The organism is Jatrophihabitans sp. YIM 134969 (assembly GCF_054456675.1).
In genome coordinates, this window is the sequence record NZ_JBTJEQ010000024.1 from 1 (window position 1) to 57379 (window position 57379).

Annotated in this window: 55 protein-coding genes; 30 read left to right on the forward strand and 25 right to left on the reverse strand. The window is 72.6% G+C overall.

The genetic code is table 11. From position 1 onward, the window contains the following. Positions 1–193 precede the first annotated feature (193 nt). The 7 genes from ACXR2U_RS13685 to ACXR2U_RS13715 form a co-directional block, all read right to left on the reverse strand. The gene (locus ACXR2U_RS13685) at positions 194–907 is read right to left on the reverse strand and encodes a class F sortase (RefSeq protein ID WP_458825606.1); all 714 of its coding nucleotides are present in this window, start codon (positions 905–907) and stop codon (positions 194–196) included. After that, complete coding sequence (locus tag ACXR2U_RS13690; protein WP_458825607.1) at positions 894–1778, reverse strand: DUF4397 domain-containing protein; 885 nt, start codon at positions 1776–1778, stop codon at positions 894–896. Before ACXR2U_RS13690 ends, ACXR2U_RS13685 begins: the two co-directional genes overlap by 14 nt. 123 nt (positions 1779–1901) lie before the next feature. Further along, complete coding sequence (locus ACXR2U_RS13695; RefSeq protein WP_458825608.1) at positions 1902–2921, reverse strand: LacI family DNA-binding transcriptional regulator; 1020 nt, start codon at positions 2919–2921, stop codon at positions 1902–1904. 56 nt (positions 2922–2977) lie between these two features. Then, positions 2978–3823 (reverse strand): carbohydrate ABC transporter permease, encoded by an 846-nt coding sequence (locus tag ACXR2U_RS13700; RefSeq protein WP_458825676.1) that lies wholly within the window; start codon positions 3821–3823, stop codon positions 2978–2980. 65 nt (positions 3824–3888) lie between these two features. Beyond that, positions 3889–4890, reverse strand: coding sequence for a carbohydrate ABC transporter permease (locus tag ACXR2U_RS13705; RefSeq protein ID WP_458825609.1), 1002 nt, complete (start codon positions 4888–4890; stop codon positions 3889–3891). Between the two features lie 15 nt (positions 4891–4905). Next, complete coding sequence (locus ACXR2U_RS13710; protein WP_458825610.1) at positions 4906–6198, reverse strand: ABC transporter substrate-binding protein; 1293 nt, start codon at positions 6196–6198, stop codon at positions 4906–4908. Continuing rightward, complete coding sequence (locus tag ACXR2U_RS13715) at positions 6195–8177, reverse strand: cellulase family glycosylhydrolase (RefSeq protein WP_458825611.1); 1983 nt, start codon at positions 8175–8177, stop codon at positions 6195–6197. Before ACXR2U_RS13715 ends, ACXR2U_RS13710 begins: the two co-directional genes overlap by 4 nt. A 294-nt stretch (positions 8178–8471) precedes the next feature. On the opposite strand from ACXR2U_RS13715, the gene ACXR2U_RS13720 reads away from it, so the two are divergent. Further along, positions 8472–9878 (forward strand): GH1 family beta-glucosidase, encoded by a 1407-nt coding sequence (locus tag ACXR2U_RS13720; RefSeq protein ID WP_458825612.1) that lies wholly within the window; start codon positions 8472–8474, stop codon positions 9876–9878. 66 nt (positions 9879–9944) lie between these two features. On the opposite strand, the gene ACXR2U_RS13725 is transcribed toward ACXR2U_RS13720, so the two are convergent. The 5 genes from ACXR2U_RS13725 to ACXR2U_RS13745 form a co-directional block, all read right to left on the reverse strand. Continuing rightward, a complete protein-coding gene (locus ACXR2U_RS13725) occupies positions 9945–11471 on the reverse strand; it encodes a catalase (protein ID WP_458825613.1) in 1527 nt (508 codons plus the stop codon). An 87-nt stretch (positions 11472–11558) separates the two neighbouring features. After that, positions 11559–12257, reverse strand: a complete 699-nt coding sequence (locus tag ACXR2U_RS13730) for a glycosyltransferase family 2 protein (RefSeq protein ID WP_458825614.1) — start codon at positions 12255–12257, stop codon at positions 11559–11561. Next, entirely contained in the window at positions 12254–13642 is a 1389-nt protein-coding gene (locus ACXR2U_RS13735) for a PIG-L family deacetylase (RefSeq protein WP_458825615.1), read from the reverse strand. Before ACXR2U_RS13735 ends, ACXR2U_RS13730 begins: the two co-directional genes overlap by 4 nt. Beyond that, on the reverse strand, positions 13639–14697 hold the full coding sequence (locus tag ACXR2U_RS13740; protein WP_458825616.1) for an acyl-CoA dehydrogenase: 1059 nt from the start codon (positions 14695–14697) through the stop codon (positions 13639–13641). Before ACXR2U_RS13740 ends, ACXR2U_RS13735 begins: the two co-directional genes overlap by 4 nt. Before the next feature lie 104 nt (positions 14698–14801). Next, complete coding sequence (locus ACXR2U_RS13745) at positions 14802–15527, reverse strand: ANTAR domain-containing protein (protein WP_458825617.1); 726 nt, start codon at positions 15525–15527, stop codon at positions 14802–14804. A gap of 189 nt (positions 15528–15716) precedes the next feature. Between ACXR2U_RS13745 and ACXR2U_RS13750 the strand changes: the two genes are divergently transcribed. Then, positions 15717–15923, forward strand: coding sequence for a hypothetical protein (locus ACXR2U_RS13750; protein WP_458825618.1), 207 nt, complete (start codon positions 15717–15719; stop codon positions 15921–15923). Positions 15924–15946: 23 nt separating this feature from the next. On the opposite strand, the gene ACXR2U_RS13755 is transcribed toward ACXR2U_RS13750, so the two are convergent. Continuing rightward, positions 15947–16552: a Dps family protein gene (locus tag ACXR2U_RS13755; RefSeq protein WP_458825619.1), complete on the reverse strand. Its 606-nt coding sequence runs from the start codon at positions 16550–16552 to the stop codon at positions 15947–15949. Between the two features lie 220 nt (positions 16553–16772). Between ACXR2U_RS13755 and ACXR2U_RS13760 the strand changes: the two genes are divergently transcribed. After that, positions 16773–17057 (forward strand): DUF6458 family protein, encoded by a 285-nt coding sequence (locus tag ACXR2U_RS13760; RefSeq protein WP_458825620.1) that lies wholly within the window; start codon positions 16773–16775, stop codon positions 17055–17057. On the opposite strand, the gene ACXR2U_RS13765 is transcribed toward ACXR2U_RS13760, so the two are convergent. The 3 genes from ACXR2U_RS13765 to ACXR2U_RS13775 form a co-directional block, all read right to left on the reverse strand. Next, a complete protein-coding gene (locus ACXR2U_RS13765) occupies positions 17027–17731 on the reverse strand; it encodes an SGNH/GDSL hydrolase family protein (protein WP_458825621.1) in 705 nt (234 codons plus the stop codon). The genes ACXR2U_RS13760 and ACXR2U_RS13765 overlap by 31 nt on opposite strands. A gap of 90 nt (positions 17732–17821) precedes the next feature. Then, complete coding sequence (locus tag ACXR2U_RS13770) at positions 17822–18532, reverse strand: SDR family oxidoreductase (protein WP_458825622.1); 711 nt, start codon at positions 18530–18532, stop codon at positions 17822–17824. Positions 18533–18629: 97 nt separating this feature from the next. Next, positions 18630–19208 carry a TetR/AcrR family transcriptional regulator gene (locus ACXR2U_RS13775; RefSeq protein WP_458825623.1) on the reverse strand — a complete coding sequence of 193 codons (579 nt, stop codon included), beginning with the start codon at positions 19206–19208 and terminating at the stop codon, positions 18630–18632. 207 nt (positions 19209–19415) lie between these two features. On the opposite strand from ACXR2U_RS13775, the gene ACXR2U_RS13780 reads away from it, so the two are divergent. The 7 genes from ACXR2U_RS13780 to ACXR2U_RS13810 all read left to right on the forward strand — a co-directional run bounded on the left by ACXR2U_RS13780 (position 19416) and on the right by ACXR2U_RS13810 (position 25291). Beyond that, positions 19416–20288 (forward strand): ZIP family metal transporter, encoded by an 873-nt coding sequence (locus ACXR2U_RS13780; protein ID WP_458825624.1) that lies wholly within the window; start codon positions 19416–19418, stop codon positions 20286–20288. Positions 20289–20361: 73 nt separating this feature from the next. Then, a complete protein-coding gene (locus ACXR2U_RS13785; RefSeq protein WP_458825625.1) occupies positions 20362–21252 on the forward strand; it encodes an undecaprenyl-diphosphate phosphatase in 891 nt (296 codons plus the stop codon). Positions 21253–21270: 18 nt separating this feature from the next. After that, positions 21271–21945 carry a response regulator transcription factor gene (locus ACXR2U_RS13790; protein WP_458825626.1) on the forward strand — a complete coding sequence of 225 codons (675 nt, stop codon included), beginning with the start codon at positions 21271–21273 and terminating at the stop codon, positions 21943–21945. 2 nt (positions 21946–21947) lie between these two features. Continuing rightward, on the forward strand, positions 21948–23393 hold the full coding sequence (locus ACXR2U_RS13795; protein WP_458825627.1) for a sensor histidine kinase: 1446 nt from the start codon (positions 21948–21950) through the stop codon (positions 23391–23393). A 57-nt stretch (positions 23394–23450) separates the two neighbouring features. Further along, positions 23451–24104 (forward strand): DedA family protein, encoded by a 654-nt coding sequence (locus ACXR2U_RS13800; protein WP_458825628.1) that lies wholly within the window; start codon positions 23451–23453, stop codon positions 24102–24104. Continuing rightward, positions 24094–24879, forward strand: coding sequence for a COG4705 family protein (locus tag ACXR2U_RS13805; RefSeq protein WP_458825629.1), 786 nt, complete (start codon positions 24094–24096; stop codon positions 24877–24879). The genes ACXR2U_RS13800 and ACXR2U_RS13805 overlap by 11 nt, the downstream gene beginning before the upstream one ends. 67 nt (positions 24880–24946) lie before the next feature. Further along, positions 24947–25291, forward strand: a complete 345-nt coding sequence (locus tag ACXR2U_RS13810; protein ID WP_458825630.1) for an STAS domain-containing protein — start codon at positions 24947–24949, stop codon at positions 25289–25291. A gap of 33 nt (positions 25292–25324) precedes the next feature. Here the strand turns inward: ACXR2U_RS13810 and ACXR2U_RS13815 are convergent, their stop codons facing one another. Continuing rightward, entirely contained in the window at positions 25325–25777 is a 453-nt protein-coding gene (locus tag ACXR2U_RS13815; protein ID WP_458825631.1) for a VOC family protein, read from the reverse strand. A gap of 103 nt (positions 25778–25880) precedes the next feature. Between ACXR2U_RS13815 and ACXR2U_RS13820 the strand changes: the two genes are divergently transcribed. Then, on the forward strand, positions 25881–26864 hold the full coding sequence (locus ACXR2U_RS13820; RefSeq protein ID WP_458825632.1) for a helix-turn-helix transcriptional regulator: 984 nt from the start codon (positions 25881–25883) through the stop codon (positions 26862–26864). Positions 26865–26872: 8 nt separating this feature from the next. Here ACXR2U_RS13820 and ACXR2U_RS13825 read toward each other — a convergent pair whose 3' ends face one another. Then, a complete protein-coding gene (locus ACXR2U_RS13825) occupies positions 26873–27589 on the reverse strand; it encodes an SDR family oxidoreductase (protein WP_458825633.1) in 717 nt (238 codons plus the stop codon). Between the two features lie 83 nt (positions 27590–27672). Here ACXR2U_RS13825 and ACXR2U_RS13830 point away from each other — a divergent pair, with 83 nt between their 5' ends. Then, complete coding sequence (locus ACXR2U_RS13830) at positions 27673–28251, forward strand: TetR/AcrR family transcriptional regulator (protein ID WP_458825634.1); 579 nt, start codon at positions 27673–27675, stop codon at positions 28249–28251. On the opposite strand, the gene ACXR2U_RS13835 is transcribed toward ACXR2U_RS13830, so the two are convergent. Next, the gene (locus tag ACXR2U_RS13835) at positions 28235–28849 is read right to left on the reverse strand and encodes a TetR/AcrR family transcriptional regulator (protein ID WP_458825635.1); all 615 of its coding nucleotides are present in this window, start codon (positions 28847–28849) and stop codon (positions 28235–28237) included. The two genes, ACXR2U_RS13830 and ACXR2U_RS13835, sit on opposite strands and share 17 nt — an antisense overlap. Before the next feature lie 113 nt (positions 28850–28962). Between ACXR2U_RS13835 and ACXR2U_RS13840 the strand changes: the two genes are divergently transcribed. Together ACXR2U_RS13840 and ACXR2U_RS13845 are read left to right on the forward strand one after the other, a co-directional pair. Next, positions 28963–30039 (forward strand): Gfo/Idh/MocA family protein, encoded by a 1077-nt coding sequence (locus ACXR2U_RS13840; protein ID WP_458825636.1) that lies wholly within the window; start codon positions 28963–28965, stop codon positions 30037–30039. 38 nt (positions 30040–30077) lie between these two features. Continuing rightward, positions 30078–31382: an NtaA/DmoA family FMN-dependent monooxygenase gene (locus tag ACXR2U_RS13845; RefSeq protein WP_458825637.1), complete on the forward strand. Its 1305-nt coding sequence runs from the start codon at positions 30078–30080 to the stop codon at positions 31380–31382. 24 nt (positions 31383–31406) lie between these two features. On the opposite strand, the gene ACXR2U_RS13850 is transcribed toward ACXR2U_RS13845, so the two are convergent. Then, positions 31407–32258, reverse strand: a complete 852-nt coding sequence (locus tag ACXR2U_RS13850; RefSeq protein ID WP_458825638.1) for a LysR substrate-binding domain-containing protein — start codon at positions 32256–32258, stop codon at positions 31407–31409. Positions 32259–32333: 75 nt separating this feature from the next. Here ACXR2U_RS13850 and ACXR2U_RS13855 point away from each other — a divergent pair, with 75 nt between their 5' ends. From ACXR2U_RS13855 to ACXR2U_RS13910, 12 genes are all read left to right on the forward strand, one after another. Beyond that, positions 32334–33653, forward strand: a complete 1320-nt coding sequence (locus ACXR2U_RS13855) for an FAD-binding oxidoreductase (protein ID WP_458825639.1) — start codon at positions 32334–32336, stop codon at positions 33651–33653. 288 nt (positions 33654–33941) lie between these two features. After that, a complete protein-coding gene (locus ACXR2U_RS13860; RefSeq protein WP_458825640.1) occupies positions 33942–34697 on the forward strand; it encodes an alpha/beta hydrolase in 756 nt (251 codons plus the stop codon). After that, positions 34694–36514 carry a rhodanese-like domain-containing protein gene (locus ACXR2U_RS13865; protein WP_458825641.1) on the forward strand — a complete coding sequence of 607 codons (1821 nt, stop codon included), beginning with the start codon at positions 34694–34696 and terminating at the stop codon, positions 36512–36514. The genes ACXR2U_RS13860 and ACXR2U_RS13865 overlap by 4 nt, the downstream gene beginning before the upstream one ends. A 31-nt stretch (positions 36515–36545) precedes the next feature. Further along, positions 36546–37763, forward strand: a complete 1218-nt coding sequence (locus ACXR2U_RS13870) for an LLM class flavin-dependent oxidoreductase (protein ID WP_458825642.1) — start codon at positions 36546–36548, stop codon at positions 37761–37763. Further along, on the forward strand, positions 37760–38959 hold the full coding sequence (locus ACXR2U_RS13875) for an acyl-CoA dehydrogenase family protein (protein ID WP_458825643.1): 1200 nt from the start codon (positions 37760–37762) through the stop codon (positions 38957–38959). Before ACXR2U_RS13870 ends, ACXR2U_RS13875 begins: the two co-directional genes overlap by 4 nt. A 26-nt stretch (positions 38960–38985) precedes the next feature. Then, on the forward strand, positions 38986–40650 hold the full coding sequence (locus ACXR2U_RS13880; RefSeq protein WP_458825644.1) for an ABC transporter substrate-binding protein: 1665 nt from the start codon (positions 38986–38988) through the stop codon (positions 40648–40650). Between the two features lie 6 nt (positions 40651–40656). Next, positions 40657–41649 (forward strand): ABC transporter permease, encoded by a 993-nt coding sequence (locus ACXR2U_RS13885; RefSeq protein WP_458825645.1) that lies wholly within the window; start codon positions 40657–40659, stop codon positions 41647–41649. Continuing rightward, entirely contained in the window at positions 41646–42587 is a 942-nt protein-coding gene (locus ACXR2U_RS13890) for an ABC transporter permease (protein WP_458825646.1), read from the forward strand. The genes ACXR2U_RS13885 and ACXR2U_RS13890 overlap by 4 nt, the downstream gene beginning before the upstream one ends. Beyond that, positions 42584–44242, forward strand: coding sequence for a dipeptide ABC transporter ATP-binding protein (locus ACXR2U_RS13895; RefSeq protein ID WP_458825647.1), 1659 nt, complete (start codon positions 42584–42586; stop codon positions 44240–44242). Before ACXR2U_RS13890 ends, ACXR2U_RS13895 begins: the two co-directional genes overlap by 4 nt. Next, the gene (locus ACXR2U_RS13900) at positions 44239–45297 is read left to right on the forward strand and encodes an LLM class flavin-dependent oxidoreductase (protein WP_458825648.1); all 1059 of its coding nucleotides are present in this window, start codon (positions 44239–44241) and stop codon (positions 45295–45297) included. The genes ACXR2U_RS13895 and ACXR2U_RS13900 overlap by 4 nt, the downstream gene beginning before the upstream one ends. A gap of 16 nt (positions 45298–45313) precedes the next feature. Then, a complete protein-coding gene (locus tag ACXR2U_RS13905) occupies positions 45314–45802 on the forward strand; it encodes a flavin reductase family protein (protein ID WP_458825649.1) in 489 nt (162 codons plus the stop codon). After that, positions 45799–46227, forward strand: coding sequence for a riboflavin kinase (locus ACXR2U_RS13910; protein WP_458825650.1), 429 nt, complete (start codon positions 45799–45801; stop codon positions 46225–46227). The genes ACXR2U_RS13905 and ACXR2U_RS13910 overlap by 4 nt, the downstream gene beginning before the upstream one ends. A gap of 9 nt (positions 46228–46236) precedes the next feature. On the opposite strand, the gene ACXR2U_RS13915 is transcribed toward ACXR2U_RS13910, so the two are convergent. Continuing rightward, a complete protein-coding gene (locus ACXR2U_RS13915) occupies positions 46237–48090 on the reverse strand; it encodes an FAD/NAD(P)-binding protein (RefSeq protein WP_458825651.1) in 1854 nt (617 codons plus the stop codon). Positions 48091–48177: 87 nt separating this feature from the next. On the opposite strand from ACXR2U_RS13915, the gene ACXR2U_RS13920 reads away from it, so the two are divergent. From ACXR2U_RS13920 to ACXR2U_RS13935, 4 genes are all read left to right on the forward strand, one after another. Then, positions 48178–48678 carry an NADPH-dependent FMN reductase gene (locus ACXR2U_RS13920; RefSeq protein ID WP_458825677.1) on the forward strand — a complete coding sequence of 167 codons (501 nt, stop codon included), beginning with the start codon at positions 48178–48180 and terminating at the stop codon, positions 48676–48678. Continuing rightward, positions 48675–49640 carry an LLM class flavin-dependent oxidoreductase gene (locus ACXR2U_RS13925; RefSeq protein WP_458825652.1) on the forward strand — a complete coding sequence of 322 codons (966 nt, stop codon included), beginning with the start codon at positions 48675–48677 and terminating at the stop codon, positions 49638–49640. Before ACXR2U_RS13920 ends, ACXR2U_RS13925 begins: the two co-directional genes overlap by 4 nt. Then, complete coding sequence (locus ACXR2U_RS13930; RefSeq protein ID WP_458825653.1) at positions 49637–50935, forward strand: NtaA/DmoA family FMN-dependent monooxygenase; 1299 nt, start codon at positions 49637–49639, stop codon at positions 50933–50935. The genes ACXR2U_RS13925 and ACXR2U_RS13930 overlap by 4 nt, the downstream gene beginning before the upstream one ends. Positions 50936–51111: 176 nt before the next feature. Further along, complete coding sequence (locus ACXR2U_RS13935; protein WP_458825654.1) at positions 51112–52170, forward strand: LacI family DNA-binding transcriptional regulator; 1059 nt, start codon at positions 51112–51114, stop codon at positions 52168–52170. A 22-nt stretch (positions 52171–52192) separates the two neighbouring features. Here ACXR2U_RS13935 and ACXR2U_RS13940 read toward each other — a convergent pair whose 3' ends face one another. From ACXR2U_RS13940 to ACXR2U_RS13955, 4 genes are all read right to left on the reverse strand, one after another. Further along, positions 52193–53245: an ABC transporter permease gene (locus ACXR2U_RS13940; RefSeq protein ID WP_458825655.1), complete on the reverse strand. Its 1053-nt coding sequence runs from the start codon at positions 53243–53245 to the stop codon at positions 52193–52195. Next, positions 53242–54339 carry an ABC transporter permease gene (locus ACXR2U_RS13945; protein WP_458825656.1) on the reverse strand — a complete coding sequence of 366 codons (1098 nt, stop codon included), beginning with the start codon at positions 54337–54339 and terminating at the stop codon, positions 53242–53244. The genes ACXR2U_RS13940 and ACXR2U_RS13945 overlap by 4 nt, the downstream gene beginning before the upstream one ends. Further along, positions 54336–55973: a sugar ABC transporter ATP-binding protein gene (locus ACXR2U_RS13950; protein WP_458825657.1), complete on the reverse strand. Its 1638-nt coding sequence runs from the start codon at positions 55971–55973 to the stop codon at positions 54336–54338. Before ACXR2U_RS13950 ends, ACXR2U_RS13945 begins: the two co-directional genes overlap by 4 nt. Before the next feature lie 92 nt (positions 55974–56065). Then, a complete protein-coding gene (locus tag ACXR2U_RS13955) occupies positions 56066–57229 on the reverse strand; it encodes a substrate-binding domain-containing protein (protein ID WP_458825658.1) in 1164 nt (387 codons plus the stop codon). Between the last annotated feature and the right edge of the window lie 150 nt (positions 57230–57379).

Sequence of the window (57379 nt, forward strand, 5' to 3'; positions counted from 1 at the left end):
TGACGATCACGAGCCACCCCCACGGGTCGACGCGGTCGGTGGCGCGGACTCCGACGTGCTCCCGGACGGGTTGCCCGACGGCGACCCGGCTGGCGTGCTCGAGCCGGACCCCGACGGCGTCCCGGACGCCGAGCCGGACGCCGACGCGGTCGGGCGTCCTCTCAGCGGAACCCGGGGCCCGGGCACGATCCCCTCAACCCGTGAGGACGGCCGTCACGACGAGGTTGTCCTCGTAACTGCGCTTGCTCCGGTCGAAGATCCCGGTGCAGGTGATGAGACGCAGTTCGGGCGTCGGGGTCGGGCCGTACACCGCGGCCGTCGGGAACTGGGCCTTCGCGTACTGGGCCTTGGAGTCGACCACGAACTTCAGCGTGCTGCGGTCGGCACGGGTCACGAGCACGACGTCGCCGGGCTGCAGCTTGCCGAGGTCGTAGAACACGGCGGGCCCGCGGTAGGAGTCGACGTGGCCCGCGACGATCGCCGGGCCGGGGTCGCCGGGGCGCACGCCCCGGGCGTACCAGCCGGCCATGGGGAACGCGGTCGGCGGCTGCAGGCTGCCGTCGGACTCGAGCCCGAGGTTCTCCAGTCCGGTGTCGACCCCGATGGACGGGATCTGCAGACGCAGCGGCGCCGCCGTCCTCGTCCCGCCCAGCGGCGCCGGCGACGCAGGCAGCGGCGGCAGGGACTCCGTCGAGGTCGCGGTGGCCGTCGGCGTGGCGACCGCCAGGGTGGGCAACGCCGGTGCGTCACGGTGGACGGTGCCACTCGAGCTCACCGTCGGGGTCGGCGTGGCGACCCGCTCACCACGGTCGTCAGCGGCGCAGCCGGTCAGAGCGAGCGCGGCCGCGAGCACGACGGCCACGCCGCCCAGCAGACGGCGTGACCGGGCGGGGTCAGCGGGTGGCATGCCGCCGGCGGCTCCACACCGCGACGGCCAGCAGCAGCAGCGCGGCCGCACCGGCCAGGGCGCCGCCGACCGAGAGCAGGGAGGTGCCACCCGCGGCGAACTCCGTGGCCGTCCCGCCGCCGCCGGCGTTCACCGAGCCGACCGGCGCCACGGCCGTCGAGGCGGCGTCCTGCACGCTGGTGAGCTTGAGGGCACCCGAGCCGCCGTCGAGGACGACGACGGTCGACGAGCTGCCGGGCGCGACCGCGACCGAGCTGGTCACGGGCTTCGCCCCGCCGACGTCGGGGGTGGCGCGGACGTCCCAGCGGCCGGTGGGCACGGTCTTGTAGCCGGAGGTGGACCCGAACGCGAGCTTGTCGGCGAGGTCGACCCCGCCGTTGGCCTGGACGGTCACCGACGGCGCGGTGCTGGCGGCCTGCACGATCCGCACCCGACCCTGACCCGCGGCGGGCGGGGTGAGCTCGTCGTTGAGGATGACCGCCTGCAGCGCGGCGTTCCTGCCGATCGCCGCGGCCGTGTAGGCGCTGCCGGCCTTGGCGTCGAGGGTCCAGCTGATGGCGGGCTTGGACGTGGCGGGGGCGTCGTGCGGGCGCATCGAGACCACGTACACGCCGGGCGTGATCCGCTTGTACTGGCTGATGTCGCCGTAGCCGACGTTGCTCACCCAGAGCTGGGTCTGGCCGCCGGAGAACGCCTGGAGGTAGACGTCGACCCCGGCGGTGTCGGGCGAGAAGTGGGCGCTCCGCACGACCGCGGTGGCCGCGGTGGCGGTGGGGGCGGCGCTCGCGGGCGCGGTCCCGAGGACGGCGAGACCCGCCGCGGCGAGAGCGAGCGTGCCGACGACCGACAGCGCAGATCGGGCCTGGTGCATGGTTCCTCCGTGACCGGGACGTCCTGTGCCCACGGGTTCGGGTCGCGGGGCGCCGATGGTTTCCTCAGACGGTATCCGGTGGACACCGGATCCACGACTCGGAAGCTGCGGGGTGGCCGCGAACTACCGGCGGATCGGGCCGGTGCTGCCCCGCGGGACGAGGTGTGCCGCGGGGATCTCGACCGAGTCGATGGCCTCGCCGCCGACCACCTGCAGCAGGGTGCGGGCCGCCGTCGACCCGTACGCCGCGATGTCGCGGGACAGCGCGGTGAGCGACGGACTCACGAGCACGGTCAGCTCGGAGTCCTCCCCGGACACGATGGAGAGCTCCTCCGGGACCGCGACCCCCATCTCACGGGCGACGGCCAGGGCGGCCACGGCCATGACGTCGTTGTCGTACGTGATGGCGGTCGGCCGGTCGGGTGAGGTGAGCAGGGTCCGGGTGGCGCGGGCGCCCTGCTCGGAGCTGTAGTCGGTGACCTCGACCCGCGGGTCGGTGAGGCCGTGGTGGCGCATCCGGGCCCGGAAGGCGCGGGTCCGCACCCGGGTGTGGTCCAGGCGGCTCATGCCGGCCACCCGCGCGATGCGGCGGTGGCCGAGGGCGACGAGGTAGTCCACGACCCCGGCGACGGCCCCGGCCTCGTCGCTCCACACCGCGGGGGTGTTGACGCCCGGCTGCGGACGGCCGACCAGCACGGTCGGCACCCCCAGTTCCTGCAGCGCGGGCAGCCGCTGGTCACCGGCCCAGACGTCGGTGACGATGACGCCGTCGATGCGCCGCTCCGCCCACCACCGACGGGTCGCGGCGCTCGCGGCGTCGTGGTCGTCGACCACCTGCAGCAGCAGCGCGACCCGCGAGCGCGACAGTTCGGCCTCCAACCCCGCGATGAGCTGGGTGAAGAACGGTTCGACGCCGAGGGTGGGGGTCGGGCGGGCGATGACCCACCCCACCGCCTGGGCGCGCGAGACCGTCAGCGACCGGGCCGCGACGTTCGGGGCCCACCCGATCTCGTCGGCGATGGCGATGATGCGGGCCCGGGTCTGCTCCGACACCCCGGGCAGGCCGTTGAGCGCGTACGACACCGCACCCGCGGAGACGCCGGCGAGCGCGGCGATGTCCGCGATGGTCGGTCGCTTCGCCACCTGGTTCCCTCGCGCCCGGGACCGCCGCGGTGTCGTGCCCCGCGGGTCGGTCACGGTCACGTCTTGACCGCACCCTCCATGATGCCGGACACGATCTGACGGCCCGCGACCACGAAGAGCACGAACAACGGCAGCGTCGCGAGCAGGGCTCCGGCCAACAGGTGCGAGTAGTTCACCAGCGTGCCGGACGCCAGGGTGTTGAGCGCGACCTGCACCGTCGGCTGGTCGCTGCCCGAGAGGGTGATCAGCGGCCACTGGAAGTCGTTCCACGCGGCGAGGAAGGTCAACAGACCGAGGACGCCGAACGCCGGACGCACGGCCGGCACGATGATCGACCGGTAGATGCGGAACGTCGACGCACCGTCGACCCGGGCCGCCTCGATGAGCTCGTCCGGGACCCCCTCGGCGATGTGCTGGCGCATGTAGAACACGCCGAACGCCGTCACCAGCCCCGGGAAGATGACCGAGGTCAGCTGCCCGGTGAGTCCGAGCTTCGACATGAGGATGTAGAGCGGGACGATCCCCAGCTGCGGCGGTACGGCCAAGGTCGCGAGCACCAGCACGAACAACACGTTGCGGCCGCGGAACTTCAGCTTGGCGAAGGCGAAACCCGCGAGCGAGCAGAACAGCATCACCGACAGGGCGATGAGCGTGGAACTGACTGCGCTGTTGACCAGCGAGGCGGTGAAGTAGACGCCGTCCTGGCTGAACACGTTGCTGACGTTGTCGCCCAGGTGACTGCCGGGCAGCAGCTTGGGCGGGCTCGCGGCGAGGTCGGCGTCGGTGCCCGACGACACCACGAACATCCACCACAGCGGGAACGCGAACACGAGCAACGTGACCACGAGGATGACGTAGGTCAGCGGACGGGCGGCGGTGTCCGACGGCGCCCGGCCGCGGATCCCGCGTCGCCGGGGGGGTTTCGGGGCGAGGACGGCGAGGGTCTCGACGTCCGGCAGCGAGGTGGTCACCGGGTCCTCCCGACGCGGGTCGTGAGCCAGCCGTTGACGCTCGCGATCACGATGATGATGAGGAACAACACCCAGGCCATCGCGGCGGCGTAGCCGAGGTCGAGGTCCTTCCAGCCGGTCTTGTAGATCAGCATGGCGACGGTCTGGAACTGGCTGACGCTGCCGCCGTTGGCCGAGCTCGGGTTGGAGTCGAACAGCAGCGGTTCGGTGAACAGTTGCAGGCCACCGATGGTCGAGAGCACCACGGTGAACACGATGGCCGGCCGGATCATCGGCACGGTGATCTTCAGGAACTGCCGGACGCTGCCGGCGCCGTCGATCGCCGCGGCCTCGTAGAGGTCGCGCGGCACCGACTGCATCGCGGCCAGGTAGATCAGCGCGTTGTAGCCGATCCACCGCCAGTCGACCATCACCGAGATCGCGGCCCAGGACGAGAACCGGCCGGCCTGCCAGTCGATCGGCCCGATGCCGATGAAGTGCAGGGCGTAGTTCGCCAGGCCGGTGTCACGGGCGAAGACCGTGCCGAACACCAACGTCGACGCCGCGACCGACGTGACGTAGGGGATCAGGATCCCCATGCGCAGCAGGGTCTTCGCCCGCAGCTTGCGGTTCAGCAGACCGGCCAGCACCAGCGCCAGGATCAGCTGCGGCACCGACGACAGGATGAACATGCCGAACGTGTTGACCAGGGCGTGGAAGAAGTCACCGTCGGTGAACACCCGACGGAAGTTGGCGAAGCCGGCCCAGCCGTCCAGCGTCGGGTCGTCGAGCTTCCAGGTGCGCAGCGAGACGACGAGGTTGTAGATCAGCGGGAACAGCCCGAACACCGCGAACAGCAGGAAGAACGGCGCGATGAACAGGTAGGGGGTGAACCGGATGTCGAGACGCGACATCCGCTGGCGCCACGCCGCGCGACCTGCGCGCGGCGTGGCGCCGCCGGACGGGGGAGGCGCCGCGCCGGAACCCGGCGCCTCCCGTCGGTCGAGGATGTCGGTCATGGTGAGGGTGTCAGCTCAGCTCGAGCCGCCGGCGGCCTTCGCCGCTTCGGACTTGGCGGCGTCCCACCCGCTGGTCGCGGTGTACTTGCCCTGCTCCACCGCGGTCAGCACGTTCTCCACGGCCTGCCGGACGGCGCCGTTCTTCTTGCCGAGGTACTGCGGCGGGTCCGGGAGCTTGCCCGCGGCGGTGGTGAAGATCTTGCCGGTGGGGGCGTTGTTGAAGCGGGGGTTGGTGTAGTCGGCGATCGCCGGTTGCGTCCACAAGGCCGGCTGCGAGGGCAGGTTGCCGACGGCCTCGAAGATGGCGGTCTGCTGTTCGGGTTGCACCAGCCACTTCACGAACTTCGCCGCGGCCTCGGTGTGCTTGCCCTGCTTCGGCACCGACCACCAGGAACCGCCCCAGTTGCCGCCGCCACCGGGGATGTCGGCGACGTCCCAGGTGCCGTGACCACCGGCGTTGGTCTGGATCTGGCCGAGCATCCACGCGGGGCAGGCCACGGTCGCGAAGGCGTCGTTCTTGAACCCCGCGGCCCACGCCGTGGCGTTGGCCTGCGGCAGGTTCGCCGAGAGGCCGGCGGAGATGGCCTTGTTGGCGGTGTCCCATGCGACCTTCGGGCCGCCGTCCATCTCCAGCTTGTCGCTGGAGTCGAAGTAGCCGACGTCCTGCTGGCCGAGGATCGGGTTCATGATCGTCACGCCGTCGTCGAGGAACTTCTTGCCGGTCGCGCCGACGTACTTCTGGCCGGTCGCGACGAAGTCGTCCCACGTCGGCCACAGGGCGCTGACCTGGTCACGATCGGTGGGCAGACCCGCCTTCTGGAACAGATCGGTGCGGTAGCACATCGCCAGACCGCCGACGTCGGTGCCGAGACCGATGACCGAGCCGTCGCTGGCCTTGGCGGCCGACCACTTCCACGGGAGGTAGTTCTTCTCCATGTCGCCCGCGGTGTCGGCCAGGTTGACGAACTTGTCGCTCTGGTTGCGGAAGCTGACGATGAAGCCCTCGTCGATGGCACTGATGTCCGGTGCACCACTTCCCGCGACCAGGTACTTCTGCAGGTTCTCGTGGGTGGTGTTGTACTCGCCGGTGACCTCGGTGATGGTCACCCCCGGGTTGGCCTTCTCGTACTGGGCGATCAACGGCTTGAGCCCGAAGTCACCCCAGTCGGCGATCTTCAGCTCGACCGAACCGTCGGCCGAGTCGCCGGAGCTGTCGCTCCCGCTGCAGGCGGCCAGGGTGGTGGTGACGGTCGCGGCGACCGCGGCGGCTGCCGCGAACCGCCGCCAGCGCGACATTGTGCTGGTCATGACGGGGTTCCTTCCACGTGCTCCAGGAGGTGGACCTCGACGCCGTACGGCGCGAGGGCGATGGGCGGGTTCTCCGGGGGGTCGACGTCGTCGCCACCGGCGAGCGGGCGGAGTCGCAGGCCGGGGGCGACGACGGGCTTGACGACGAGCGGCTGCGCGGACTGCGAGATCAGCCAGACGAAGCGTCGGCCGTCCTCGTGTCGCAGCTCGCCCGTGTGGACCGCGGGGTCCTCGACGCGGACGTCGCGGACGACGCCGGCCTCGAGAGCCAGCGCGTCGTAGAGGCGCGAGGTGGGTTCGGGGTTGACCCGCGGGGTGCGGGCGGCGAGGTACTCCACCGGGTAGGTCGAGAGCACCGTCCACCCCGCACCCACCCTGTGGCGCAGCAGCGCCGGCCGGCCGTGGTCGTCGACCGCCAGGACCTCGGCGCCGGCCGGGGTGACCGGGAGGTAGGAGCGGGCGTCGTCGCTGCCGCCCACGGCGAAGGTGAGCTCGGTGCCGGCCGGGATGTCACCGAGCGCGGAGGTGAACGTCCAGGTCACGGTGTCGCCGGTGATCGGCTCGGCCAGGCCGTAGGTGAGCTGCTGCTCGACGCCGAACAGGTCGTCGAGGTCGGAGTACCAGGGGCCGCGCTGCACGTCGTGGTCACCGGCGAACCACGAGACGTGCACGACCGCGCCGGCGGCGGCCAGCTCGCGGAGGCGGCTCCAGCCGGCGGTGGTGAGCATCTTGACCGACGGGGCGATGAGCAGCCGCAGGTCGTCCGGCACGCCGTCGACCTCGCGGACCACGGCGACGGGCAGGTCGGCGCCGCGCGCGGCGACGTACGCCTGGTGCAGCGACCGGACCGGTGCGGTGCGGTCGGCGTCGTCGACGAACGGGAAGTCCGCCTCGACCGCGGCGGGCAGCAGCAGGGCGACGTCGGTGTCCGGGCGAGAACACCGGGTCACGTCGATCGCGTCGAGCACGGCCCGGAAGTCCCGCAACTCGAACAGCGGACCCTTCGGTGCGCCGTGCCGGTCCGTCACGCCGAAGTGCATCTCGAAGGCGTGGTGGAGGTAGGGCTCCTCGGCGGCGAGCGCGTCGTAGTCGGTGTTGTTCCAGGCGATCCAGCCGGTGGCGCCGGCGAGCAGCGTGCTGTGGAGCACCTGCCGGTAGTACTCGCGTGAGCCGCGGTCGGAGACGAAGTCGGTGGAGACGCCGAACTCCTCGAGCACCACGGGCAACCCGGTGAAGCCCGCGAGTTCGCAGACGAACGCCGGCGCGAGGTGCTGGCGGGTGCGGTCGGTCTCCATGCGGTAGACGTGCGGGCCGAGGAAGTCGACGAGCGGGGCGATCTCGCGCACCCGGAAGCCGTTGTCGACGCCGGTCATCTCGACGCCCCACGCGCCGTCACCGGTCGAGACCGGCTGGGTCGCACCCGCGGCCCGGGCCGCGTGCACGAGGGTCTGCACCCACGCCTGGACCTCGGTGTGCGGCGCCGCCGGCTGCTTCTCGTGCGGCGGACGGCCGTAGATCGGCATCTCGTTCGAGAGCAACCAGCCCGCGACGGCCGGGTGGTCGCGGAACCGCCGCACCACCTCGTGCACGAAGAACGCCTGCCGGCCCAGCAGCCAGGTGTCGCCGTAGAGGTCCTCGCCGTGGCGCCAGGCGGGGTCCCAGTTCTGGCCCGACATGTGGCCGACGATGAAGGTCGGTACCGAGGTCAGGCCGAGGGCGGTGTGGCGGTCGAGGAAGTCCTCGACCCGGTCCAGGACCCGGTGGTCGACCCGGTCGGGTTCGGGGTGCGCCTCGGGCCAGTAGAGGAACGAGCGGGTGACCGTCAGCCCGTGGTCGCGCAGGACCCGCAGCTCGGCGTCGACGACGTCACCGTCGTACCGGCTCCACATGCGGGGTCCGCCGGCCCGGGACCAGAAGTTGGCGCCGAGCCAGGCGACGGGACGACCGCCGGACTCGACGAACGCGGAACCTCGCTGCATGCGGTCTGCCCCCTCTCGCGCCTCGACGCGGTTACCCGACCGGTGGAGGTCGTGGTGGCTGAGGAAAGCCGCTTAAGGCCTTAAGTACAAGAGCTGAACAAGTCGTCGTGTCCGAACCGTGACCTACGACCGCCGGCCCGCCGTGACGGACCGACACACCGCGGAACAGCCGTGTTGACAGGCCTGGTCGCGCACGGGCATCGTGACGCCTCGCCGCCGCCGGCCGTTCCGGCGCGGGTGAACCTGTTCAGCGGAACTGCCCGCGACGCGAAGCAACACCCCTTGAGGAGCCCCGTGACCGACACCCTGACCGAGCGTGAGCTCGTCACCCCCGTCCTGCCGCCCTCGACCCGGTTCGGCGTGGCGACGGCGTCGTACCAGATCGAGGGGGCGGTGACGGCCGACGGACGCGGCCCGTCCATCTGGGACACCTACAGCCACACCCCCGGCGCGACCGTCGACGGCGACACCGGCGACGTCGCCTGCGACCACTACCACCGCCACGGCGAGGACGTCGCGATCATGCGCGACCTGGGCGTCGACGCGTACCGGTTCTCGATCGCCTGGCCCCGGGTGCAGCCCCTCGGCTCCGGCGCGGTCAACCCCGCGGGCCTGGCGTTCTACGAGCGGCTGGTCGACGAACTGCTGGACGCGGGCATCGAGCCGGTCCCGACGCTCTACCACTGGGACCTGCCGCAGCCCCTGGAGGACGCCGGCGGGTGGCCGCTGCGCGACACCGCCGAACGCTTCGCCGACTACGCCACGATCGTCCACGACGCGCTCGGCGACCGGGTCTCGAAGTGGATCACCCTCAACGAGCCCTACTGCAGCTCGATCCTCGGCTACGCCGTCGGCCGGCACGCCCCCGGGCGTCGCGAGGGACGGCCCGCCCTCGCTGCGGCCCACCACCTGCTGCTCGGCCACGGTCTCGCCGTCCAGCGCATGCGCGAACGGCGGCCGGAGCAGGAGTACGGCATCACCCTGAACTTCCTCCCGGTGACCCCCGCCTCGGCCTCACCCGCGGACGTCGCCGCAACCGCCCGCGTGCACCTGGTGAACAACACCCTGTTCACCGAACCGGTGCTCGCCGGGACCTACCCGGCCGAGGTGGCCGACGTCTTCGGAGCGTTCGGCGACCTGGACTTCGTCAAGCCCGGCGATCTCGAGATCACCTCGGCGCCCGTGGAATTCCTCGGCGTCAACTACTACTTCCCCGGTGTGGTCGCCGCCGCCGAGCACGACGTCGCCGACCCCGCCTCACGCACCGCGGCCGACCTCGGCTCGCGGCTCGTCGTCGACCCCGACGCCGACACCACGACGATGGGTTGGCCGGTCGAGGCGGACGGGTTGACCCGGTTGTTGCGGTGGATCCACGACACCTACGGCGACGCCGTCCCGGCGATCGAGATCACCGAGAACGGGCGGGCGTGCGCCGACGTCGTGGTCGACGGTGAGGTCGACGACCCCGACCGCGTGCGCTACCTCGCCGACCACCTCGCCGCGACCGCGGACGCCATCGCCGCCGGCGTGCCGGTGCGGGCGTACTACTGCTGGTCCCTGCTCGACAACTTCGAGTGGGCCGAGGGATACGCCCAGCGCTTCGGGATCGTCTACGTCGACTACGCGACGCAGCAGCGCATCCCGAAGACCAGTGCGCACTGGTACGGCGACCTCGCCCGGGCCCACCGCGCGCGCCGCTGACCGACTCGGCCCGCCGGCTGCCCTGATCCGGCGAGTGGCGACGCGAATCGCCACTCGCCGGGTGGTTCAGGCCTTGTGCTGCATGGACGAACGGGCCGGGTTGCCCTGCTGCTCCGCCTTCGGGTCGGTGAGGTCGGCCTTGGCGTGCACCCCGGCCTCGATCTTGTCGCCGAGGCTCTTGTCGACGTGGCGCCAGTACTCGAACGCCCGCTCGAGGATCGGCTCGCTCACGCCGTTGAGCAGGTGGCCCACGACGTTGTCGACCAACCGGTCGCGGGCGGCGTCGTCCATGACCTCCCGGACGAGCGTGCCGGCCTGCGACCAGTCGTCGTCGTCCGGCCGCGGCGTGTAGGCCGTCCGGACCATCTCGCCGTCGGCGTGCCACGTGCCGCCGTCGTCGGTGCGCGACGGGTCGGCCACCGGGCCGCCGTACGAGTTCGGCGCGTACACCGGGTCGGACACGTTGCGCACGCGCATCGCACCGTCCTTGGTGTAGCTGTGGGTCTCGACCTGCGGGCTGTTGACGGGGATCTGCTTGTAGTTCACGCCGAGCCGGGCGCGGTGCGCGTCGGCGTAGCTGAACCCGCGCGCGAGCAGCATCTTGTCCGGCGAGAGACCCGTGCCGGCGACGATGTTGTTGGGCTCGAACGCCGCCTGCTCGATCTCGGTGTGGTAGTCGGTGGGGTTGCGGTCCAGGGTGAGGCGACCGACCTCCTGCAGCGGGTAGTCCTCGTGCGGCCACACCTTGGTGAGGTCGAACGGGTTGAGGTGGTAGGTCTTCGCGTCCTCGAACGGCATGATCTGCATCTTCAGCGTCCACGACGGGAACTCTCCCGCCGCGATGTGCTCGAACAGGTCGCGCTGGTGGTAGTCGGTGTCGGCCGACGCCATCTGGTCGGCCTCGTCCTGCGTGAAGGTCTCGATGCCCTGGTCGGTCTTGAAGTGGTACTTGACCCAGAACTTCTCGCCGGCGGCGTTGATCCACATGTAGGTGTGGCTCGAGTAGCCGTTCATGTGCCGCCAGGTGCGCGGGATGCCGCGGTCACCCATGAGCCAGGTGACCTGGTGGGCGGACTCCGGCGACAGCGTCCAGAAGTCCCACTGCATGTCGTGGTCACGCAGGTTGTTGTCGGCCCGACGCTTCTGCGACCGGATGAAGTGCTGGAACTTCATCGGGTCCTTGATGAAGAAGACCGGGGTGTTGTTGCCGACCAGGTCGAGGTTGCCCTCGCTCGTGTAGAGCTTGAGCGAGAAGCCACGCGGGTCGCGCCAGGTGTCGGGGCTGCCCCGCTCCCCCGCCACGGTCGAGAACCGGATGAGGGCGTCGGTCTTCGCGCCGGGCTGGAACACCGCGGCCCGGGTGAACGCGCTGACGTCCTGGGTGACCTCGAAGGAGCCGAACGCACCCCCGCCCTTGGCGTGGGGCTGTCGCTCCGGGATGCGCTCCCGGTTGAAGTTCGCCATCTGCTCGAGCAGGTAGTGGTCCTGCAGCAACAGCGGGCCGTCGGGGCCGACCGACAGCGAGTGCTCGTCGCTGGCGATCGGGGCTCCGCCGTCGTTGGTGGTCGCCGGCGGTCGTTCGGTGGTGGTCATGTGGTTCTGCCCTCTCTTGGACAAGGTGGGAAGTGCCCGGCCACCCGACACGCGACGCGGGTCTGGGAGGCGACCGTCACCGTTGCATCAGACAACGTTCAGCTCGCGGAGGTAGCTCGAGAAACCGGCCGGGGCCCGTCCGGCGGCGCGGGAACTGGTCACCACCGGTTCGACGCCCGTGCTCAGGACGACGGCGCCCGGCTGGACCCGCAGGCGCTCGGCCAGGTCGACGTCCTCGCCGGTCGCGAGAGGCCGCCAGCCGCCGACCGCGGCCCACGTGGACGCCCGCACGCCGAGGTTGGCCCCGTGCACGTGCGGGTGGCCCTCGACGACCAGGTGCAGCGCCGACCACGCCGCTCGGACCGGCGCGGCCAGGGCGGCGTCCGGGACGACCGTGCCGAGCACGGCGTCGACCCCGGCGTCGGCAGCCTCGAGCATCGCGGTCAACCACCCCGGACCGACGACCGAGTCGGCGTCGGTGTGGGCCGTCCAGATCGTGTCGAGCGGCAGGTCGAGCGCGGCCACGGCGGCGACGGTCCCTGCCGCCCGGGCCGCACCGACGCAGTGGTGGGCGACCGTGACGCTGTCGACACCGGGGTGGACGGCGACGCGTCCGGCCGTGTCGTCACCGCAGGCGTCGAGGACGACGGTCACCGTGGTGACGACGTGCGGCGCGACACGCGCGAGCGCCTCCCGGGCGAGCGCGAGCGCGTCCAGGCACCGGCCGATCAGGTCCTGCTCGTCGTGCGCCGGGACCACGACGGCCACGGCCCGGATGCCGGTCACACCAGTCCCTCGCGGCGCGCGACGGACTGCAGCGCCCGAGGGTCGCGCCCCCACACGTGCAGGATGAAGTCCTCCTCGACGTGGGCGACGCTGGTCAGCAGGTGCCGACCGAACGCCTCGTGCACGGCGTCGCCCGAGTGCACGTGCTCCCGGGCCGGGTGCCGCCAGTGACACCCGACGACCACACCGTCGGGCGCGAGGGAGGCGAGGACGCTGGCGACCAGTCCCGGTAGCGAGGCGCAGTAGTAGCCCACTTCGGACAGCACGACGAGGTCGAAGACGCCGTCCGGCCACTGCTCAGGGATGCGGCCACGGGTGACGCTGGTGCCGTGCTCACGCCCGGCCTCACGCAGCCGGGTGGTGGTCTGCTCCACGGCGGCGGCCGCGACGTCCCAGGCGACGACCTCGTCGCAGCGGGCGGCCAGGTGTTCGGTGATCAACCCGGTCGCGCAGCCGGGTTCGAACACCCGACGGAAACGGGCGCGCGGGAGCGCCGCGAGCAGGGTCTCGCGCTTGCGCTGCTCGTAGAACCGCGATCCGAGACCCCAGGGGTCGGACTCCTCGCGGTACAGCGCGTCGAAGTACGCGGGACGCGTCCCGCTCGGGCCGGTGCGACCGGCCACGGCGTAGACCTCGACGCGACGCAGGAAGTGCTCGATCGTTGCACCTGCCAACACGGCCTCGTCGCCCTCGCCCGCCGAGAGCGGCGCGGTCTGGGTGCGGTGCGCCGACACCGCCCGCGCCTTCGCGGCGAGGTCGGCCGCCGACAGCGGCAGGCCACGCAGCTTCTCCCACGGGACCGCGGCGTCGGCGGGACTCCCCCAGTGCCACATCCACACCGGGTACCCCCAGTGCGGGACACCCAGCCGTTCCGCGAGCTCCGCCCCGGCTGTGGCGGCGGCTTCGTGGTCGGGATGACGGTCGCCCGCCCAGGGGGTGACGACCAGGGTCGCGTCCGAGGCGAGTTCGGTCAGCGCGGCCGCGAGGGCCGGTTCGAACGCGGCGAGGCCGCCGTCGGGGAGCCCGAGGGGGTGGACCGTCGCTGCGGCGTCGAGTGCGCCGACCGCGTCCAGCACCTCGCGGCGGCGCAGCGTGGCGAGTTCCGACCGCGCGTGGGTCGGGGACTCCGGGTGCGAGCCCTCACCGTCGGTCGCGACCACCACCGTGACGCGCGCGCCGCACCGGCTCGCCTGGTGGATCAGCCCGCCGGCACCGAGGGATTCGTCGTCGGGGTGGGCCGCGACCACCACGACGTGGTCCGACGGACCGGGCCGGGACAGCACCGGCAGCTCACCCAGCCGGCCGTCGGCCCGCCAGGCGCTCTCGGACGTCCCGAGGTCGCGGTGGTCGAACTGGTCCACGGGGACGTTCTCGGCGCGCGTCACCCGCGCTCCTGCCCGAGCAGGGTGGCGCCGAGGGCGGCGAGGTCACGTTCGGCGTGGTGCTGACGCACGTAGAGGGTGAGGTCGGCGACCCGCCGGGCGTGGTCGGGGTCGAAGGCGAGCGGGGCGGGTCCGAGGGCGTGACCCACCTGCGTCAGCACCCGCTCGACGGTGTCGGCCACGACGGCGCGCACCCGGAGAGCCAACACCCGGCCGTCGTCACCGTCGGCCCGGCCGGACGCGATCCGAGCGGCGGCGTCGGCGAGCACGGTGTCGGCGGCGTGGAGCGCGGCGTCGGCGACGCCGACGTGCAGGGCGGCGAGATCCCCCTCCCGGTCGAATGATGCACGGTGCAACGTGTCCACCAGTCCGTCGACGCCTCCCGACCAGCACGCCGCCACCCCGATGCCGCCCCAGGCGAACCCCGGACGTTCCAGGTACCACCCCGGCTCGCCGACCGGCGTCGCCGGCACGTCGGTGAAGCGCACCGGGGCGCTGACCACCCCGGTCAGCCCGCGGGCCGCCCACGTCTGCGGTGGCGCGGGCTCGACACCCGTGGCGTGCAGGTCCACGGCGAACAGCCGACGACCGCCCTCGACGTGGGCGGTGACCAGCGCACGGTCGAGCAGGGCCGCGAGCGAGCACCACGGCTTGACGCCGTCGAGACGGAACCCGCCCTCCGCCGTGCTGCGGGCCGTGACCCGGGTCCCGGGACCCTCGGCGGCGAAGACGCCCCAGGCGAGATCGGTCGACGCGTGATCGGTCGACGCGGCGTCACCGGCCTCCGCGAGGATCGCGAGCGCGTCGGTGTGGGCCTCGAGGGCGCGGGCAGCGGTGAGGTTCTCCCGCGCCACCGCCCGCAGGATCGAGAAGCGTGCGGCGGTGCCGGCGCCACCGGGAAGCGGGAGGGCGCCGCCCCAGCTCGCCGCGAGGCGGACCGCTGCGGCGGCGTCGTCACCGACGTGGGCGGCCGCACGGAGCAGCTCCGGGAGCTCCTCCGGCACGGGATGGGCAGCCGCGGTGGCGGGGCCCGGCGGGTGCAGGGACGTGACGGGCAACAGGACCAGGCCCTCCCGGGGGATCGGCCGTGGTAACGGGCACGACGACCGGACCGGAGGCGAGGGTCTTCACCTGCCCACCCACCGTAGCCCCGCCGGGGGGATCAGCCCAGGGTGCCGGTCATGACGACGGTGTCGGCCACCTCGACCAGCTTGCGGTTCGACTGCTGGGAGGCGGTGCGGAGCTGGTCGAAGGCCTGGTCGGCGGTGAGCTTGTGACGTTCCATGAGGATGCCCTTGGCCTGACCGATGAGGTCGCGGTTCGCCGCCATGGTGCGCAACTGCTCCGTGCGCTGGGCGTCGGACAGGGCCAGCGCGGCCTGGGTCGCGAGCAGCCCGGCCAGCCGTTCGTCGAAGCGGGAGAAGGCCGCCGCCTCGGCGGCGTAGAGGCTCACCGAGCCGAGCGAGACGGTGTCCACCCAGAGCGGGACGCACAGCATCGACCCGACACCGCACTCCACGGCGAGCGTGCCGAAACCCGGCCACCGGGCCTCGGTCGCCGTGTCGTCGACGACCAGGACGGCCTGCTCCGCCGACGCGTCGATGCAGGGGCCGGCGCCGCGCTCCTGCTGCCAGGAGTCGAGCCGGTGCGGGGCCTCACCCAGGACCGCCTGCGGTTGGAAGACACCTCGCACCAGGAGGTTGACCCCCGCGGCGGTGGCCGGGGCCACGACCTCCACGGCGGTCTCCAGGATCGCCGTCAGGGTGGCCTGCAGGCCCGCCTCCTTGACGTGCAACGACCGACCCAGACGTTCGAGGACGCCCCACGCCGGCTCGAGTTCGACGTCCTGCTGCTCGGGCGCCGGCTGCGCCTGTTCGACCACGCTCACGGGCCCAGTTGTACCGCATCGGCGCGCCGGGGTCCCACGAGTTGAACATGTTCGGATCCGCGTCCGATCGGTGACGATCGCCCCGATCTGGGTACGCCCCACTGTGAGCCGCCCCGAGCGGCTCCAGTTGGCTGAGACAACAGCCTGACGTTCCGTTGCACACAGCAACGTTGATCGGAAGGCAGAACCATGCCCTACCTCGGCCGCCGCGACTCCGACTACGTCGACATGGGGATCTCCGCCGACGGCGGACAACCCCTCCCGACGACCACTCCCCTCGAGGACCGGGTCGCCCTGCTCGTCACCCGGGTCGCGCACGACGACCTCGACCGTCAGAACCTGCTCGAGGCCCTCGGCCTCGCCCCGACGGTCGACACCCTGCCCGCTGCGGGCTAGGTGCCGATCCGCCGGAGCGTCGGTCAGGCGCTGCCGCGGCGGGCGCGCGCGGTGGCCTTCTTGGCCGCCCCACGCTCGGTGCGCTCGCTAGCGGTGACCACCCGGCCGTCGGCGGACTCCAGGTGGGCCCGCACGAACCACTGGAACTGCTCGAGTTCCGCGGCCTGCGCGATGAGCATGTCCTGGCTGACCGGGTCGGGCTCGTCGGTGGTCTCGATCGCTTCCCGGTGGCTGGAGATCACTCCCGTGTACACCTCGTCGAGCGCACCGAGGTGGGCCAGGGCGTCGTCGCGACCGATCGAGTAGTCGTCCCACGTCCGGCCCGCCACGATGGCGCCGGGTGTGCCCTGCGGGCTGCCGCCGAGGGTCGCGATGCGCTCCGCGGTGGTGTCGACCATGGCGCGAACGGCGTCGACCTGCGGGTCCAGCATGAGGTGTACCGCGATGAAGTGCGGTCCGACCACGTTCCAGTGCGCGTGCTTGAGGGTGAGCGCGAGGTCGTTGAGGGCGTTGAGCCGGTCCTGCAGCACGGCGATGACGGTCGCGGCGTCGTCGCCGTCCATGCCGGGGACGGTGTAGGCGGGTGCGCCCGCCGTCTTCCGGGCCGGGGTCTTCTTCGTGGCTGCCATCTGGTGCTCACCTCTCGTGTCTGACCGGCCGTCGGCCGGTCGTGGTCCGGGCACCTCGCGGCCGTGGTCTCGACCGGCGCACCCGCGGAACTCCTACCCATCCGCTCCACCGAGCCGAGCACGTGGGGAACGTGTGACGGTGACAACCTGCCAACACGGTGGAGGAACCGCGCGGATGGGCATCCCCTCCCGGTCCGAGTCGTCAACGAGGGGACCGTCCATGCGCATCGGGGCCAGCCTGTTCCTCATCGCCGTCGGGGCGATCCTGAGGTTCGCCGTGACCGATCAGATCAACGGCGTCGACCTCAGCACCGTGGGCGTCATCCTCATGGTCGTCGGCGCGGTCGGCCTGCTGATCACGCTCGTGCTGATGTCCACGCGACGCCGCACGGACGTCATCCACCAGGGCACTCCGGTCGCGGCCGACCCGCGCTACGCCGACGGTGGCTACGTGGCGGGCGAGCGCCGGACCACCTACGTCGAGCCCAACGACCCGCGGCTCTGACCTCGGTCGAGGCCCTCGACGGCCTCGACGAAGCCCGCCGCGATCGCGGCGTAGCCGGCGTCGTCCGGGTGGAAGTGGTCCGGAGCGCGACCGCCGCCGAAGCGCAGCGGAGCGGCCACGACCGCACCCGTGCGCGCGGCCTCCTGCACCATGGCGTTGAGGCGGCCCTGCGTGCCGTGCTCCGTCGGCACCGTCCCGACGACCGTCCCGCGCGGCAGCAACGACAGCAGCGTGGCGAAGTGCTCGGGCAACTGAGCCCGCAGATCACGCTTGACGATGTCGTTGCTGCCGATCAGGACCGTCACCAGGGCGGGCGTCGCAGCCAGGCCGCCGATCGCGGGCAGCTGCCGGTCGATGACGTCCTGGACCCGCGCGCCGCTGACGGACAGGTTGATCACCCGGTACCGCCGGTCGGCCCGCGCGAGCTGCCGCTGGGCCTGCATCACCCAACCCTGGTCGATCGAACTCGCGCCGACCCCCTGCGAGAGTGAGTCGCCGAGCGCGACCCACAGCGGGTCCGTCCCTGACAGGGCCGCGATGTTGCGTTCGTGCCAGAGGTCCGCGTAGGGCCGGATCTCACCCTCGACCAGGTCGACTCCCGGCAGGATCCGTCGCGCCAGCCGCATGAACCGGCTCGTGGGTCGGGTGCTCAGGTTCGAGTACTCGAGGGTCATCGCAGCCTCTCGTCGCGCCGTTCGCCGGTCCGGGACCACCCGATCATGCCGGGTTGGGGTGGGGGCCGACCGGGCGGAGGTGGACGCCGGTCAGGACGCCGCGGTGAAGGCGGCGTAGCGCTGCTCGGCCGGCAGGGACAACCCGGCCTTGACCGCGCGGGCGGTGTCGTCGGCCAGGACCTCGGCCTCGCCGGCCTCCAGGGCGTCGAGTGCCGCGGTGACGATCTGCGCGGGGGTGCTCTTGGGCGCCGTGACGTTCGCGGCCATGTCGGTGTCGACGTACCCCATGTGGACGCCGAGCACCTGCACCCCGGCCGGCGCGAACTCCAGGCGCATCGAGTCGGTGGCACTCCAGAGGGCCGCCTTCGACACGCTGTAGCTGGCGCCCACGCCGATCCACGACAGCACCGAGGCCACGTTGACGATCGCGCCCCGGCTCCTCCGCACCGAGTCGGCGAACGCCGCCGTGACGGCCAGCGAGCCGAACAGGTTGACCTCGAGTTCGCGGCGCAACGCGCTCACGTCGGTGGACACCACCGGCGCGATCAGCGCGATGCCGGCGTTGTTGACCACGATGTCGACGTCGGGGTGCGCGGCGGCGGCCGCGGCCACCGAGTCCGGGTCGACGATGTCGAGCGCGACCGGGACGACGCGGACGTCGGTGACCTCGACCGACTGCGGGTCGCGCGCCGCGGCGTACACGGTGCCCGCGCCGCGGGCGAGGAACTGCTGGACGAACTCGCGGCCGAGGCCACGGTTCGCTCCGGTGACGAGGACCTTGCGGTCCGCGATGGTGGTCATGTCGACGTCCTGTCTGCTGGTGGTGGAACGGGATGAGCGCGTCACGAGAGCCGTGACGACGGCGTGGGTCCCCGGCGTTCGGCCGAGGGAGGGGCCTTCAGGCGGCCAGGCCGAGGGCGGCGAGGGCGTGGGCGGCGCCGCGTTCGAGCAGGGCGTCGGACAGCGCCGGGTCGGTGACCGCGCGGGCCATCTGCAGCGTGCCGACCATGCCGGCGAGCGCCGCCAACACGGTGGCGCGCGCCGCGGGGGAACGCCGCCGGTGCAACTGACCCACGACCGCGTCCGCCCACGCGCACGCGCCCTCGTCGTAGGCGCTACGGATCTCGTCGCCCGCACGCGCGATCTCGTCGAGCAGCGCGGCGGACGCGCACCCGTCCGACCGGTGGTCACGGTGCTGCGGCGACAGGTACTGCCGGACCAGCCGCGCGACGGCGTCCGGGCCGTCGAGGGCCGCGGCGGCGTCGCGTTGCGCCGCCAGCTGGTCGCTCACGACCGTGGCGACGAGGGCGTCCTTGGACGGGAAGTGCGCGTAGAACGCGCCGTTCGTGAGCCCGGCGTCGGCCATCAGGGTCGAGACGCCCGAGCCGTCGACGCCGTCGGCCTTCAGGCGCCTCGCGGCGGTGTCGAGGATGCGACGCCGCGTCGCGGCCTTGTGCTCCTCCGGGTACCGCGCCATTCTCGTCTCCTGGTTGTCGTACGGTCGTAATCTGATGACCGTACGACCATAGCCCCCCGCAGCCCGCGGCGCACGTGCCCCGGGGTGACCTCGCGGACACCCGCGGACGGGCCGTTCGTGTAGGCCACGTGTAGAGGGGTTCACGGATCCCGCCGCCCGTGGTGAGGTGAGGCTCACCTCACCGCCGACCGCCCCGGGAGCGACCGCATGAGCCTGTCCACGACCCTGCTGTTGGGCCTGATCGCCGGTGTGACGATCGTGCTCGGTCTGCCCGTGGGGCGGATGCGGCGTCCGGCGCCGACCCTGCGGGTGGTGCTCAACGCGACCGCGGTCGGCGTGCTGCTGTTCCTGCTGTGGGACGTGCTCTCCGCGGCGTGGGAGCCACTCGACAACGCGCTCGGTGCGACCCACGAGGGCACGGGCGGCTGGGGTCCGGTGGCGGGGTACGGCGCCCTGTTCGCCGGTGGTCTCGCCGTGGGTCTGCTCGCCCTGGTGGCGTACGACCGGCGGATGGCCCGCGCGACGTCGTCGCGCAACGCCGGCGGACCCGGCGCCATGGCCGTGAGCGAGCGCCCCGCAGCACGTGGGGTCGCGTCGTGGTCACCGGCGAAGCGGACGTCGTTGCTCATCGCGGTCGGCATCGGCCTGCACAACTTCGCCGAAGGGCTCGCGATCGGTCAGGCCGCGGCGGGCGGGGCGATCGCGCTCGCCGTGGTGCTGGTGGTGGGGTTCGCGGTGCACAACGCGACCGAGGGGTTCGGCATCGTCGCTCCGCTCGCGGCGTCCCGCGGCGACGCCGGGACCGTGGAACCGTTGCCCGGCTGGGGTTTCCTGCTCGCGATGGCGGCCATCGGCGGCGGGCCGACCTTCCTCGGCACCGCGGTCGGGTACCAGTTCACCTCCGAACCGGTCAGCGTCGTGTTCCTCACCCTGGCCGCCGGATCCATCGTCTACGTCATCGCGCAGTTGCTCGGAGTCGCCGCGCGGGCCCGGCGGGCCGACCTGGTCGCGTACGGCCTCCTGATCGGGATGCTCGCGGGGTTCGCCACCGACGCGATCGTCACCGCGGGTGGCGTCTGAGCTCGAAGCAGCCAGGTGTGAGCCGGCCGCCGTCTACACGGAATTCCCATGATCGCCACACGAAACTGCCGAGGTGGCACATCTGAGCTGGCTCGAGTCCGGCGTCATCGGCGCGCTGCAGGGCGTGAGCGAACTGTTCCCGGTCAGCAGCCTCGGACACAGCGTGCTGGTACCGGCGATCGTCGGCGGCTCGTGGGCCCGCGACCTGGACGTCAAGTCGCCGGAGTCGCCGTACCTCGCGTTCATCGTCGGGCTGCACGTGGCCACGGCGCTCGCGCTCATCGTCTACTTCCGCCGTGACTGGGTGCTGTTGCTGCGTGGCCTCGGGACCTCCATCCGGTACCTGAGGATCCGACGGCCCGAGGAACGGCTCATCTGGTTGCTGATCCTCGCCACCATCCCGGTCGGGATCCTCGGACTGTTGCTCGAGCACACGTTCCGCACCGTGCTCGCCACCCCGACGCTCACGGCGATCTTCCTCATGGTCAACGGGATCGGGCTCGAGGTGTCACAGCGCCTGCAACGGCGAAGCCCCGAGTCGTTGCCCGACGCCGAGGTCGACCAGGCGTTGGCGCGTCGACCGGTCGGCCAGGCCGTGGCGGTCGGCGCGGCGCAGGTCGCGGCGCTCGCGCCCGGGATCAGCCGCTCCGGGGTGTCCATGGCCGCGGGTGTCGTCGCCGGCTGGGGGAACCAGCAGGCGGCGCGGTTCTCGTTCCTGCTCGCGACGCCGGTGATCCTCGCCGCCGGGGTGTTGAAGGTGCCGGACCTGTTCGGGCCGCTCGGTGACGGCATCCGCGGCCAGGTCCTGTTCGGCAGCGTGCTGTCCGGCGTCGGGGCCTACCTCGCGGTGCGGTTCCTCGACCGCTGGTTCGCCCACCGCACCCTGCGCCCGTATGCGGTGTACTGCATGGTGGCGGGTGCGGTGGCGCTCGTGCTCGTCACGACCCACACCACGATCCTCTGACCGGACGGGAGGTCCAGCGTGCACATCCTCGTCGTCGAGGACGAACCCCGGCTCGCCACCCTGCTGCGCCGCGGGCTGGTGGAGGAGGGGTACGCGGTGACGGTCGCGCACGACGGTGTCGACGGCCTGTGGCACGCGCGCGAGACGCCGTTCGACGCCGTGGTCCTCGACGTGATGCTGCCGAAGCTGTCCGGGTTGGACGTCTGCCGGCGGATGCGGGCGGCCGAGATCTGGTCGCCGGTGCTCCTGCTCACCGCCCGCACCGACGTCCGTGACCGCGTCGACGGCCTCGACGCCGGCGCCGACGACTACCTGACGAAGCCGTTCGCGTTCAGCGAGCTCGCGGCGCGGTTGCGGGCGTTGCTGCGCCGCGGCGCCAGCCGCCGGCCGACCGAGCTGACCGTCGGCGACGTCGAGCTCGACCCGGCCGGGCGCGAGGTGCGCGTGGGCGACCGGCCGGTCGAGCTGACCGCCCGCGAGTTCGCCATCCTCGAGCTGTTCGCCCGACGGGTCGGCGAGGTGCTGCGACGCGACCAGATCCTCGAGCACGTCTGGGACTTCGCGAGCGCACCCGCGAGCAACGTGGTCGACCAGCACGTCGCGAGCGTGCGACGCAAACTCGTGGAGGCGGGCGCCACCGCCGCCATCGTCACCGTGCGCGGCGTCGGGTACCGCCTGACCCCGCCACGATGACGATGACCCCGCCGACGGCGGCGTCGCGCCGGGCGGCGTGGTCCCGGCGGGCGCGCCGGCTGCTGCGCAACCTGCGCTTCCGGGTCACGGCGGTGGCGACCGTCGCCGCGATCGTCCTCGCCGTCAGCGGAGCCGTCGTGTTCGCGGTGCTGTTCCGACAGTCGCTGCGCACCAGCACCGACGACGCCCTGCGCACCATCGCGTCCGGCACCGTCAGTGAGCTCGAGGCGGACGCCGGCGCGCCGCGGCTGACCGCGGTGGCGTCCAGTTCCCGCTCGACCGTCCTGCAGCTCATCGGACCCGACGGCACCGTGCGCCAGACGGTCGCGGCGACGACCTCGCTCGGCCCGACCGTCGAGGCCGGCCGCACCACCCTCGCCGCAGCCGCCGACGTGACCGCCGCCGCGGCCGGGGCCGTGCTGGTCGACCGGCGCGGAGCGCGGGTCCTGCTCACACCGGTCGCCCTGTCGGGCGGCACCTGGGTGCTGCTGGTCGCGAGCGACCTGGACCAGGTCGAGGACGCCGCGCACGACGCGGAAGCGACGTTCTTCGTGGTGGTCCCGCTCGTGGTGCTGCTCATCGCCGCCGGGGCCTGGGTGCTCTCCGGTGCGGTGCTGCGCCCGGTCGAACGCATCCGCGCCGACGCCGCCCAGCTGCGCGACACCGTCACCGCGGGGCGCGTCCCCGACGGGCGGGTCCACCGCCCCGACAGCGGCGACGGCATCGAGGCACTGGCCGTCACCCTCAACGGTCTGCTCGGGGACCTCACCGCCGCCGCCGAGCGGCAACGGCACCTGGTTGCCGACGCCGGTCACGAACTGCGCACGCCGCTCGCCGTCCTGCGCACCGAACTGGAGCTGGCCGACCGCGACACCCGCGACACCGCCTACCTGCGCGACGCCGTCCGCCACGCGCGCGACGAGGTCGACCGGCTGTCCACGCTCGCCGAGGACCTGCTGTTGCTGGCCGACGCCGAACACCGGGTCGGCCGCGACGCGGGCCGGGTCTCGCTCGGCGACGTGGTCGACCAGTCGGTACGCGCCCACCGCGGTGTCGCCGGCCAACACGGCATCGACCTCCAGGTCGACCTGGTCGACGACACCCGCCTGCCGGGTGAGCCGGGATCGCTGCGCCGGGTGGTCGACAACCTGCTCGGCAACGCCCTGCGGGTGGCCACGACGCGGATCACCGTGACCGTCCGTGCGGTCCCCGGCCCGGCGCTGGAACTGGCGGTGAGCGACGACGGCACAGGCTTCGACCCCGACTTCCTGCCCCACGCCTTCGAACGTTTCCGCCGCGGCGACGACGACCGCACCCGGACCGGGTCGGGCGGTGCCGGTCTCGGCCTCGCCATCGTGGCGGCGGTCGCGGCCGCCCACCACGGAACGGCGAACGCGACGAACACGGCGACGGGTGCGCGGGTCAGCGTCACGCTGCCGTCGGCGTGACGAGAACGACCCACTCGGTACACGAGGACTACACGGTTGCCACAGCATCCTGGCCAGGTGCCACCGACAGCCGCGGGAGTCCTCGACACCACCCACCTGATCGGCAGCTTCGGGCTGATCGGGCTCCTGGTGATCGTCTTCGCCGAGACCGGACTGCTCGTGGGGTTCTTCCTGCCCGGTGACTCCCTGCTGTTCGCCGCGGGCGTGCTCATCGCCGGCGGGGTCTTCCACACGCCGTTGGTCGTCGTCGCGGTGCTCGTGCCCGTGGCCGCCACCGCCGGCAGCGTGTCGGGGTACTGGATCGGCCGCCGGGCCGGACCGCCGCTGTTCGACCGGGAGGACGGCCGGATCTTCCGCCGCTCCCACCTGCTGCGGGCTGCGGAGTTCTTCGAGCGTCGCGGCACGTTCGCGGTCGTCGCCGGCCGGTTCGTGCCCGTGGTGCGCACCTTCGTCACCGTGGTCGCGGGCGCGAGCCGGATGGACTTCCGCCGGTACGTCCTGTACTCCGCCGCGGTGAGCGCCGTCTGGGGCGCGGGCCTGCCGATCGCGGGCTACCTGCTCGGCTCGGTCCCGGTCGTGGCCGACCACGTCGAACTGTTCACGCTCGGCATCGCGTTCGTCTCGATCGTCCCGGTCCTCGTCGAGGCCGTCCGGTCGCGGCGTCGCCACCACCGAACCCCCGTGCCGACCGGAGGAAACCGTGCGGTCTGACGTCCGCGTGCCCGAGGCCCGCTACGCACCGGTCGCGAGCAAGGTCCCGCAGATCACGGCGGTGTTCTGGGTCGTCAAGGTGCTCACGACCGGGATGGGCGAGGCGACCTCGGACTACCTCGGCGGGATCGACCTCGTGCTCGCCGGCGGGGTCGGAGTCATCGGCTTCGCGGTGGCGCTGTGGTGGCAGTTCCGCACCGACCGCTACCGGCCGGTCGTGTACTGGTTCGCCGTGGCGATGGTCGCGGTGTTCGGCACGATGGTCGCCGACGTCGTGCACGTGGCGGGTGTGCCCTACGCCGTCACGACTCCCTTCTACGCGGTCGTGCTCGCGGTGGTGTTCACGCTGTGGTGGCGCAGCGAGGGAACCCTGTCGATCCACAGCATCACCACCCGCCGCCGTGAGGTCTGGTACTGGCTGACGGTGCTGGTCACGTTCGCGTTGGGGACGGCGGCGGGCGACCTGACCGCGACGTCCTTGCACCTCGGCTTCTTCTGGTCCGGCGTGCTGTTCGCCGCGGCCATGCTCGTGCCGCTCGTGGGCTTCCGGCTCGGCGTGAACGAGGTCGTGACGTTCTGGACGGCGTACGTCATCACGCGTCCGCTGGGCGCGTCGTTCGCCGACTGGTTCGGCAAGGAGCACTCGATCGGCGGCGGCCTCGGCTACGGCGACGGACCCGTCGCGGGCGTCATGCTGCTCGCGATCGTCGTGCTCGTGGGGTACCTCGCGGTCCAGGACCGCTCATCCCGCGCCGCGGAGTCTCCCGCTCGCTGAGATCGCTCGCCGGCTCGCCGGATGGGCAGACCACCTCTGTGACGACGACGTCGAACGAGGTGGGGCCGTGACCGTGCGCATCCGACACGAGGGCAGCCGGGTGGTGATCGACATCGTGGGCGACTTCGACCTGCGGACCGCCCACGAACCCTACGACGCCGTCAGCACCCTGCTGGCCGGCGGCGAACCGATCTCCGAGGTCGTCGTCGACCTGCGGGGCGTCGACTTCGTCGACAGCACCGGGCTGGGGGGCCTCGTGCGCCTGCAGCACGAGGCCCGCCAGCACGACACCCCGCTCGTCCTGCGCGAGCCGGGACCGCGGTTGCGTCAGCTGTTCGAGATGACCGGCCTCTCCCACGAGTTCACGATCGAGGCCGCCGAACCCGAACCGGACGACGCCGTGCGGGGCTGAGCGGCCGCAGCCGCACCGCGCGCCGCGCGTCGTTCACCGAGCCGCGGCGACGTCGAGGATCCAGGTCACGCCGAACCGGTCGGTGAGCATGCCGAACGCCGGCGACCACGGCGCCGGCCCGAAGGCCTCGACCACGTCGGCGCCGACCGCCAGGGCGTCCCAGTAGCGCTGGACCTCCTCGACGGTGTCGCCGCGCACCGACACGAAGAACGGCTCGGTGGTGACGGTCGTGCCGTGCCGGCGGGTCGTCGTCCCCCGCTCGCGCGGGCCGTCCGCACCCGGCACGTCGTAGGCCATGACCCGGAACCCGGTCGCGGACTCGACCTGGCCGAAGACCACCCGGCCCGCACCCGGAGCGTCCGCCGGCATGCCGAACCTCGCGTACGTGGCGACGGTGGGCTCGCCGCCGAACACCTCGCCGTAGAACGTCAGGGCCTCGCGGGCCTCGCCGTGGAAGTTCAGGTGGGTCGACGTCGTGACGCTCATGATCATGTCCTCCTCGGGCGGCGCCGGTCGTTCCGGCGACAGGGACGACTCTGACAGCGGTAGCGGACAGGGAACGTCCTGTACTTCCGGCATCCTGGATCCCATGCCGACCAGTTCCGCGCCGACCACCTCGGGACGGCTGCTCTCCCTGCTCTCGCTGTTGCAAGTGCGCCGCGACTGGCCCGGGTCGCTGCTCGCCGAACGGCTCGACGTGAGTGCGCGGACGGTCCGCCGCGACGTCGACCGGCTCCGGGAACTCGGCTACCCGGTCACCGCACTCCGGGGACCGGACGGCGGGTACCGCCTCGACGCCGGCGCCCACCTGCCACCGCTGCTGTTCGACGACGACCAGGCGGTGGCGCTCGCGCTGGCGCTGCGCGGCGCCCCCGCCCTCGGCGCCGGCATCGACGAGGCGGCCGCCCGCGCGCTCGCGACCCTCGGCGCGGTGATGCCCACCCGTCTGCGCGCCCGCCTCGACGCCCTGGCACCGACGGTGGTCGGCCACGAGGCGTCGGACGACGCCGTGCGGCCCGCCACCCTGCTGACGATCAGCGCCGCGATCCGCGACCGGGAGGAGCTGCGCTTCGACTACCGCAGCCCCGGGCGCGAGGCCGACACGCACGCGCCACCCCGCCAGGTCCAGCCGCACCACCTCGTGGCGCGGCGCGGTCACTGGTTCGTCGTCGGCTGGGCGACGGCGCGCGACGACTGGCGCACGTTCCGGGTCGACCGGATGAGGCTCCGTGTCCCGAACGGACCCCGCTTCAGGCTGCGGGAGGTGCCGGGCGGCGACGTCGCCACGTTCGTCGCGGCCCGCTCGAAGGGCTCGGACACCGTCGACCGGTGGCCGTGCCGAGGATCCGTGCTGGTGCACCTGCCCGCGACCGACGTCGCACCGTTCGCGGGCGACGGCACGGTGACGGCCGTCGCCGCGGACCGGTGCCGCCTCGACCTCGGGAGCTGGTCGTGGGCCGGCCTCGCGGCCTCGCTCGCGCGCTTCGACGCCGAGCTCGAGGTGGAGGGCCCCGACGAGCTCCGGCGGGCGTTCGCCGACCTCGCCACGAGGGCCGCACGCGCCGCGCGCTGACCGGCGGCTCAGCCGTTCAGAGCGGCGAAGATCTGCGCGTAGCGCTCCTCCGGGTCGAGGGTCAGGCCGGACTTGACGAACGTCGCCCAGTCGTCGCCCAGCACCTCCTGCGCTCCCGACTCGACCGCGTCGAGGCTGCGCCCGGCCAGGCTCGCCGGCGTGATCTTCGGGGCGTCGTACCCCGCGGTCATGTCGGTGTCGACCAGACCCATGTGCACGGCCACGACGTGCGTGCCCTGTGCGGCCAGCTCGAGGCGGGTGGAGTCGGTGAGCAGCCAGGCCGCGGCCTTGGACGCCGCGTACGCACCGCCGGACGGCATCCCGAACCACGACACCGCTGACACGATGTTGACGATCGCGCCGCCACCGTGCGTCGCGAGCACCGGGGCGAACGCGCGGGTCATCCGCAGCGGACCGAAGAAGTTCGTCTCCATCTCGCGCCGGATCGCCGCCTCGTCACCGGTGACCAACGCCGTGCCGGTGGAGATGCCGGCGTTGTTGATCAGCAGGTCGACGTCGCCCGCGGCGACCGCGGCGGCTGCGATCTCGCCCGGGTCCGTGACGTCGAGTTCGAGGCGTTCCACACCGTCCACGGTGACCGAGCGCGGATCGCGGGCCGCGGCGTAGATCTTCGCGGCGCCGCGCTGCTTCAGCTGTTCGACGAAGGCGGCGCCGATGCCCCGGTTCGCTCCGGTGACCAGGGCCACCGATCCCTGCACGTTCATCTCGACCTCGTTCTGTAGTGATCGCTATTGATGTCGACGACCGTAGCACGTTCCGTAGCGCTCGCTACGTTATGCTGGTGGACATGACCGGCCGACCCCGCAGCTTCGACCGCGACGCCGCCCTGGCCGCCGCGGTCGAGCAGTTCTGGCGCACCGGGTACGAGGAGACGTCGATCGCGATGCTGACCTCGGCCATGGGCGTGACGCCGCCCAGCCTCTACGCCGCGTTCGGCGACAAACGCCAGCTGTTCGAGGAGGCCGCGAGCGTCTACTTCGCGCACACCTGCGAAGGTCTCGACTCCGCCATGGCGTTGCCGGTCGTGCAAGACGCGATCGCCCGCATGCTCGACGACACCGCCCACGCCCACACCGACGCCGCGACGCCGCCCGGGTGCCTCATGCTGACCGAGCCCCGGCTCGAGGCCCAACGCGCGGTCGTGCACCAGCGGTTGCGCGACCGGCTCGACCGGGCCGTGCGCGACGGCGACCTCCCGCCCACCGCGGACGCCGAGCACCTCGCGACGTTCCTCGTGGCCGTCCTGCGCGGCATGTCGGGCCGCGCGCGTGACGGCGGCACCCTCGAGGAGCTGCAGGCCATCGCCGGGGTGGCGCTCGCCGCGGTCCCGGCGCGGCCGCGCCGACGCTCTACGCGGGCGCGCTGACGGCTGCCACCGCAACCGCCGCGACGGCTCGCGCCTCCCGCGCCGACATCGGGCCGAGTCCGTTGAACAGGCGGAACACGAGCGGGCCGAACAACAGGTCGACGACGAGTGGTGTGGCGAGCTCGGTGCGCAGCTGCCCGGCGGCCTTCCCGGCCTCGACCAGCCGCTCGGTCGCCTCGCGGCGAGAGCCGAAGAACGCCGTGCGGATCAGGGAATCACCGTCGGGTCGACCTGCTGCGGCGCCGATCAGCTGGGCGGCCACGCGGCCGGGCGGGCTGGCGTAGAACGCGGCCAGCCGGACGATCTGACCGCGGAGGTCACGCGGGGCGTCGCCGGTCGACCGGGTCGGCACGGCGTTCGTGACGATGTCGCCGAACGCTTCGACCGCGAGCGCGAAGCCGTCGGGCCAGTGTTTGTACAGCGTCGCCTTGCTGACCCCCGAACGACGCGCCACCTCGTCGACGGTGAACCCGCCGTAGCCGCGTTCGTCGAGGAGGTCGCGAGCCGCGTCGAGTGCCGAACGTCGGGCGACGAGGCTGACCGGACGGCCCCGACGAGGAGTGCTGCCGGAGTCATCGGCGGGTCGGGCGGCGGCCACGCCCGGGACCCTACCGTCCCCGTTCTACTGAACGGTGCGTTTGCAAAATCGGATCTGCGATGAGATCATGAACGAACCGTTCAGTTTCGTCATGGAGAATCGGAGGGGTCGGCGTGCGTGCGCTCGGAGTCGGAGTCATCGGTGTCAACGCCCGGGGCGGCTGGGCCGCGGAGGCGCACCTGCCGGCCGTCGCCGCGGTCGACGGCCTCGAACTGGTCGGTGTGGCGGCCGGATCCCCGGGCTCGGCCGACGAGGTGGCGCGACAGTTCCACGTGCCCCTCGCGGTGGTCGGCGGCGGGCGCCTCATCGAGCACCCGGACGTCGACCTGGTCACCGTCGCCGCGCCCGTCCCGCAGCACCGGGACCTGATCCTGGCGGCCCTGGCGGCGGGCAAGCACGTGCTCACCGAGTGGCCGGTCGGTCCCGAGACCGTCGATGCCGTCGAGGTCGCCCGTGCGGCTGGCGCCTCGACCGCCCGTGCGTTCGTCGACCTGCAGGCGCGCCGCAACCCCGCCGTGGTGCGACTGCAGGCGATGCTCGCCGCCGAGGCGATCGGGCGGGTGCTCGGGGTGACGGTCCACTCGTCGACGGCCGGCTGGGGTCCGGCCGTCCCGGAGTCCGCGGCCGCGCTCGAGGACCCGGCCACCGGCATGAACCTCCTGACGATCCAGACCGCCCACACCCTCGACCTGGTCGAGCAGGTGCTGGGCCGCTTCACCGCCCTCTCCGCGCTGACCTCCGTGCAGTACCCCGAGGTCCGGATCGGTGACAGCGGGACCGTCCGGCACCGGACCGTGGCCGACCACGTGCTGGTCGACGCCCGTACGGCGGACGCCTGGGCGGCGGTCCAGGTCGCGGGCGGCCGGCCGGTCCACGACACCCCGTTCCGGCTCGAGGTGACCGGCACCGACGGCACGCTCGTGCTCCGCGGCGGCACACCCCGGGGTTTCCAGGCCGGACGGTTGCACCTGGAACACGACGGCGAACGTGTCGAGGTCACCGACCGCGCGACCGACGGCCTGCCGGACCCGGTCGTCAACGTGGCCGGCGTGTACGCGGCCGTGCGGGACGACATCACGACGGGTTCGGTGGTCGCGGCGTCACCGGCGGACGGGGTGTCGCTGGCGCGGCTCGTGGACGCCGTCGCCGAGTCCGCGGCGCACGGCCGGACCGTGACGCTCGAGCACTGAGACCACCGCCCACCACGCGGGTCGTACCGTCGGTCGGCGTGACGGCCGAGACCCTCCACTTCAACGCGTTCATCTGGCCGAACGGCTACCACGAGTCGGCCTGGCGGGTCGTCGACGACGACGTGCACGACGTCCTCACGCTGCGGTACTTCACCGACATCGCGCGTACGGCCGAGCGCGGCCTGCTCGACGCGGTGTTCCTCGCCGACAACCTGGCGATCGCCGAGTACCGCGCCACGTACCTGCCGCAGACCCTGTTCGACCCGGCGATGGTGATGGCGGCGCTCGCCGGGGTGACCGAACGCATCGGGCTGATCGCGACGGGGTCGACGACCTACAGCAAGCCGTGGGACCTCGCCCGGCGGTTCGCCACCCTCGACCACCTCAGCGGTGGCCGGGCCGGGTGGAACATCGTCACGACCATCACCCCGCTCGCGGCGGCGGCGTTCGGCGAGGCAGCCCATCCCGATCACGACGACCGCTACCAGCGGGCGCACGACTTCGTGGACGCCGCGCTGGCGGTCTGGGACAGCTGGGACGACGACGCGGTGGTCGGCGACCGTGAGCGCGGGGTGTGGGCCGAGCGCAGCGCCGTCCACCACGTCCGCCACCACGGACCTTTCCACGACGTGGACGGCATCCTCCCGTTCCCCCGCCCGCCACAGGGGCGCCCGGTGCTCGTGCAGGCCGGACAGTCCCCGGCCGGCATGGGACTCGCCGCACGGTTCGCCGAGCTGGTGTTCTCCGGGCCGACGACGATGGAGCAGGCCGTCGCCTTCCGCGCCGACCTGCACGCCCGGGTGACCGACGCCGGACGCGACCCGGCGCACGTGCCGGTGCTGCCGGCCATGACGATCACGCTCGGCGGCACCGAGGCCGAGGCCCGGGCGAAGTCCGCGCGGCTGGACGAGCTGGTCAGCGCCGACTTCCGCTGGCAGAACGCCTTGTGGACCGCGGGTTTCGACCCGGACGGCTTCGATCCCGACCTGCCGCTGCCGTCGTCGTTGTGGGAGGACCCCACCAACACGGCCAGCCAGGCGCAGCGGTTGTTCGCCGCGGCCCGGGCCCGCCCGGAGGCCTCACTGCGCGAGGTCGCCGCGGACGTCAGCGGTGGCGCCGGTCAACTGCACTTCGTCGGCACGCCCGAGCAACTCGCGGACCAGATCGTCGCGTGGCAGGACGCCGGTGCCGCCGACGGTTTCACGCTGATGGGGTCGACGCTGCCCTACGAGCTGGACGCGTTCGTCGACCACGTCGTCCCGTTGCTCCAGCAGCGCGGACGTTTCCGCAACGAGTACACCGGGTCGACCCTGCGCGACCACCTCGGCCTCGCGCGTCCCTGACCGGCCGCCCCGACGCCGCCGTGGTCAGGCGGCGGTGAGGACCGAGCGCGCGGCCGCGGCCACCGCCAGACCGAGCTGCGGGGGCGCGCCCGTGCGACTGCGCACGTGCAGCCGTTCCGGGGTCAGGGCGGGGAGGTCGTCCCGGCGCTCGAGCCCGGCGGGCGGTTCGCCGAAGTGCGCGAGGAGCGCGACTCCGACTCCGGCGCGAGCGGCACTCACGACGCCCGCCAGGTGACCCGCCTCGCAGACCACGGCGGCGGGAATCCCGTGGGTTTCCAGGATCTCCACCGCGCGCCGCCGGATCGTGCACGGTCCGTCGATCGCCACGAGTGGCAGCGACCCCGCCGGGCGGCGCCAACCCGGGGCGGCGTACCAGCCCAGCGGCAGTTCGCCCGCGGGCTGCGCGCGTTCGTCATCGGGCTCGCCGAGCAACAGGGCCGCGTCGACGCCGCCGTCGGCGAGACGGTCGCGCAGCACGCGCCCGCGGTCGATGCGGAAACGCACGACGGCGTCGGGGTAGCGCTCGGTGACCCGCGCGGTGACCGACGGCAGCAGCAGGTCGGCGCCGTGCTCGGTCGAGCCGATGACGAACCGGTCGACGGCCGCGTCGCAGCCGCGGGCCCGTTCCAGGGCGTCGTCGTGGGCGGCGAGGATCCGCCGGGCGTCGGCGACCAGCACGAACCCACGTTCGGTGAAGCGCACGCCCCGTCCGTTGCGCTCGACGAGCGCCCCGCCCGACGCGTGCTCTAGCCGCCGCACGTGCTGGCTGACCGCGGACTGCGACAGGTGCAGGGTCTCGGCCGCGCGGCGGAAACCACCGGAGTCGGCGATGGACGTGAGGGACCGCAGTGCCACGATGTCCAAGACCTCTGCCATGTCGACAGGATAACTGTGATAAGCCTCCGCGATCAGTCCCCCACCACGCCCGTCACACCGCCCGCCCATCCCGAGGTGACCTGGTCGACCGACCCGGTCGACCGCGCCGCCCACCGCCACGACCGCTCGGGGTGGACGCCGGCTGTCGACCCGGCGTTCGTCGCCCACGTGCGCGGCGTCGAGGGCGTCCGTCACGTCCTGCGGCACGCCCACGCGACCGGGACGCCGGTCGTCCCCCGCGGGGCGGGGACCGGGCTCGCCGGCGGCGCGACGGCTCTCGACGGCGCCATCGTGCTCGACCTCACCGCCCTCGACGCCGTGGTCGACCTCGACGTCGACGACGAGATCGCCACCGTCCAGCCCGGCGTGGTCACGGCCGACCTCGACCGCGCCGCCCGCGCGGTCGGCCTGCGGTACGCCCCGGACCCGGCGAGCGTGGAGATCTCCACGGTGGGCGGCAACATCGCGACGAACGCGGGCGGTCTGCACTGCGCGAAGTACGGCGTCACCCGCGACGCCGTCCTCGGCCTCGACGTCGTGCTGGCCGACGGCCGGTTGATCCACACCGGCCGCCGTTCGGTGAAGGGGGTGACCGGTTACGACCTCACGGCGCTGTTCGTCGGGTCCGAAGGCACCCTCGGCGTGATCGTCGGGGCGACCCTCCGGCTGCGACCGCTGCCCCTCGCGACGACCACGATCAGTGCCTCCTTCACCGACGAACAGGCCGCCTTCGCGGCGATGCGCGCGGTCCGGGCGGCCGGCGTCGTGCCCGCGGTCGCCGAGTTCCTCGACGGTTCGACCCTCGCCGCCATCGACGCCCACACCGGCAGCGACCTCGCCGCGCGCGGGGCGGCCTTCCTGCTCCTGCAGACCGACGGCGCCGCCGCCGACGCGGAGGCCGCCCTCGCCGCCCAGCAGCTGCGGCCGCTCGCCACCCAGGTCGCGGTGACGGGTGACCCCGAGGAGGCGGCCCGCCTCGTTGCGGTGCGCCGGGCGGCGCTGCCCGCCCTCGAGAACATCGGCACGGTGGTCATCGAGGACATCTGCGTGCCGCGGTCCCGGCTCGCGGCCGCGGTCGCCTCGGTGCGCGAGATCGCCACCCGGACCGGCACCGCGGTCCACACGTTCGCCCACGCGGCCGACGGCAACCTGCACCCGATCGTGGTCCTGCGCGACGGCGAGACGGTCGAGGACCCCCACATCCGTGAGGCGACCGACGCGATCTTCGCGACGGCCCTGCGCCTGGGCGGCACGGTCAGCGGGGAGCACGGCGTCGGCGTGCTCAAACGCCGCTGGATGCGGGAAGAACTCGGTGAGGACGTCACCGACCTGCAGCAGCGGGTCAAGGCCGCGTTCGACCCCACCGGCATCCTCAACCCGGGTCGCGCGATCTGACCCGGGCCCGACCGATCGTGTTTCGTGATCCCACCGATCACGGAAGAGCGTTGGACCTCCGGCATTTTGCCTACTAGTTTGGTAGGCATGACCGGGTTGGAACGCCGAGGGCTCGCCTCGCTCACCCGTCGTCGGGTCGTCGACCTGATGCGCTGCGGCGCCACCGGCTGCCGCTGAACCCGAGCGCCCGCCCCCTCCCCCGACGCCTTCCCGCCCCTTTCCCGCCGCCCGTCCGCACCGGTCACCGACGACCGGGACGACGCCGCGCGCCCTGCGTGAGGAACCACCGTGACCGCCACCCCCGCCCTGTCCGCGCTGCGTTTCGACGAGCCCGCCGGCGTCGCCGTCCGCGGCACGCTCGTCCTGGTTCCCGGCCGCGGCGAGACCCCTGCGATCTACGAACGTTTCGGCCGCCGGCTCGCCGCCGACGCCTACCGGGTCGTCGTCCTCACCCCGCCGTCCGACGACGTCGACCGGGCGACCGCCGAGCTCACGGCGGCGCTCGCCGAGGCGGATCCGACCGTGCCCCGGGTCGTCGTGGGCTCCGACGCGGGCGCCGCGTTCGCCGCCTGGGCCGCCGCCCGCGGCGATCTCCCGACGGTCGACGCCCTGGTGCTGGCCGGCCTGCCCGTCGCCGCGACGTCACCGGAACGTGGGTGGGACGACGAGCTCGACGCCCGCACGGCGTGCAGCGCCCACCGGGCACGGATCGGCGAGGGTCGGGTCCGGCCCGCCGCGCTGTTCGAACCGGTGCCCGACACCTGGCTCGATGCCGCGGTGCCCGCGCGGATCGACGTTCCGGTCCTGGGCCTGCACGGCGCGAGCGACGTCGTGAGCCCGGTCGCGGAAGCGCGTCGCTGGTACGCGGCCGTCCCGCGCGCCGAACTCGTGACGGTGGCCGGGGGCCGACACGACGCCCTCAACGACGCCACCCACCGCACCGCCGCCGCCACCCTCGTGCTGTTCCTCGAGCGGCTCAAGGCCGACGCCTCGCTCGCCCGCCTCGCCACCACGGAGCGCGCGCTCGACGGGTCCACGCTGTGACCCGGTACGTCGTCATCGGGGCGGGCGCGGTGGGTGTCACGCTCGCCGCCCAACTCCGAGGTGCCGGACGCGACGTCGTCGTGGTCGGGCGCGGCCGGCAGCTCGACCTGCTGCTGGCCGGTGAGCTGCGGTACGTCACCCCGGACGGCTCGCGGGAGCTGGACGTGCCCGCGGTGCGGTGGCCGGACGAGCTCGACCTGACCGTCGACGACGTCCTCGTCCTCACGACCAAGACCCAGGACGCCGACGCGGTGATCGCCGAGTGGGCCGTACGACCCGTCGGTGACCTCGGGGTGTCCGCCGGCGCGGTGCTGCCGGTGGTCACGCTGCAGAACGGCCTCGAGGCCGAACGCACCGCGCTGCGCCACGCCGCGAACGTCATCGGCGCGGTGCTCTGGATCCCGTCGACCTACGTGACCGACGGCGAGGTCGTCTCGCCCGCCGCCCCGACCGTGGGGGCCTTCTGGCTGGGCGACCACCCCGACGGTGCGCCCTCGGAGGGCACCCGGACCGTGGCAGCGGACCTGCGGGCCGCGGGGTTCGCCGTGCAGGTCGTCGACGACCTCTCCCGGTGGAAGGCCGCGAAACTGGTGGTCAGTGCAACGTTCGCGCTGGACGCGCTGTTCCGGCCCGGACCCGCGCGCGACCGGGCCGCGGGGCTCGTGCGCCGCGAGGCCCGGGCCGTCCTCGCCGCCGTCGGGCAGGACGTCGCCGACGTCGAGACCGAGACCACCGTGGACCTCACCGGCTTCCGGGTGCAGCCGACGGTCGCCGGTGAGCGGCCGGGCAGCTCCAGCTTCCAGAGCCTCGCCCGCGGGCGCCGCGCCGAGACCGACCACCTGAACGGCGAGATCGTCGCCCTCGCGCGGTCCGTCGGGCGCCGGGCACCGGTCGACGCCGCGTTGCAGGCCCGCGTCGCACGGGCGTCGCTCGAGGGCACCGCGCCCGGATCGCTCGATGAGGCCGACCTCGCCCGCACGCTCGCCGGCACGGTCCTCGCCGATCCCCGCGTGCTCCGCGCCGAACTCCGCGGCTCGCGCCCGCCGACGCTGCTCGACGTCCGCTGGCGCCTCGGCGAGACCGACGGCGAGAAGCGGTACCTCGACGGTCACCTGCCCGGGGCCGTCTACGTCGACCTCGAGACCGACCTCGCCGCCCACCCGTCGCAGCCGACCGACGGCCGGCACCCGCTGCCGTCGGTCGACGCCCTGCAGGCCTCGGTGCGTCGCTGGGGTCTGCGCGACGGAGGCGCGGTCGTGGTCTACGACGACAACGGCGGCCAGAGCGCCGCGCGCGCGTGGTGGTTGCTCCGGTGGGCCGGGTTCGACGTCCGCCTGCTCGACGGCGGACTCCCGGCCTGGACCGACGCCGGCGGGGACCTCGTGACCGGCGCGGTGACGCCGGAACCCGGTGACGCCCTCGTGCGTCCGGGCGGCCTCGAGGTCCTCGACGCCGACACCGCCGCCACGTGGCCGTCGCTCGGTGTGCTGCTCGACGCCCGCGCCGGCGAGCGCTACCGCGGCGACGTGGAGCCCGTCGACCCTCGCGCCGGTCACATCCCCGGCGCCGTCAGCCTGCCGACCAGCGGGAACCTCGACGCCACCGGGCGGTTCCTCGACGTCGACGCACTCCGTGCCCGCTTCGCCGACGTGGTCGCCGACGGTCCGGTGGCCGTCTACTGCGGGTCCGGCGTGACCGCCGCCCACGAGATCGCCGCCCTGACCGCGGCCGGCGTCGACGCCGCCCTGTTCGCCGGCTCCTGGTCCGCCTGGTCGTCCGATCCCGCCCGCCCGGTCGCCGTCGGTGACCGACCGTGACCCGTCCACACCACCCGAGGGGAACCACCCGATGAGCACCACGCCCACGTTCGACGACCAGCTGCCCACGACCGCGGCGCCCGAGGTCGAGTTCATCAGCCTGTCGCACCTGAACCCGTCCACGGAGCTGGCACCGGTCCCCTCGCGCGGCATCGACCTGCCGTACTTCAAGAAGTACGTCCGCACGCTGGAGGACCAGGGGTACGACTACACCCTGCTGCCGTACGGGTCGAACTCCGCCGACTCGTTCGTGGTGGCGAGCGCGGTCGGGCAGCTCACCGAACGCATCAAGCCGATCGTCGCCCTGCGCCCGAACACCACGTTCCCGACCGTCGGCGCGCAGAAGCTCGCCACGCTCGACCAGCTGACCGAGGGCCGTGCCGTCGTGCACATCATCTCGGGGGGCAGCGACGCCGAGCAGGCCCGTCAGGGCGACTACCTGCCGAAGGACGAGCGGTACGCCCGCACCTCGGAGTACGTCGACATCCTGCGCCGCTCGTGGACCGAGGCCGCCCCGTTCGACTACGACGGGAAGTACTACAAGTTCGAGGGATTCGGCCCCGGGTTCGCGCCCTACGACGGTCCGATCCCGATCAGCATCGGCGGGCAGTCCGACGCCGCGTTCGAGGTCGGCGGCCGGCAGGGCGACATCTTCAGCTTCTGGGGTGAGCCGCTCGACGACCTCACCGCCGAGATCGACCGGGTGAACGCGATCGCCACCGCGGCCGGCCGGCCGCACCCGCGCATCTGGGTCACGTTCCGCCCGATCGTGGCCGCCACCGACGAACTGGCCTGGGCCAAGGCGCACGACTACGTCGGCCGCATCAGCGACACCTTCAACCGGTACGCGGCCAACTCGGTCATGCGGTTCGGCACCGGCACGCCGCAGAACGTCGGATCGCAGCGGGCGTTGGCCTTCGCCGAGAAGGCCGAGCTCTACGACCGCGCGCTGTGGACCAAGACCGCCGCGGCCACGAACGCCGCCGGCGCCTCGACCGCCCTGGTCGGGTCGCCTGAGACGGTCGCCGCCGCGATCCTGGACTACGTCGACCGCGGCGCGTCGCTGGTCTCGGTGCGGGGTTACGACACGCTCAACGACGCCGTCGACTACGGCCGCTACGTCCTGCCCCTGGTGCGGCAGGAGCTCGAGCACCGCCGGAGCACCGGTCGCCGCGGTCAGCTGCAGGCGGCGCACCTCGGCAACTACGACGACGCCTACAGCAGGTACGCCCTGGCCGGCGCGTCGTGACCGACGTGGAGGTCCGGCCGGTCACGTTCGCCGCGCCGGACCTGTCACCCGCCGCCCTCGCGGCCGTGACCGCCGAGGTCGCCGTGACCGCCGCGGGGTACGACCGCAGCGGTGAGGTGCCGTGGGACGGCCTGAACGCGGCCCACCGGGCGGGTCTGCTCACCGCCTCGGTCGGCACGCAGTTCGGCGGACCCGGCCTCGGGCACCGCGACGTCACCCGCATCCTGACCGCACTCGGCGAGGGCGACGCGTCGGTCGGGTTGATCGCGAGCAACCTGCTCATGACGCACGCGGCGCAGGCTGCGCACCCGCACTGGCCGGCCGCCGCGTACGCCGACCTGCTGCGCCGCTCGCTCGACGGCCCCGCGCTCGTCAACGCCGTGCGCGCCGAGCCCGAACTCGGCGCTCCGGCCCGCGGTGGGCTCCCGCGCACGACCGCCCGGCGCACCGACGACGGCTGGGTGCTCTCCGGTCACAAGGCCTACGCCAGCGGCGGAACCGGTCTCGCGTACCACGTGGTGTGGGCGGTCGCGGACGAACCCGACGCCGATCCCGAACGCCCCCGCGTCGGGCACGTCATCGTCCCCGCGGACCGCCCGGGCATCAGCTGGATCCAGACGTGGGACCACCTGGGGCTCCGGGCCTCGAACACCCACGACGTCGTGTACGACGACGTCGTGCTGCCGCTCGACGCGTTCGTCGAGATCCCCCGGGGCGCGGACGGCCGCTACCGCGACCCGGCGGCCACGGCCGGACCCGGCGGCTTCGGACACCCCGCGCTCTACATCGGCGTGGCCCGCGCCGCCCGGGCCGCGTTCGCCGACTACGCGCGCCACCGTGTGCCCTCGACCCTCGGGCGGCCCATCGCCGAGACCGAACGGATCCAGGCCGTCGCCGGCGAGATCGACCTGCAGGTCGTGACCGCCGAGACACTGTTGCACGGTGCACTACTCCGGCTCGAGGCCGGCGAGGACTCGGTCCTTCCTGAACTCTCCGCGGTCAAGGTCGGCATCGGCCGCGCGGTGGTCGCGGCGACGCAGACCGCGGTGGCGGCCCTGGGCAACCCCGGCCTCTCCCGGCACCAGCCGCTCGAGCGTCACCTGCGCGATTCGCTCTGTATCAGGGTCCACCCGCCCCAGGAGGACGCCGCGCTGGTCGCCGGCGGACGACGCGTCCTCGCCACTCCCGGTCCCTGAACACCCATTCCCAGAACGGATCTGCCATGACCTCCACCCGACGGGCCCGGCCCGGTCGCCGCCTCACCCTCACCGCCCTCACCGCCGTCGCGGGCCTGACCCTCGCAGCGTGCGGCAGCGGTGGCGACGACTCGGCGGCCTCCGGCCCGCCGAGGTCCGGCGGTGACCTCAAGGTCTCCTTCTTCCCGGACAACCCGGCGTTCTCCTGCATCGACCCGTTCCAGGTCTACTGGATCGAGCACCGCACGATCATCCGCAACTTCGCGGACTCCCTCACCGACCAGGACCCGCAGACCGGCGAGATCAAGCCGTGGCTGGCCACGAAGTGGGAGGTCAGTCCGGACGGCCTGACCTACACCTTCACCCTGCGCGACGGCGTGACCTTCAGCAACGGCAAGAAGGTCGACGCCCAGGTGGTGGCGGACGACGCGGCCGGGTGGCTGGCCACGGTGCAGGCGACGAACGGCACGGCGTACGGCGCCTCGTACATCCAGGGGCTCACCGGCGCGAAGGCGCTCGACGCGTCGACGGTCCAGTTCACCCTGAGCAAGCCGAACTCGTCGTTCCTGCAGGCGACCTCGACCACGAACCTCGCCATCACCGACCCGGCGGAGTTCCAGGAGTCACCCGCCGACCGGTGCACCGGCAAGGGCGTGATCGGGTCGGGCCCGTTCGTCCTCGACCACTACACCCCGAAGGTCGAGACGGTCATCACCAAGCGCAAGGGGTACGCCTGGGGCTCGTCGCTGGTGGACAACAAGAACGACGCCTACCTCGACAAGGTCACGTTCAACTACGTGAGCGAGGACAGCGTCCGGGTCGGCAACCTCACGAGCGGCGCCATCGACATCGCCTGGCCGCGCAACCCCTTCACCCCGCAGGACCAGAAGTTGATCCAGGCCTCGGGCGCGACGGTCGAGAAGCGGTCCCTGCCCGGTGTGGCCTACACCCAGTTCGCCAACACCTCGGCGGGCCGGCCGCTGAGCGACCCGAAGGTCCGGCAGGCGCTGTACAAGGCGATCGACCTCAAGACCTACGCGTCGACCATCTTCGGGCCGGACTACCCCGTGGTCCAGGGCGTGTTCGACACGACCACGCCGTACTTCACGTCGCAGTCGGACAAGCTCGCCTTCGACCCCGACGGCGCGAAGCAACTGCTCGACGACGCCGGCTGGAAGGTCGGCAGCGGCGGGATCCGTGAGAAGGACGGCAAGAAGCTCGCCCTCGACTACCCGGTGTCGCAGTTCAGCGCCGGCGCCGAACTGCTGCAGGCACAGCTGAAGGAGGTCGGCATCGAGATCGACCTGCGGACGCTGACCCCGGCCCAGCAGGCGACGTACCAGAAGGACGGCGACTACGACCTGACCCAGACGTACTTCACCCGGGCGGATCCGGGCGCGCTGCAGTTCATCCTCAACCCGGCCGTCGCGAACTCCAAGGCGCTGGCGAACCGGTCGGCGTCCCCCGACGTCACGGCGAAGATCACGGACCTGTTCACCCAGGCGGTGCAGACCACCGACCAGGACCAGAGCGCGAAGGCGTACGCCGACCTGCAGAGCTACCTCCTCGAGCAGGGCGTCGCGTTCCCGTTGTTCGAACGGGTGCAGGAAGCGGGGGTCAGCAAGAAGGTGCACGGGTTCGCGTTCACGTCCGAGAGCTTCCTGCGGCTCAACGACGTGTGGAAGGGCTGACGAGTCGTGCTCCGCTACGTCGCAGGGCGCGTCGCCCAAGCGGTGGTGGTGCTGTGGGCTGCGTTCACCGCGACCTTCGCGATCCTCTACCTGCTGCCGAGTGATCCGCTCGAACTGCAACTGGCTGCCGCGGGGGTCCAGGAGGACAGCCTGACCCCGGCGCAGCTGGCGGCGCTCGAGCACCGCTTCGGCCTGGACCAGTCGATGTGGGCGCAGTACTGGCACCATCTCGCGGGCGCCGTCCACGGCGACTTCGGCCTGTCGCTCACGCAGAACCAGCCGGTCTCGCAGTTGATCGCCCAACGCCTCGGCCCGACCCTGCAGCTCAGCGCCGGCGCCGCCGTGGTGTCCCTGATCGCCGGCACGACCCTCGCGGCGGTCGCCACGTACGTCCGGTGGAACCCGCTGCGGGTGTTCCTCACGCGGCTGCCCGCCCTCGGGGCGTCGTTCCCGCAGTTCTTCGTCGCCCTGTTCCTGATCCAGTTCCTGTCGTTCAAGCTGGGCTGGTTCCCGGCGACCGGCACCCAGGGTCTGCAGTCGCTGGTGCTGCCGGTGGTCACCGTGTCGGTGTTGACCTCGGCCGTGCTGGCCCAGGTGCTGGTCAAGAGCTTCGACGAGACGCTGCGTCAGCCCTACATCGTCACGGCCCGCGCCAAGGGCCTCTCGCGCGCGGCCGTGCACCTGCGCCACGCGTTCCGCAACGCCGCCCTCCCGGCGATGACGATCCTGGGCGTGATCGTGGGCCTGACGGTCACGAGCTCGATCGTCGTCGAGACCATCTTCACCCGCGAGGGCATCGGGAAACTCGCGCAGGAGTCCGTGCTCTCCCAGGACGTCCCCGTGGTGCTCGCCGTCGTGACGATCGCCGCGGCCGTGTTCGTCGTCGTCAACCTCGTCGTCGACCTGCTCTACCCGCTGCTCGACCCCCGCATCACCCACGGCCGTCGCCGTGCGGTGCGGGTGCGGGCCGCCGCCGCTCCGGAAGCAGGTGCGCTGTGACCGTCGACCTCGACGCCGTCCCGCTGTCCGCCGTCACACCGGTCGCGGGCGGGGACACCTCGTCCGGCCGGCAGGGACCACCCGCCGCACCCGGACCCCGTGGTGACGGTCGGTGGCGGGACCGGCGCGCCCGCTGGCGGTTGCTGCTGCGCCGGCCGGTCTTCATCGTGGCGGCCCTGTACGTGGCGTTCGTCGTCGTGTCGGCGTTCTGGCCGTCGTTGTTCACGTCGTACGGCCCGTACGACACCAACACCTCGGCGACGTTCCTCAGCCCGAGCGGCGCCCACCTGTTCGGGACCGACAACTACGGCCGTGACCTCTGGACCCGTGTGCTGTTCGGATCGGAACTGACCATCCGCGCCACGGTCATCGCGGTCGGCATCGCCCTGGTGGCCGGACTGACGATCGGTGTCCTCGCCGGTTTCGTCGGCGGGATCGTCGACGCCGTGTTCATGCGCGTCGTCGACGTCATGCTGGCCATCCCCGGCCTGCTGCTCACGCTGTCGATCGTCACCGCCCTCGGCTACGGCACCCTGCCCGTGGCCGTGGCGGTCGGGGTGGGGATCGTGCCGGGGTTCGCCCGGACCACCCGGGCCGAGGTGCTCAAGGTCCGCACGCTGCCCTACGTCGAGGCGGCCCGCGCCGGCGGCGCCTCGTGGCTGCGCGTGCTGGTGCGCCACGTCCTGCCGAACTCGTGGGGGCCGGTGGCCGTGCTCGCCGTGCTCGACGCCGGTGTCGCCATCATCGCCATCGCCTCGCTGAGCTTCCTCGGCTTCGGCGCGGCGCCGCCCGCCGCCGAGTGGGGCACGCTCATCGCCGACGGCCGCGACTACCTCATCACGGCCTGGTGGCTGAGCCTGCTGCCGGGCCTGTTCGTCGCGCTGCTCGTGCTCTCGCTCAACCACATCTCCAAGACGCTGCAGGAGTTGGAGCGGTGAGCGGGGTGACGACGCCGATCATCACGGTCTCCGACCTCGACGTCGGGTACGAGCGGCGGCGGAAGGTCCAGCCCGCGGTGACCGGCCTCGACCTCAGCATCGCGCCGGGCGAGGTCGTCGCCATCGTCGGCGAGTCGGGATCCGGCAAGACCACCACCGCGAACGCGCTCATCGGCCTGCTGCCGGACAACGGCCGCATCACCCGCGGTTCCATCGTGGTCGACGGCGTCGAGACCGTGGGCGCGAAGGAGCGGGTGCTCCGGCGCTTGCGCGGCTCGGTCGTCGCACTCGTGCCGCAGGACCCGCTGGTCAGCCTCAACCCGGTGCGGCGGGTCGGTGCACAGGTCGCCGAGGCCATCCACCCCGACGACCGTGCTGAACACGGACGCGACGCGCGGGTCGTCGAGCTGCTGGAACGAGCGGGCGTGCCCGACCCGGAACTGCGGGCGCGGCAGTACCCCCACGAGCTCTCGGGCGGGTTGCGGCAGCGGGTGCTCATCGCGATCGCGCTCGCCGGCCGCCCGAAGCTGATCATCGCCGACGAACCGACCAGTGCCCTGGACGTCACCGTCCAGAAACGCATCCTCGACCACCTCGAGCAGCTCGTGCGTGACGAGGGGATCTCGTTGCTGATCATCACCCACGACCTCGCGGTGGCAGCCGACCGCGCGGACCGGGTGGTCGTCATGCAGGGTGGCCGGGTCGTCGAGCAGGGCGCACCTGCCGACATCCTCGTCACGCCCGAGGAGGACTACACCCGCCGGCTCATCGCGGCCGCACCCGGCCTCGCCCACGGCGGTGTCCTCACCGCCCGGTACGACGTCCGCGACCGGCCCGAGCCCGAGCCGGTCCTGGTGCTCACCGACGTCAGCAAGACGTTCCCCGTGCGCGACGCGCGTCGCGGTGAGCGGGGTTTCAACGCCGTCGAGGGGGTCTCCCTGCAGGTGCCCCGTGGGCGGACCCACGCCCTGGTCGGTGAGAGCGGCTGCGGCAAGACCACGACCCTGCGCATCGCGTTGGGTCTGGAGCCCGCGACCTCCGGGTCGGTCGTCCTGGCCGGGGCGGACCTGACCGGCCTGTCGTGGCGTCAGCAGCGGCCACTGCGACGCGCGGCGCAACTGGTGCACCAGGACCCGTTCGCCACGCTCGACCCCCGTTTCACCGTCGCGCAGTCGATCACTGAGCCCCTGGTGAGCTTCCGGGTCGGCGACCGCCGCAGCCGTCGCGCCCGGGCGGCCGAACTGCTCGACCTGGTGGCCCTGCCCGGCAGCTACCTCGACCGACTCCCGGCCGAGCTGTCCGGGGGGCAACGCCAACGCGTCGCCATCGCCCGGGCCCTCGCCCTGGAACCCGCCCTGCTCATGCTGGACGAGCCGGTGTCGGCGCTCGACGTCTCGGTGCAGCGGCAGGTGCTGACGCTGCTGACCGACCTGCAGGCCGAGCTGGGGTTGTCGTACCTGTTCGTCTCGCACGACCTCGCCGTGGTGGCCGAGATCGCCCACACGGTGTCGGTGATGAGCCAGGGCCGCGTCGTCGAGTCCGGGGCGGCGGCCGAGGTGTTCTCGCATCCGCAGAACCCCTACACCCGCGAGCTCCTCGCGGCCGTCCCCGGTCGGCTCGCCCTCGAGCGTGAGCGTGACGGGAGCCCGGTGTGAGTGGGCGGGTCGGGCTGCGGCTCGGGTTCAACACCCGGGTCTCGTTCCCGACCGGTGGCGCGGCGCGCGGGCTGCGCGAGGGCATCGACCTGTTCGTGGCCGCCGAGCGCATGGGGTACCAGTCCGGCTGGGCGTACCAGCGGCACTTCGACAACTACCTGTCCTCGCCGTTGCCGTTCTTCGCCGCGGCCGGCCAGCACACCACCCGGATCACCCTGGGCAGTGCGGTGATCCCGGCGCGCTACCAGGAACCGGTCCTGCTGGCCGAGGCCGCCGGCACCACCGACCTCCTCGTCGGGGGGCGCCTGCAACTCGCGTTCTCCAGCGGCACCGACACGTGGGACGACGTGTTCGGCGCGGTCGAGGTCGACGCCCGCACCGAGGGGCAGCGGCGCCTCGCACGCTTCCTCGCCGGGGTCGCCGGTGAAACGTTGCACACGGTCACGGTCGCGAAGGGGGTGAACGGGCCGCCCGTCGGCACCCCGCTGCGCGTCACCCCTCACTCCCCCGGCCTGCGCTCCCGGATCTGGTACGGCTCCGGGAGCGTGTCGTCGGCGGTCGCCGCGGCCCGGCAGGGCCTGCGCCTGATCACCGGCACGATCCTGCACGACGTCCCGGAGGGCCGGTCGTTCCCCGAGCACCAGGCGGCCGTCGTCGCGGCCTACCGCGCGGCGTGGGAGGCCACCCACGGCACGGATGCCCCGCCCGTCGCCGTGGCGGCGTCGGTGCTCCCGGCGACCACCCCCGAGCAGCGCGAGCGCTACGCGGCGTACGACGCCGAACGTCGGTCCGCCGGACCCACCGCGTCGCGGCCCGCCGGGGCTCTCGCGACGGTCCTCACCGCCGAACTCCCTCGCGGCATGGCGATGAGCCCCGTGCACCACGGCGATCCCGACGACGTCGTCGCGTCCGTCCTCGCCGACCCCGGCCTCACGGTGGCCGACGAACTCGTGCTGTTCCTGCCGCCGGCGTTCGGGCTGGCGGACAACGTGCAACTGCTCGACGACGTCGCCCGCACCGTCGCGCCGGCGCTCGGCTGGTCACCGGAGCACTGACGAGGTGGAGAACCCCATGCACGGAACCGTCGTCCTCGATCCCGCCCGCCTGCGGCGGGTGTTCGGCTCCTACCCCACCGGCGTCACCGCGGTCGCCGCCGTGGTCGACGGCCGCCCGCTCGGCATCACCGCGAACTCGTTCACGTCGGTGTCGCTCGAGCCCGCGCTGGTGTCGATCTGCGTCGCGCACACGTCGGGGACGTGGTCGTCGTTGCGCGCGGCCCCGCGGCTCGGGGTGAGCATCCTCGCGGACGGGCAGGAGCGCGCCGGTCGGCAACTCGCGGCGCGGGTGGCCGACCGCTTCGACGGCCTGCCGTGGCGGGCGAGCCCGGACGGTGCGGTGTTCCTCGAGGGCGCGACCGGGTGGATCGACGCCAGCATCGTGCAGCAGGTGCCGGCGGGCGACCACGACATCGTCGTGCTCGAGGTGCACGACCTCGACGCCGACCACACCCTGCCCCCGCTCGTGTTCCACGACAGCCGGTACGGGCGGCTGGCCCCGTGACCGGCGCCCTCGACCCACGCCTGCGCTCGTCGCGGGGCGCGGGGACGGTCGTCACGGGGATCGTCGTCCACGGTGAGGCCCGCGGCCGGTTGCTGGGATTCCCCACGGCCAACGTGGATCCTGATCCCGACAGCCCGGTCCCGGCGGACGGGGTGTGGGTCGCGCAGGTGCAGGTCCCACGGTGGGTGGGGTCGGTCCCGCTCACCCGGTTCGCCGCGCTCTCGGTCGGCACCAACCCGACCTACGGCGGGGTCGACCTGCGCGTCGAGGCCCACCTGCTGGACTTCGACGGCGACCTCTACGGGCGTCGGATGTCGGTCCGGGTGATGGACTACCTGCGTCGCACGCTGACGTTCGACAGCGAGGACGCGCTCGTCGACCAGATCCGCCGTGACGTCGACGAAGTCCGTCGCTGGCGCTGGTGACGTCCGAGGTCAGGCGCGTGGGACGAGTCGCTCGAGCACGGCCCGGGCGAGCGCGTCGGTGGTGCGGAACGTCGCCGCGTCGGTCTGCGGCCGACTGAACGCCGCGGCCGCGCGGGCGGTGGTGAGGATGCCCACGGCGAAACGGTCGGGGTCGGCCCGGCCGTCCGCCCGGAGGACCCGGCCGACGGGATCGACCCGCAGCAGACCGGTCGTGACCTCGGTGCCGTCGGCGCTCTCGAGCACCTCCTCGCTGACGGCCCCGCGCTCGAGCAACCGACGCAGGAGCGGCCCGGGCGCGCGCCCGACGTGGGGTCGCGGCAACCGCGCCTCGACCAACACCCCAGCCCGGACCTCGGCCCCCGGCACCGACGGCGTGGTGGCGACCCAGGTCGAGCCGTCGCGGCGCGCCCCGGTGAGCCGACCGACGAAGCGGATGACACCCGCCCGGGCGAGGGCCGCCAGTTGCAGGGCGCGGTCCGGCGGCGGACCGCTCGCCAGGTGGCTGAACCAGCCCTTCCACCACCCGTCGACGTCAACGAGCAGGCTCACCGGCGCGAACGCACCCACCTGCACCAGCCGGGCGACCTGGACGTACGAGGTGAGCAGGCCGAGGAACGCGCCGAGGTCGGCGCTGTACCGGGGATCACGACGCCTCACGACATCGGCCTCGACGCCCGAGGTGACGAACTCCTGCGCCGCGTCGAGGTCCGCGAACGTGACCCCCTGCAACGGTCGGTCGAGCGCCTGCAGGTCGAGACGGTCGGTGGGATCCGGCACCAACGCGTCGACCGCGTCGTCGTCGACGGGCTGACCGGTGGCCGGATCGACGCGACGCAGGAGGGCCTCGACCTGTTCCCACGTGCCGGCGACGCGGTCCGGGTGAGCGTGGAACAGCTCGTGGTGGTGGGCGAAGCGCACGTCCGCCGCGATCCACGGCCAGACGTCACGGCGGAAGTCGAGCCCGCCCCGGGCGGTCAGACGCTCGACGACCTCACCGGTGAACAGGGCGGGCAGTGGCGGCCGGGGACCCTGCAGGGGGTAGCCGGTCTTGGCGTGGTGGACGACCCCGCGTCGCGACCCCGCCCACAGCACCGGTTCGGCTCCGCTCGGGTGGTAGTCGAGCCGGCCGTCGGGCCGGGCGGTGAAGCGACCGCCGCGGCCCTCGGTGAGCAGGAGCGCGATGTCCACGAAGGCCAGGCCGAGACCGTTGACCAGCACGTCCTCCCCTGCGCCGAGTTCCGACCAGGGGACGTCGGCGCTGTAGGCGGGAGCGATGTGCCGTGCGCCCGGGCGGTCGTCGCGCGTCTGCGGTTCAACGTCGACGTGGCCGAGGGCGAACACCACGACGTCCGCGAGGATCCGACCTCCGTTGGACAGTGCAACGGTCTGGGGCGCGCCATCGGCGACGTCGACCACCTCGGCCTCGTGGCAGTGGACGACCACGTCTGAGCCACCGTCACATGCGGCCCGGGCGAGCACCCACGCGAGGTACTCACCCTGGACCCGTCGGTCCGGGAACGTGGTCGGGGTGACCGACCGGATGAGGGGCAGCAGCGACGGGTCGCGGAGCTCGTCCGCCGGTACGGTCCGGACCCACTCGGCGAGGGTCGGCCCGGCCACGACCGGACCGGTGGCCGTCGAGGTCTCGTCGAGGAACATCGTGACGTCCGCGGCCATCGAGTTCATCCGCATGAGCGGTGACTGGTCGGCCCGCCAGATCCGGCCCGACCCGGGCGGGTGGGGGTCGACGAGGTGGACGTCGACCCGGGTGTCCTGCGGCCGGTTCGCGACCAGCCGTTCGACGAGTGACACCGCGGCGGGGCCGGCACCGACGATGACGACGGTGCTCATCGTGGCGGTCATCGCGGGTCCCATCGTGCCTCGTCGATCACCAGCTGGTGGCAGGGAGAGAGGTACCCCACTAGTTTCGTAGGCATGCATGCTGCCGGGCTGACCGTCACCGTCGTCGCCGGCAACCCCAAGCCCGGCTCCCGCACGCTCGCCGCCGCGACCCTGCTCGCCCGGCTGCTGACCGACCGGGAGCCCGACCACGTCGTCGACGTCGTGACCCTCGGCCCGAGCCTGCTCGGCTGGGGTGACGACGGCGTCAAGGCGGCCGTCGCCACCGTCGCGGCGTCGGACCTCGTGGTCGTGGCGAGCCCGACCTACAAGGGCTCGATCACCGGCGTCCTCAAGTGTTTCCTCGACCAGGTGGCAGCCGGTGGGTGGTCGGGGGTCACCGCCGTGCCGTTGATGCTCGGCGGCGGGCCCGCGCACACCCTCGCCCCGGAGTACGCGCTGGTCCCGGTGCTGACCGAACTCGGGGCGAGCGTGCCGACCCGCGGGCTCTACGTGCTGGACAGCGCGTGGGAGGACCCCGCCACCTACCAGCCCTGGCTCGACGCCTGGCGGCCGACGCTGCGCGGGCCGGGCGTCGGACCCACGTCGTGACCTTCCTGGTCGGGCTCCGGTTCGACCCGCGCACGGTCGACCACGTGGTCCGGCTCACCACCCACGCCGACCGCGCCGGGGTCGACCTGATCGCGTTCGACGACCGGTTCGCCGGTGACGGTCCGCGTCTCGACGCGCTCGCCACCGCGAGCCACCTCGCTCCCCGGACCCGCACCACCGGCCTCGCCCCGACCGTCACGACCACCCACACCGAACCGTTCCACGTCGCCACCGCGACCCAGACCCTCGACCTGGTCAGCCTGGGCCGCGGCGCGTGGACCGTCGACGTCGCGCTCGACGTCGAGTCGGCCCGGGTGATCGGCCGGCGTCCGGCACCGACCGCCGCGGCCGCGTGGACCGAGGCCCTCGACGTCGTCGACGCCGTCCGCGCCCTCTGGGACAGCTGGGACGACGACGCCGTCATCCGCGACCGGGCCACCGGTCGCTACGTCGACGTCGACCGCCTCCACCACGTCGACGCCACGGTGCGGGGCACGGACGCGACGTTCTCGATCACGGGGCCGTCGATCGTGCCGCGCACCCCCGGCGGCCAGCCCGTGGTCGTCCTCCGACTCGCGGCCGGCGCCGCGGACGACGACCCGCGCTGGCCCCTCGTGTCACGACACGCCGACGTCGTCGTGGTCGACGGCTCGGCGCCGGACGACGGCGCGCTCGCCGCGACCGTGCAGCGGGTGCGGGACGACACCGCGGGCCGACCGGTGCGCGTCCTGGCCGGCGCGCACGGCCTCGACGTGTCCGCCCTGCTGCGTGCGGTCGACGGGTGGGACGTCGACGGCGTCGAACTGGGCGGGCCCACCGCGAGCGCCGACGCCGTCACCGACCTGCTCACGGGCCTCACGGCGGGTGGTCGGCGCGGACCGGAACGTCACCCGCTCGGGTCGACCCTGCGCGAGCGTCTGGGTCTGCCGCGGCCGACCAACCGGTTCGAGGTGCCCGCGTGAGCAGCACACGACCGTTGCACCTGGCAGCATTCCTGCAGGGCGTCAACCACACCACGGTGTGGTCGGATCCGGCGTCCGGTTCGCAGACCGACTTCAGCTCCTTCGAGCACATGGCCCGCACCGCGGAGCGCGGCACCTTCGACTTCTTCTTCCTCGCCGAGGGGCTGCGCCTGCGCGAGCAGAAGGGCCGCATCCACGATCTCGACGTCGTGGGCCGGCCCGAGTCGATCGCGGTGTTGTCGGCTCTCGCCGCCGTGACCGAACGGCTCGGCCTCGCCGCCACGGTCAACACGACGTTCAACGAGCCGTACGAGTTGGCACGGCGCTTCGCCACGCTCGACCACCTGTCCGGCGGTCGCGCCGGGTGGAACATCGTGACGTCGTCGGACGCCTTCACCGGGGCCAACTTCCGCCGCGGCGGCTACCTCGACCACGCCGACCGCTACGCCCGTGCCGCGGAGTTCACCGCGGTGGCGCGGGCGTTCTGGGACAGCTGGCCCGCCGGCGAGCAACCCCACGAGGTCGAGCACCACGGCCGGCAGTTCGACGTGCGGGGCAGCGCCAACGTGCCCCGCAGCCCGCAGGGTCACCCGGTGATCATCCAGGCCGGGGACTCCGGCGAGGGCCGTGACTTCGCGGCCTCGACCGCTGACGTCATCTTCACCCGGCACAGCCACCTCGAGGCCGGCCGGGCGTTCGTGTCCGACATCCGCGCCCGCGCGGTGGCGGCCGGCCGCGACGCCCACGCGATCACGGTGATGCCCGCGGTGTCGTGGGTCCTCGGGACCAGCGCCGACGACGCCGCCGAGCGGGCGCGGTGGATCCGGTTCCAGCAGGTCAGCGCCCCGACGGCGATCGCCTTCGCCGAGCAGGTGTGGAACACCGACCTGTCCGACCACGACCCCGACGGCCCCCTGCCGTCCTTCGACCCGGTGACCGACGGCGAGATCTCGGAGGGACGGGCGGCCACGAAACGGCTGGACCGACCGGCGGTCGCGGCGCAGTGGCGCGAGACCGCGCGCCGTGACGGCCTGACGTTGCGCGAGACCGCCGCCGAGATGTCGTCCCACCAGTCGTTCGTCGGTACGCCCGAGCAGGTGGCCGACGACCTGCTCCGTCACGTGGACGCCGACGCCGCCGACGGTTTCGTCCTCACCCCGCACCTCAACCCCGGCGGCCTCGACGACTTCGTCGACCAGGTCGTCCCCGTGCTGCGCGACAAGGGCCGGTTCCGGACCGAGTACTCCGGCACCACCCTGCGCGACCACCTCGGCCTCCCCGTCCCGCCCCCCTGACCTCGTCCCCCTGACCCTGGTGAGTGGGCACCTCCCCCCGTGAGTGGGGGGTGTTTCGTGCCCACTCGGACGGGAAGGTGACCACTCGCCCGTTGTCCGGTGAGCGCTCCCATCCGGGCGTGAGACGACTCGCACTCGGGGAGAATCATCCGTAGCGGTCTGGTAGAACGTGCGTTGTGACGGCTCACACCGGCGATCAGGACGACCAGGGCCACGCCGGTGTGGTCGCGCTCCCGTCGTCGCGACGCCCGGCCCTGCTCGACGTCGCGGCGCGCGCCGGCGTCTCGCACCAGACCGTGTCCCGTGTGCTCAACGACAGCCCGCACGTGGCACCTGCGACACGCGAGAAGGTCCGGCGCGCCATCGACGAGTTGGGCTACCGCCGCAACATGTCGGCACGGGCGCTCGCGACCGGGAAGTCCAACGTCATCGGGGTCGTCGCCCCGAGTTCGACGTTGTACGGGCCTGCGGCGATCGTGGCGGGGCTCAGCCACGCCGCCCGGGCCGCGGCGATGACCTTCACGGTCGAGGACCTGACGGATCACGACACCAACAGCCTGCACGACGCCGTCGACCGCCTGCTGGGCCACGGGATCGCGGGACTGCTCATGGTGCTGCCGCTCGACGCGGCCACGGAGATCGTGTCGTCGGTCGTGCCCGAGGGGATCCCGGTGGTCACGGTCGACCGCCCGTTGAGCGACGACGTCGCGACCGTGAGCGTCGACCAGTACGCCGGGGCGGTGCTGGCCACCCGCCACCTGCTCGAGCAGGGTCACGCCACGGTGTGGCACGTCGCCGGGCCGGACGACTGGAACGACAGCCGGGCGCGGGAGGCCGGGTGGCGCGACACCCTCGCCGCCGCCGGGGTCGAGGAACCCCCGGTGGTGCGCGGTGACTGGAGCCCGGCGTCGGGGTACCAGGCCGGCCGGTTGCTCGCGCGTGTGCCCGAGTGCACCGCGGTGTTCGCCGCCAACGACCACATGGCGCTCGGGTTCGCCCGCGCGTTGCACGAGGCGGGCCGCAGCATCCCCGGCGACGTCGGTCTCGTCGGTTTCGACGGGGTTCCCGAGTCGGAGTACTTCACGCCGCCGCTCACGACGGTGGTCCAGGACTTCGGGGCCGTGGGCCGGGCGGGCGTGGAACTGCTGGTCGAGCAGATCAACGGGGCGACGTCGCGACGCTCCGTGCTCATCGCGCCGGTGCTGGTCGAACGGGCGTCGACCCGGCGCGGGTGAGCGTGCGCCCGCGCCGACTGCGTCAGGTACCCGGTGGAGCGTTGCGCCGGCTCACGGTCGCCTGCACCACCACCACGGCCAGCAGGAACAGGCCCGAGACCACCTGCTGGACGTAGCTGTTGAGGTTCGCGCCCTGCACGATGAGGTTCTGGATGACGAACAACAAGGCCACGCCCGCGAGCGTGCCGATGATCGACCCGACACCACCCGCGAGCAGGGTGCCGCCGATGACGACCGCGGCGATCGCCTGCAACTCGTAGGCGTCGCCGATGCGAGCCTCCTGACCGCCACCGGACTGGGCGGTGGTGAGGATGCCCGCCACCGCCGCGCACAGGCCGCTGATGACGTACACCGACGTGGTCGCCCGGCGCACGGGCAGACCCATGAGTTCCGCGGAGGACTGGTTGCCGCCGATGGCCTGCACGTTCTGACCGAACGCCGTGCGGTTCAGCACGAACCAGCCGACGGCGAACACGGCGAGCGCGATCCACACCGGCGTGCCGACGGTCAGCAACCGCCCGGTGCCGAGGGCCTCGAACGCCTGCCGGCCCGGCACCCGCGGGACGAGGTTGCCTTCGTCGGTGATGAAGAAGACGATGCCGCGAACGCCACCGAGGCCGGCGAGCGTGACGATGAACGGTGGCAGCCGCAGGTACGTGATGCACAGGCCCTGTACGAGGCCGACGACCGCGCACGCCACGAGCGGCACGAGGATCGCGGTCGCCGAGCCGTAGACGGAGTACTGCGCCGACAGGATGACCGCGAGCGCGTAGGTCGACCCGACCGACAGGTCGATGCCGCCGCTGATGATCACGAAGGTCATGCCGGCCGCGATGATCGCGATGAACGAGGCGGCCAGCGCGACGTTGCGGAAGTTGTCCGCTGATCCGAAGGTCGGCACGATGAGCACGCCGAGCACCACGACCACGACGAGGGCGACGACCGCACCGTTGCGCAGGAACAGCGAGGTCAACGCCCGGCCACGGGCGATGGCCGCGTCGCGACTGTCGGTGGTGGCGGCCACGACGGTGTCGCCGCCGGCGACGTCGGGCACGGGCGTCTGCGGGCCGGTCACCGGCTCCTCCTCGAGGGACGCTGCGAGAACACGGCCAGGATGATGATGAGGGCCTCGATGATGCGGGCGATGGAGTCCGTGACGTTCTGGGCCGTCAACGTGTTCTCCAACAACTGGATGAGCACCGCGCCGGCGACGGTCCCGAGCACGCGCACCTTGCCGCCGGTCAGCAACGACCCGCCGACCACCACCGCGGTGATGGCGGTGAGCTCGATGTTGATGCCGACGTAGGACGGGTCGGCCGCGCGGATGCGGGCGGTGGCGATGACGCCGGCGATCCCCGCCAGCACACCGGAGATCGTGTAGACGGTGACGAGCGTGCGCTTCACCGGCAGGCCGGCGAGCCGGCTGGCGCGCAGGTTGCCGCCGATCGCGAGCACGCGGTACCCGAACCCGGTCCGGCGGATCACGACCGACACGATGAGCGCGAGCACCAGGGCCAGCCAGAAGATGTCGGGGATCGTGAGGAACTCCGACTGCCGCACGGTCTGGAAGAAGGGCGGGAACAGCTCGACCAGCGCACCACCGGTGATGACCAGGGCGATGCCGCGACCACCGACCAACATGGCCAGGGTCGCCACGATCGGTTGGACCCGGCCGAGCGCGACCACCAGCCCGTTGACGGCTCCGAACAGCCCCGCCACGACGATCGCCAGCACGATGGCCACACCGATGGGCAAGCCGAACCCGTCGTCGGTGAAGGCCTTCGCGGTGACGGCGGCAGCGATGGCCATGATGGCGCCCACCGAGAGGTCGACACCACCGGTGCCGATGACCAGGGCCATGCCGAGCGACACGATGATGATCGTGGTCGTCTGCACCGCGTAGAGCTGGATGGTCTCGAGCGTGAGGAAGTTCGGCGTGGCGACCGCGTTGAAGACGAACAACAGCAACAGGGCGCCGTAGACCCCGCGCTCGCGCAACCACGTACCCCATCGGCCGCCCTGGACGCCGATGAGTTCGGGCCCGGTGCGGCGACGACGCGGTGTCGGCGGGGACGAGTCGACGTCCTCGGGCGACGCGACGTCGACACCCTTCGTGACGTCCACGCCCTTGGACAGCTGCACCGCCCCGCCCGACCCGTCGACGCTCACGCCGTCCCTCCGGCGGATACGGCCGCGCTCTCGTCGGCGGCGCCGGCGATGGTGTCCATGATCGTGTCCTCACTGATGTCGTCGCCGAAGAGCGTCGCGAGTTGGGCGCCGTCGCGGAGGACGACGACGGAGTCCGACCCCTCGACGACCTCCTCGAGTTCGGACGAGATGAGCACGACGGCCATGCCCTTCTCGGCCAGCTCGGCGACCAGGCTCTGCACCTCGGCCTTGGCGCCGACGTCGATGCCGCGTGTCGGTTCGTCGAGCAGCAACACCTTGGGGTTGAGGCACAACAGCCGCGCGAGCAGCACCTTCTGTTGGTTGCCGCCGGACAGTTCCGACACCTTCTGCATCGGACTCGAGGCCTTGATGCGCAGGCGGCGGAAGAAGACGTCGACGATCTCGTCGAGCTTGCCGCGTCGCACGAAACCCGCACGGGTCAGCTGCGGCAACGCGGCGAGGCCGATGTTGTCGCGGATCGAGAGGTCCGGGATGATCCCCTCGGCCTTGCGGTCCTCGGGCAGGAACGCGACCCGGTGCCGGATCCGCGTGGCCGGGTTCTGCCGGCGCAGGCGCTTGCCGTCGACGCTCACCACGCCGGAATCCAGCGGCAGTGCACCGAACACGGCCTTGGCGGTCTCACTACGTCCGGATCCCAGCAACCCCGCGAGGCCGACGACCTCGCCCGGCCGCACGCGCACGGTGACGTCGTCGAGCACCAGCTTGCGCCGCATGTCGACCGCTTCCAGCACGGGCGCCGCACCGGGATCCACCGGTGCCCGCCCGGACAGGCGGGTGACGCGTCCGTCGTCGAACTCGGCGGCGTCACGGCCGAGCATGCGCGAGATCAGCTGCCGGCGGTTGGTGTCGGCCGTGGGGCCGGTCCACACGAGCTTGCCGTCGCGCAGGACGGTGATGGTGTCGCACGCGCGGAAGACCTCGTCGAGCTTGTGCGACACGTAGACCACGGCCACGCCCTCGCGGCGCAGCAGGTCCACCACCGACAGCAGTTTCTCGACCTCCCGCGGTTCCAGCGACGAGGTGGGCTCGTCCATGATCACGACGCGCGCCTGGGTCGAGACCGCCCGCGCGATCGCGACCATCTGTTGCACACCGAGACCGAGCTCGCCGAGCTGGCGACGCGGTTCGGCGACGATCCCCAACCGGGCGAGGCCTTCGGCGGCCTCGCGGTTCATCCGCCGCAGGTCGAGCCGGCCGAAGCGGGTGTACGCCCGGCCGAGGAAGAAGTTCCGCGCCACGGACAGCTGCGGGGCGAGGCTCACCTCCTGGTAGATCGTCGCGATCCCGGCCTGTTGGGCCGCGCGGGGTGAGGAGAACGAGGTCTCCTCGCCCTGGTGCACCACCACGCCCGAGTCGGGCGTGTAGACCCCGGTCACCAGCTTGATGAGCGTGGACTTGCCCGCACCGTTCTCGCCGACCAGCGCGTGCACGGAACCCGCGTGCAGGTCGAGCGAGACGTCGTCGAGCGCGCGGACCCCCGCGAAGCTCTTGCTGAGGTTCCGGACCGAGAGGGTCGGCCCGGATGAGGGCCCTGACGAGACCGGCCCTGACGAGACCGGCTCGGACGGGGTCGGCTCGGGAGGGGTCGGCTCGGCGGTGGGGGTCGCGGTCATCTCGCGGGTGCGCTCCTCGTCGGTCGGTCGGGCGGCCGGACCCGGGACCGACACGTGGGGCGGAGCCACGCGTCGGTCCCGGGCCGGGTCGGTCAGTAGGCGGTGCCGTCGTCGAGAGCCTGCTGCGCGTTGCTCTTGTCGTACTGGTTGTCGGTCGTGATCGTGACGGCCGGTGCGCCGTCACCGTTCACGTACGCCTCGAGCGCGGCCTGGGAGGACGGACCGAACGCGGGGTTGGACTCGATGACCGCGTCGAAGTTGCCGTCGACGATGGCCTGCACCGCGCCCTTCGTGCCGTCGATCGACACGATGTGCACCTTGTCGGTGCCGGCCTTGCCGGCGTCCTCCAACGCGGCGAGCGCGCCCAGGCCCATCTCGTCGTTCTCGGCGTAGATCGCGTTCACCTCGGGGTGCGCACGCAGCAGCGTCTCGGTGACGCTCTGGCCCTTCTCACGGGTGAAGTCGGCGGTCTGCTGGAAGACGACCTCGATGCCGCTGGCGTTCTTGGCCTTGAGCTCGTCGAGGAACCCCGCGGTGCGGTCGTCGGTGACGTTCACGCCCGAGGCGCCCAGCAGGATCGCGAGCTTCGCGGTGCCGCCCGTCGCCTTGATCATCGCATCGGCCGCACGGCGGCCCTGCTCGACGAAGTCCGAACCCAACTGCGGGCCGACCTCCTCGCAGCCCTTGACGCCGGTGATGTTGCGGTCGACCGGGATCATGGCGACCTTCTTCTCCTTGGCGTAGGAGATCGCGTCGCCGAGGCCGGTGGAGTTGATCGGGGAGAAGATGATCGCCTTCGCGCCCTTGTCGATCATCCCCTTGATGTCGCTGTTCTCCTGCTGCACGTTCGACTGCGCGTTGGTGGTGATGAGCTTCCAGCCGTTGGCCTTGGCGGTCTCCACCTGGCTCTTGGTCGAGGCGATGCGGAAGGGGTTGGCCTCCTTCTCCGACTGCGCCCAGCCGATGGTGTCCTTGCTGAAGTCGATCTTGCCGATGCCGAGGTCGGAGGCCTTGCACACCGGCCCGTACTGCGCCTCGACGCCGTCGGGCACGGCTTCGGTCAGCTTCTCGGTGCCGCCGGCCGCCACGATCGCCGCGGGCACGCCGTTCTGGTCGGCGCCCAGCGACTGCTGGGCCGCGGCCGAGCCCGAGGGCTCGCCGCTGGATCCGGAGTCGCCGGTGTCCCCGGTGGTGCAGCCGGCGAGGAGCGCGAGGGAGACGACTGCCGCTCCCAGGGTGATGGGTGTACGACGCACGATGCGATCCGTCCTCTGTGGTGGGAAGGGTGGACCCGGTGGGAGGCCCGGGACAGGCCGAGCGGGACGAGCTGCCCGCGGTGGTGACCGATAACATCCTGTGAGGACCTGGAGCTGTCAAGCATCCGTCATCTCTCCGTTACCGCTTCG

Bases quoted from the DNA above. Each gene is read 5' to 3' on its own strand.
- ACXR2U_RS13905 (WP_458825649.1), top strand. From the start codon at position 45,314: ATGCACGGAACCGTCGTCCTCGATCCCGCCCGCCTGCGGCGGGTGTTC.
- ACXR2U_RS13880 (WP_458825644.1), top strand. From the start codon at position 38,986: ATGACCTCCACCCGACGGGCCCGGCCCGGTCGCCGCCTCACCCTCACC.
- ACXR2U_RS13780 (WP_458825624.1), top strand. From the start codon at position 19,416: ATGAGCCTGTCCACGACCCTGCTGTTGGGCCTGATCGCCGGTGTGACG.
- ACXR2U_RS13815 (WP_458825631.1), bottom strand. From the start codon at position 25,777: ATGAGCGTCACGACGTCGACCCACCTGAACTTCCACGGCGAGGCCCGC.
- ACXR2U_RS13685 (WP_458825606.1), bottom strand. From the start codon at position 907: ATGCCACCCGCTGACCCCGCCCGGTCACGCCGTCTGCTGGGCGGCGTG.
- ACXR2U_RS13795 (WP_458825627.1), top strand. From the start codon at position 21,948: ATGACCCCGCCGACGGCGGCGTCGCGCCGGGCGGCGTGGTCCCGGCGG.
- ACXR2U_RS13820 (WP_458825632.1), top strand. From the start codon at position 25,881: ATGCCGACCAGTTCCGCGCCGACCACCTCGGGACGGCTGCTCTCCCTG.
- ACXR2U_RS13725 (WP_458825613.1), bottom strand. From the start codon at position 11,471: ATGACCACCACCGAACGACCGCCGGCGACCACCAACGACGGCGGAGCC.
- ACXR2U_RS13950 (WP_458825657.1), bottom strand. From the start codon at position 55,973: ATGACCGCGACCCCCACCGCCGAGCCGACCCCTCCCGAGCCGACCCCG.
- ACXR2U_RS13750 (WP_458825618.1), top strand. From the start codon at position 15,717: ATGCCCTACCTCGGCCGCCGCGACTCCGACTACGTCGACATGGGGATC.
- ACXR2U_RS13870 (WP_458825642.1), top strand. From the start codon at position 36,546: ATGAGCACCACGCCCACGTTCGACGACCAGCTGCCCACGACCGCGGCG.
- ACXR2U_RS13710 (WP_458825610.1), bottom strand. From the start codon at position 6,198: ATGACCAGCACAATGTCGCGCTGGCGGCGGTTCGCGGCAGCCGCCGCG.
- ACXR2U_RS13915 (WP_458825651.1), bottom strand. From the start codon at position 48,090: ATGACCGCCACGATGAGCACCGTCGTCATCGTCGGTGCCGGCCCCGCC.
- ACXR2U_RS13755 (WP_458825619.1), bottom strand. From the start codon at position 16,552: ATGGCAGCCACGAAGAAGACCCCGGCCCGGAAGACGGCGGGCGCACCC.
- ACXR2U_RS13715 (WP_458825611.1), bottom strand. From the start codon at position 8,177: ATGCAGCGAGGTTCCGCGTTCGTCGAGTCCGGCGGTCGTCCCGTCGCC.
- ACXR2U_RS13825 (WP_458825633.1), bottom strand. From the start codon at position 27,589: ATGAACGTGCAGGGATCGGTGGCCCTGGTCACCGGAGCGAACCGGGGC.
- ACXR2U_RS13770 (WP_458825622.1), bottom strand. From the start codon at position 18,532: ATGACCACCATCGCGGACCGCAAGGTCCTCGTCACCGGAGCGAACCGT.
- ACXR2U_RS13775 (WP_458825623.1), bottom strand. From the start codon at position 19,208: ATGGCGCGGTACCCGGAGGAGCACAAGGCCGCGACGCGGCGTCGCATC.
- ACXR2U_RS13690 (WP_458825607.1), bottom strand. From the start codon at position 1,778: ATGCACCAGGCCCGATCTGCGCTGTCGGTCGTCGGCACGCTCGCTCTC.
- ACXR2U_RS13705 (WP_458825609.1), bottom strand. From the start codon at position 4,890: ATGACCGACATCCTCGACCGACGGGAGGCGCCGGGTTCCGGCGCGGCG.
- ACXR2U_RS13760 (WP_458825620.1), top strand. From the start codon at position 16,773: ATGCGCATCGGGGCCAGCCTGTTCCTCATCGCCGTCGGGGCGATCCTG.
- ACXR2U_RS13850 (WP_458825638.1), bottom strand. From the start codon at position 32,258: ATGGCAGAGGTCTTGGACATCGTGGCACTGCGGTCCCTCACGTCCATC.
- ACXR2U_RS13830 (WP_458825634.1), top strand. From the start codon at position 27,673: ATGACCGGCCGACCCCGCAGCTTCGACCGCGACGCCGCCCTGGCCGCC.
- ACXR2U_RS13765 (WP_458825621.1), bottom strand. From the start codon at position 17,731: ATGACCCTCGAGTACTCGAACCTGAGCACCCGACCCACGAGCCGGTTC.